At 38.0% G+C, this 57,671-nt stretch carries 51 protein-coding genes, 1 tRNA gene and 1 riboswitch (2 of these 53 only partly in view); of the genes, 27 read left to right on the forward strand and 25 right to left on the reverse strand.

Features of this window, described 5'->3' with window-relative positions; genetic code table 11:
* The 9 genes from LVD16_RS01320 to LVD16_RS01360 form a co-directional block, all read right to left on the reverse strand.
* Positions 1-19, reverse strand: the start of a protein-coding gene (locus LVD16_RS01320; protein ID WP_233771781.1) for a sodium:proton antiporter. It extends 1,502 nt beyond the left edge of the window; the window shows 19 of its 1,521 coding nt (coding positions 1-19); its start codon is at positions 17-19; its stop codon lies beyond the left edge, outside the window.
* Positions 20-169: 150 nt separating this feature from the next.
* Complete coding sequence (locus tag LVD16_RS01325; protein ID WP_233771782.1) at positions 170-1,396, reverse strand: Glu/Leu/Phe/Val dehydrogenase dimerization domain-containing protein; 1,227 nt, start codon at positions 1,394-1,396, stop codon at positions 170-172.
* 45 nt (positions 1,397-1,441) lie between these two features.
* Positions 1,442-2,512: an anhydro-N-acetylmuramic acid kinase gene (locus LVD16_RS01330; protein ID WP_233771783.1), complete on the reverse strand. Its 1,071-nt coding sequence runs from the start codon at positions 2,510-2,512 to the stop codon at positions 1,442-1,444.
* Positions 2,509-4,422 (reverse strand): lanthionine synthetase LanC family protein, encoded by a 1,914-nt coding sequence (locus LVD16_RS01335; RefSeq protein ID WP_233771784.1) that lies wholly within the window; start codon positions 4,420-4,422, stop codon positions 2,509-2,511. The genes LVD16_RS01330 and LVD16_RS01335 overlap by 4 nt, the downstream gene beginning before the upstream one ends.
* Positions 4,419-5,420, reverse strand: a complete 1,002-nt coding sequence (locus LVD16_RS01340; RefSeq protein ID WP_233771785.1) for a lantibiotic dehydratase C-terminal domain-containing protein — start codon at positions 5,418-5,420, stop codon at positions 4,419-4,421. Before LVD16_RS01340 ends, LVD16_RS01335 begins: the two co-directional genes overlap by 4 nt.
* A 1-nt stretch (position 5,421) precedes the next feature.
* Positions 5,422-8,190: a lantibiotic dehydratase gene (locus LVD16_RS01345; protein ID WP_233771786.1), complete on the reverse strand. Its 2,769-nt coding sequence runs from the start codon at positions 8,188-8,190 to the stop codon at positions 5,422-5,424.
* Positions 8,191-8,229: 39 nt separating this feature from the next.
* Positions 8,230-9,525: an HlyD family secretion protein gene (locus tag LVD16_RS01350; protein ID WP_233771787.1), complete on the reverse strand. Its 1,296-nt coding sequence runs from the start codon at positions 9,523-9,525 to the stop codon at positions 8,230-8,232.
* Positions 9,526-9,587: 62 nt separating this feature from the next.
* Positions 9,588-9,836: a pinensin family lanthipeptide gene (locus LVD16_RS01355; RefSeq protein ID WP_233771788.1), complete on the reverse strand. Its 249-nt coding sequence runs from the start codon at positions 9,834-9,836 to the stop codon at positions 9,588-9,590.
* A 105-nt stretch (positions 9,837-9,941) separates the two neighbouring features.
* Positions 9,942-12,128 carry a peptidase domain-containing ABC transporter gene (locus LVD16_RS01360; protein WP_233771789.1) on the reverse strand — a complete coding sequence of 729 codons (2,187 nt, stop codon included), beginning with the start codon at positions 12,126-12,128 and terminating at the stop codon, positions 9,942-9,944.
* 136 nt (positions 12,129-12,264) lie between these two features.
* On the opposite strand from LVD16_RS01360, the gene LVD16_RS01365 reads away from it, so the two are divergent.
* The 13 genes from LVD16_RS01365 (at position 12,265) to LVD16_RS27940 (ending at position 23,561) form a co-directional block, all read left to right on the forward strand.
* Positions 12,265-12,972, forward strand: coding sequence for a type III pantothenate kinase (locus LVD16_RS01365; protein WP_233771790.1), 708 nt, complete (start codon positions 12,265-12,267; stop codon positions 12,970-12,972).
* Positions 12,965-14,254: a BamG family beta-barrel-assembly machinery protein gene (bamG, locus tag LVD16_RS01370; protein ID WP_233771791.1), complete on the forward strand. Its 1,290-nt coding sequence runs from the start codon at positions 12,965-12,967 to the stop codon at positions 14,252-14,254. The genes LVD16_RS01365 and bamG overlap by 8 nt, the downstream gene beginning before the upstream one ends.
* 33 nt (positions 14,255-14,287) lie before the next feature.
* Positions 14,288-15,571, forward strand: coding sequence for a hypothetical protein (locus tag LVD16_RS01375; protein ID WP_233771792.1), 1,284 nt, complete (start codon positions 14,288-14,290; stop codon positions 15,569-15,571).
* Between the two features lie 68 nt (positions 15,572-15,639).
* The gene (gene lptC / locus LVD16_RS01380) at positions 15,640-16,179 is read left to right on the forward strand and encodes an LPS export ABC transporter periplasmic protein LptC (RefSeq protein WP_233771793.1); all 540 of its coding nucleotides are present in this window, start codon (positions 15,640-15,642) and stop codon (positions 16,177-16,179) included.
* A gap of 178 nt (positions 16,180-16,357) precedes the next feature.
* Positions 16,358-17,644, forward strand: a complete 1,287-nt coding sequence (locus tag LVD16_RS01385) for a hemolysin family protein (protein ID WP_233771794.1) — start codon at positions 16,358-16,360, stop codon at positions 17,642-17,644.
* 81 nt (positions 17,645-17,725) lie between these two features.
* A complete protein-coding gene (locus LVD16_RS01390) occupies positions 17,726-19,813 on the forward strand; it encodes a peptidylprolyl isomerase (RefSeq protein WP_233771795.1) in 2,088 nt (695 codons plus the stop codon).
* Between the two features lie 77 nt (positions 19,814-19,890).
* Positions 19,891-20,154, forward strand: coding sequence for a DUF493 family protein (locus LVD16_RS01395; protein ID WP_233771796.1), 264 nt, complete (start codon positions 19,891-19,893; stop codon positions 20,152-20,154).
* Positions 20,155-20,187: 33 nt separating this feature from the next.
* A complete protein-coding gene (locus LVD16_RS01400; protein WP_233771797.1) occupies positions 20,188-20,892 on the forward strand; it encodes a class I SAM-dependent methyltransferase in 705 nt (234 codons plus the stop codon).
* A 4-nt stretch (positions 20,893-20,896) separates the two neighbouring features.
* Positions 20,897-21,127, forward strand: a complete 231-nt coding sequence (locus LVD16_RS01405) for a 4a-hydroxytetrahydrobiopterin dehydratase (protein WP_233771798.1) — start codon at positions 20,897-20,899, stop codon at positions 21,125-21,127.
* Between the two features lie 6 nt (positions 21,128-21,133).
* Positions 21,134-21,817, forward strand: coding sequence for a 16S rRNA (cytidine(1402)-2'-O)-methyltransferase (gene rsmI, locus LVD16_RS01410; RefSeq protein ID WP_233771799.1), 684 nt, complete (start codon positions 21,134-21,136; stop codon positions 21,815-21,817).
* Positions 21,804-22,580 carry a hypothetical protein gene (locus tag LVD16_RS01415; RefSeq protein ID WP_233771800.1) on the forward strand — a complete coding sequence of 259 codons (777 nt, stop codon included), beginning with the start codon at positions 21,804-21,806 and terminating at the stop codon, positions 22,578-22,580. The genes rsmI and LVD16_RS01415 overlap by 14 nt, the downstream gene beginning before the upstream one ends.
* Entirely contained in the window at positions 22,573-23,373 is an 801-nt protein-coding gene (locus tag LVD16_RS01420; protein ID WP_233771801.1) for an inositol monophosphatase family protein, read from the forward strand. Before LVD16_RS01415 ends, LVD16_RS01420 begins: the two co-directional genes overlap by 8 nt.
* Positions 23,374-23,399: 26 nt before the next feature.
* Positions 23,400-23,561, forward strand: a complete 162-nt coding sequence (locus LVD16_RS27940; RefSeq protein WP_502795515.1) for a FeoB-associated Cys-rich membrane protein — start codon at positions 23,400-23,402, stop codon at positions 23,559-23,561.
* Positions 23,562-23,644: 83 nt separating this feature from the next.
* On the opposite strand, the gene LVD16_RS01425 is transcribed toward LVD16_RS27940, so the two are convergent.
* The 3 genes from LVD16_RS01425 to LVD16_RS01435 form a co-directional block, all read right to left on the reverse strand.
* Positions 23,645-24,427: a DUF4197 domain-containing protein gene (locus LVD16_RS01425; RefSeq protein WP_233771802.1), complete on the reverse strand. Its 783-nt coding sequence runs from the start codon at positions 24,425-24,427 to the stop codon at positions 23,645-23,647.
* Between the two features lie 119 nt (positions 24,428-24,546).
* The gene (locus LVD16_RS01430; RefSeq protein ID WP_233771803.1) at positions 24,547-25,569 is read right to left on the reverse strand and encodes a radical SAM/SPASM domain-containing protein; all 1,023 of its coding nucleotides are present in this window, start codon (positions 25,567-25,569) and stop codon (positions 24,547-24,549) included.
* Between the two features lie 23 nt (positions 25,570-25,592).
* The gene (locus LVD16_RS01435; RefSeq protein WP_233771804.1) at positions 25,593-28,328 is read right to left on the reverse strand and encodes a T9SS type A sorting domain-containing protein; all 2,736 of its coding nucleotides are present in this window, start codon (positions 28,326-28,328) and stop codon (positions 25,593-25,595) included.
* Between the two features lie 105 nt (positions 28,329-28,433).
* On the opposite strand from LVD16_RS01435, the gene LVD16_RS01440 reads away from it, so the two are divergent.
* Genes LVD16_RS01440 through LVD16_RS01450 form a run of 3 tightly spaced genes read left to right on the forward strand, consistent with a single transcriptional unit; the run spans position 28,434 to position 30,989 of the window.
* A complete protein-coding gene (locus LVD16_RS01440) occupies positions 28,434-29,618 on the forward strand; it encodes a lipoprotein N-acyltransferase Lnb domain-containing protein (protein ID WP_233771805.1) in 1,185 nt (394 codons plus the stop codon).
* Positions 29,599-30,030 (forward strand): SRPBCC domain-containing protein, encoded by a 432-nt coding sequence (locus tag LVD16_RS01445; RefSeq protein WP_233771806.1) that lies wholly within the window; start codon positions 29,599-29,601, stop codon positions 30,028-30,030. The genes LVD16_RS01440 and LVD16_RS01445 overlap by 20 nt, the downstream gene beginning before the upstream one ends.
* Positions 30,027-30,989, forward strand: coding sequence for a helix-turn-helix transcriptional regulator (locus LVD16_RS01450; protein ID WP_233771807.1), 963 nt, complete (start codon positions 30,027-30,029; stop codon positions 30,987-30,989). The genes LVD16_RS01445 and LVD16_RS01450 overlap by 4 nt, the downstream gene beginning before the upstream one ends.
* Before the next feature lie 10 nt (positions 30,990-30,999).
* Here LVD16_RS01450 and LVD16_RS01455 read toward each other — a convergent pair whose 3' ends face one another.
* Both LVD16_RS01455 and LVD16_RS01460 read right to left on the reverse strand, forming a co-directional pair.
* Positions 31,000-31,257 (reverse strand): Txe/YoeB family addiction module toxin, encoded by a 258-nt coding sequence (locus LVD16_RS01455; protein ID WP_233771808.1) that lies wholly within the window; start codon positions 31,255-31,257, stop codon positions 31,000-31,002.
* The gene (locus LVD16_RS01460) at positions 31,254-31,511 is read right to left on the reverse strand and encodes a type II toxin-antitoxin system Phd/YefM family antitoxin (protein ID WP_233771809.1); all 258 of its coding nucleotides are present in this window, start codon (positions 31,509-31,511) and stop codon (positions 31,254-31,256) included. Before LVD16_RS01460 ends, LVD16_RS01455 begins: the two co-directional genes overlap by 4 nt.
* 172 nt (positions 31,512-31,683) lie before the next feature.
* A riboswitch (SAM riboswitch) is annotated at positions 31,684-31,808 on the forward strand.
* Positions 31,809-32,071: 263 nt separating this feature from the next.
* Here LVD16_RS01460 and LVD16_RS01465 point away from each other — a divergent pair.
* Genes LVD16_RS01465 through LVD16_RS01475 form a run of 3 tightly spaced genes read left to right on the forward strand, consistent with a single transcriptional unit; the run spans position 32,072 to position 35,633 of the window.
* A complete protein-coding gene (locus LVD16_RS01465) occupies positions 32,072-33,382 on the forward strand; it encodes an O-acetylhomoserine aminocarboxypropyltransferase/cysteine synthase family protein (RefSeq protein ID WP_233771810.1) in 1,311 nt (436 codons plus the stop codon).
* Positions 33,360-34,412 carry a homoserine O-acetyltransferase MetX gene (gene metX, locus LVD16_RS01470; RefSeq protein ID WP_233771811.1) on the forward strand — a complete coding sequence of 351 codons (1,053 nt, stop codon included), beginning with the start codon at positions 33,360-33,362 and terminating at the stop codon, positions 34,410-34,412. The genes LVD16_RS01465 and metX overlap by 23 nt, the downstream gene beginning before the upstream one ends.
* Positions 34,413-34,418: 6 nt before the next feature.
* Positions 34,419-35,633, forward strand: a complete 1,215-nt coding sequence (locus LVD16_RS01475; RefSeq protein ID WP_233771812.1) for a homoserine dehydrogenase — start codon at positions 34,419-34,421, stop codon at positions 35,631-35,633.
* A gap of 64 nt (positions 35,634-35,697) precedes the next feature.
* On the opposite strand, the gene LVD16_RS01480 is transcribed toward LVD16_RS01475, so the two are convergent.
* A complete protein-coding gene (locus tag LVD16_RS01480; RefSeq protein WP_233771813.1) occupies positions 35,698-37,563 on the reverse strand; it encodes a choice-of-anchor I family protein in 1,866 nt (621 codons plus the stop codon).
* 251 nt (positions 37,564-37,814) lie between these two features.
* Between LVD16_RS01480 and nqrF the strand changes: the two genes are divergently transcribed.
* The 3 genes from nqrF (at position 37,815) to LVD16_RS01495 (ending at position 41,125) form a co-directional block, all read left to right on the forward strand.
* Entirely contained in the window at positions 37,815-39,119 is a 1,305-nt protein-coding gene (gene nqrF / locus LVD16_RS01485) for an NADH:ubiquinone reductase (Na(+)-transporting) subunit F (RefSeq protein WP_233771814.1), read from the forward strand.
* A 106-nt stretch (positions 39,120-39,225) separates the two neighbouring features.
* Positions 39,226-40,386, forward strand: coding sequence for a formimidoylglutamase (locus LVD16_RS01490; RefSeq protein WP_233771815.1), 1,161 nt, complete (start codon positions 39,226-39,228; stop codon positions 40,384-40,386).
* Position 40,387: 1 nt separating this feature from the next.
* Positions 40,388-41,125, forward strand: coding sequence for a DUF6503 family protein (locus LVD16_RS01495; protein ID WP_233771816.1), 738 nt, complete (start codon positions 40,388-40,390; stop codon positions 41,123-41,125).
* On the opposite strand, the gene LVD16_RS01500 is transcribed toward LVD16_RS01495, so the two are convergent.
* The 3 genes from LVD16_RS01500 to LVD16_RS01510 form a co-directional block, all read right to left on the reverse strand.
* Positions 41,115-42,365: an NRAMP family divalent metal transporter gene (locus LVD16_RS01500; protein WP_233771817.1), complete on the reverse strand. Its 1,251-nt coding sequence runs from the start codon at positions 42,363-42,365 to the stop codon at positions 41,115-41,117. The genes LVD16_RS01495 and LVD16_RS01500 overlap by 11 nt on opposite strands.
* Positions 42,366-42,837: 472 nt before the next feature.
* On the reverse strand, positions 42,838-43,800 hold the full coding sequence (locus LVD16_RS01505) for an NAD(P)H-dependent flavin oxidoreductase (protein ID WP_233771818.1): 963 nt from the start codon (positions 43,798-43,800) through the stop codon (positions 42,838-42,840).
* Positions 43,787-45,172 carry a M28 family peptidase gene (locus tag LVD16_RS01510; RefSeq protein ID WP_233771819.1) on the reverse strand — a complete coding sequence of 462 codons (1,386 nt, stop codon included), beginning with the start codon at positions 45,170-45,172 and terminating at the stop codon, positions 43,787-43,789. The genes LVD16_RS01505 and LVD16_RS01510 overlap by 14 nt, the downstream gene beginning before the upstream one ends.
* Positions 45,173-45,286: 114 nt before the next feature.
* Here LVD16_RS01510 and LVD16_RS01515 point away from each other — a divergent pair, with 114 nt between their 5' ends.
* Entirely contained in the window at positions 45,287-47,107 is a 1,821-nt protein-coding gene (locus tag LVD16_RS01515) for a sensor histidine kinase (protein WP_233771820.1), read from the forward strand.
* On the opposite strand, the gene LVD16_RS01520 is transcribed toward LVD16_RS01515, so the two are convergent.
* Complete coding sequence (locus LVD16_RS01520) at positions 47,104-48,435, reverse strand: DEAD/DEAH box helicase (protein WP_233771821.1); 1,332 nt, start codon at positions 48,433-48,435, stop codon at positions 47,104-47,106. The two genes, LVD16_RS01515 and LVD16_RS01520, sit on opposite strands and share 4 nt — an antisense overlap.
* A 51-nt stretch (positions 48,436-48,486) precedes the next feature.
* On the opposite strand from LVD16_RS01520, the gene LVD16_RS01525 reads away from it, so the two are divergent.
* The 3 genes from LVD16_RS01525 to LVD16_RS01535 all read left to right on the forward strand — a co-directional run bounded on the left by LVD16_RS01525 (position 48,487) and on the right by LVD16_RS01535 (position 50,331).
* A complete protein-coding gene (locus LVD16_RS01525) occupies positions 48,487-49,824 on the forward strand; it encodes a dihydroorotase (RefSeq protein WP_233771822.1) in 1,338 nt (445 codons plus the stop codon).
* A 70-nt stretch (positions 49,825-49,894) separates the two neighbouring features.
* Positions 49,895-49,971 (forward strand) — tRNA-His (locus LVD16_RS01530).
* A gap of 105 nt (positions 49,972-50,076) precedes the next feature.
* Complete coding sequence (locus LVD16_RS01535) at positions 50,077-50,331, forward strand: hypothetical protein (RefSeq protein WP_233771823.1); 255 nt, start codon at positions 50,077-50,079, stop codon at positions 50,329-50,331.
* A gap of 51 nt (positions 50,332-50,382) precedes the next feature.
* Here the strand turns inward: LVD16_RS01535 and LVD16_RS01540 are convergent, their stop codons facing one another.
* From LVD16_RS01540 to rimP (LVD16_RS01560), 5 genes are all read right to left on the reverse strand, one after another.
* The gene (locus LVD16_RS01540; RefSeq protein ID WP_233771824.1) at positions 50,383-51,132 is read right to left on the reverse strand and encodes a hypothetical protein; all 750 of its coding nucleotides are present in this window, start codon (positions 51,130-51,132) and stop codon (positions 50,383-50,385) included.
* A 276-nt stretch (positions 51,133-51,408) separates the two neighbouring features.
* Entirely contained in the window at positions 51,409-54,354 is a 2,946-nt protein-coding gene (gene infB / locus LVD16_RS01545) for a translation initiation factor IF-2 (protein WP_233771825.1), read from the reverse strand.
* Positions 54,355-54,394: 40 nt separating this feature from the next.
* A complete protein-coding gene (nusA, locus tag LVD16_RS01550; RefSeq protein WP_233771826.1) occupies positions 54,395-55,636 on the reverse strand; it encodes a transcription termination factor NusA in 1,242 nt (413 codons plus the stop codon).
* 8 nt (positions 55,637-55,644) lie between these two features.
* Positions 55,645-55,917 carry a ribosome maturation factor RimP gene (gene rimP / locus LVD16_RS01555; RefSeq protein WP_233771827.1) on the reverse strand — a complete coding sequence of 91 codons (273 nt, stop codon included), beginning with the start codon at positions 55,915-55,917 and terminating at the stop codon, positions 55,645-55,647.
* Positions 55,901-56,110, reverse strand: coding sequence for a ribosome maturation factor RimP (gene rimP / locus LVD16_RS01560; RefSeq protein WP_233771828.1), 210 nt, complete (start codon positions 56,108-56,110; stop codon positions 55,901-55,903). The genes rimP (LVD16_RS01555) and rimP (LVD16_RS01560) overlap by 17 nt, the downstream gene beginning before the upstream one ends.
* 181 nt (positions 56,111-56,291) lie before the next feature.
* Between rimP (LVD16_RS01560) and LVD16_RS01565 the strand changes: the two genes are divergently transcribed.
* Positions 56,292-57,299 carry a M28 family peptidase gene (locus tag LVD16_RS01565; RefSeq protein WP_233771829.1) on the forward strand — a complete coding sequence of 336 codons (1,008 nt, stop codon included), beginning with the start codon at positions 56,292-56,294 and terminating at the stop codon, positions 57,297-57,299.
* 78 nt (positions 57,300-57,377) lie between these two features.
* Here the strand turns inward: LVD16_RS01565 and LVD16_RS01570 are convergent, their stop codons facing one another.
* Positions 57,378-57,671 carry the final stretch of a M4 family metallopeptidase gene (locus LVD16_RS01570; protein ID WP_233771830.1) on the reverse strand. 2,712 nt of this gene lie beyond the right edge of the window, so the window shows 294 of its 3,006 coding nt (coding positions 2,713-3,006); its start codon lies off the right edge, out of view; it ends in the stop codon at positions 57,378-57,380.

A 57,671-nucleotide genomic window follows, 5' to 3' on the forward strand; every position in this document is an offset into this window, starting at 1 on the left:
TTAAAAGCGCTTTACTCACTAATTTGAATTTTTTCTACAATTACTTTAAATAATAGGATTTTTTCAAGTGAAATACAGTACATCCGAATATACAATTCTCAAAGGTATGTAATCTAATGAAAATCCTCTGTTCTTATAAATTAATTAGAGGTTAAAAATTTATAAGCGGTTATACCAACAGACTAAGTGCACTTTCAAACGAAGTTTTTGCTATTTCAGTCTTTTTGCTGTTTAGCTCATAAGTTTTCATAAGAGCTTTTTTTATACATTCAGAGGTATCTGAGAAAATATCTTCATCTTCCAGGCCTACTTCATTCTCCATAAGATACGCAAAAACTCTGGCCATGCCACAGTTAGCAATGAAGTCTGGTATTACCGAAAAGTTACTATCAGCATATAAGCCGGTTGGCCCAAAAAATATTTCAGGGTCGGCAAAAGGCACATTAGCGCCACATGAAAACACCTCAAGCCCGGAATTGATCATTCTCTCCACCTGATCACGAGTGATTAAACGGGAAGCTGCAGCAGGAATGAATACTTCAAACTCCAAATCCCAGATTTTCTCATTAATCTCTTCAAAAGAAATTAATTCCGGAGACACCAGCTGATTGCCTTTTCTATTTAAGAACAATTCGGTTATCTCTTCATGACTAAACCCTTCTTGGTTCATAACCCCACCATTTCTATCAATAACACCTACCACTTTTACTCCCATCTGAGATAGGTAAAACCCAGCTGCGGCACCTACATTACCCCAACCCTGGATTACAGCTCTTTTTGCAGTAACGTCACCACCCCAAATAGTGTAATAATGTTTGATAGCCTCAGACACACCATAACCCGTGATCATATCGGCCACGGTATATTTCTTCTTTATGTTTGGAGAGTAACTCTCATTTTCCAACACTTTGATCACTCCTTGTCTTAATTGACCAATCCTATTAATGATCTGAGCTTCTGTTGGCTGAAAATGTCCGTGAAATACACCTTCCTGAGGATGCCAAACACCCACATCTTCTGTGATAGGTATCACCTCGTGAATTTCATCTACATTTAAGTCTCCTCCTGTACCGTAATAATATTTTAATAGTGGTTTTACAGCGGCATACCATCTTTCTAAAACTCCTTGTTTACGGGGATCTTCAGGGTCAAAGTTAATCCCTGATTTAGCGCCCCCTATCGGCGGACCTGATACGGTAAACTTCACCTCCATGGTTTTAGCCAGTGACACTACCTCATTCTTATCCAAGCCCTTGCGCATTCTGGTTCCTCCGCCAGCTGCTCCTCCTCTCAAAGAGTTGATCACTACCCAGCCTTCGGCCTCCGTTTCACTATCGCTCCACTCAAAGACTATTTCCGGTCTCTTATTTTCAAATTTCTCTAATAATTCTTTCATAGCATCCAATTTCATGAGGCCTCAAATCTAAGGAAAAGAAAGGACTCACTTAAACCCCACACTCACACCTCCACAAGTATCCTGGCTTGCACCGGTAACGCTAGACAAACAGTTTGATTGCCCTGTCACTTTTAAAACGCCCAAAAAAGCAAAAATCAACGCCTCTTTAAAGCCAATCACTTCTTTATTGGGAATTATCACTTCGGTATTCTTGCCAGAATGAAAGTTTATTCTCTCTATTAAATAATTGTTAAATGCTCCACCACCTGTAATCAGGAGCTTAGTATTGGGCTTGGAGATTGTGCGAGCTATTTGAATGGCAAAATTCTCAACACAGGTGGCTAAGAGGTCTTCGTTAGTGTATCCCTTTTGCTCTAGCAGTGGAAAAAAGTTCTTCTCCATCCATTCGAATCCTAATGATTTAGGAGCGGACGCTGAATAAAATGGCAAATCATTCAAAACCCTCAACAACGAATCATCCACCTGTCCTGATCGAGCGAGGCTCCCCTCATGATCATATGATTTACCAAACCGGGCCGCAAGATGATTTAAAGCCATATTACAAGGTGAAATATCAAAGGCTATTCTATCTCCATCATTTTCATAAGAAATATTAGCAATGCCCCCCAAATTAAGGCAGTAATCATAATCAGCGAAAAGCAGTCTGTCCCCGATTGGCACCAATGGAGCTCCCTGTCCACCATGAGCAACATCTAATGACCTAAAATCACCAATAACCGGCAATCCTGTTTTAGCAGAGATATCATTTATATTTCCAATTTGTAAAGTAAAACCATTTTCAGGCTGATGAAATACGGTATGCCCATGAGATGATATAAAATCGACCTCTAATTCATATTTATCAACAAATTCTTGCACCGACTTACCAATATAATTACCCAAATCATGATCAAGCTGAGTGAGTTGCTGGCCTGAAAGTGTAGTGCTTTCCATCAACCTTTCAATCATCTCCTGCGGATACTCTAAGGTTTCTGCTTGAATAATTTTAAAGCTCCATTGATCATCCAACTGAAATTGGCAGTAGCAAATATCCAGACCATCAAGAGAGGTGCCGGACATTAGACCTATTACTTTAAAATGAGTTTTATTTTTCATCTTTCTACTACTAACATTCCTGATAAAAGGTATTGTTTAATTTGAGCTAATGCAGCACTTTCCACTTGCACCCTTTCATCCTCATTATTTACTTCACATAAGTTAACAACATTCTTAATTACTATTCCAATTTTAGAAGGTAGAAGAAAATTTTTTATAACTGCATGAGAGAATTCATCTAAGAAATATTCATGAACCCCCAAAGGCCCTGGCGCTAATAAGGCATATTCACCGTCCACAGATTCAGCTTCAGGGTAATCAGCAAGCTCATTATCATCTGGAATTTTCAGAACAGCACCCAGTAAATCTTTGTCACTGAGTAGTAATGATTTATTATTTTCTATCTCCACAATTGCTTTTAAATGTCTGTAAGCATCACTTCGATCTTTGCTATCCAAGCTCAATTTTAACAGGTCATAACTCCATTTGGACTTAACAGATGCATCTAAATTATCTGAAACAACCGCCAACTCATCAGTTACATACTTCAAAAAACTTATGTTGAAATTTGGCTTGACCAGCTTGATAAGAAAAGAACCTGATAACGGAAAACATCTATTAAATAATCTTTCAAACAGCTGGTCTTTAGTTAATGATAAAATACCTCCAGCATTTTCACCAAAAACCTTTGATAATTCAGGCTTTAAAATAGTAGGACTGCTTATCTTACCTTTTGACACCAATAGATAAAAATATCCAATTCCGGCATCACCCATGAACAAACTAATATCGGTTTTATCTTTGGCAAATGCATAACCAGAATTATAATAGCCATATTGGTTGTACGAATCCAAGCTCCTTTTTGCAACCTTCTCAACTAACGAATAATACTCATTTGCATTATTGAACCTATCTAACTCCATCAAAAATAAAGCATTGCCTCCACCTCCATGACACAAAACAAAGCAACCCGGCAAAGCATTAATATTTTCAAGGCTCTCCACTGTTTTAGTTGCAGCGCGATTTAGATCTCTTAAATAATCAGATTTCCCCAATACCTGAAAGGCCTTAATTCTGGAAAGTCCAACCCCCGGAGCACCATGACACCATGCGATCATATCCTTTTCCTGAAAGAAAAATCCTTTATTACCATCGAGATATTCCTTTTTTTGAATCTCAAAAGATTCGTTATCGTAAAAACCATTTCTTAAATCTGGCCAATTATTTATCTCATGCTTAAAATGACTATTTTCATAGGCAAAGGCCTGTGTTGCGATATAATAGAAGGTATCATTTTGAAAGTACTTGCCGAGCTCCAGAAAAACATAGCCTACTCCTGCTACTCCATGAGAAAAGCCACATAATCCTTTGCTGGCCTTTGCATTCCTATCCCAATAAAAACCTTCCTCATGTACATTGATTCGGTTGACCAAGTGCTGAACATAGATCTTAATTTTCTCTAAAACTAAATCATTCTTAGTTGTTGCATGAATATGCAAAAGACCTAACAATGTGCCTGAAATGCCATTGATAAGATCATCTACTATGGGCTTCTCATCTAAAAAAGTATCACAATCTTTTATTAAGCTTAACGCCTTCTGGCTATATTCCGGATTGCCCAAATATTCACCAATTTCAATCAAAGTGGAAGCCACCCCCACTCTACCCGTGTAAAATGAATAATATTTTGTTGGGTGTTTCGCACAGTAATCCAATAGCCAATCAACCCCTTTAATTACAGCTTCTTGGTATCTATTATAGTTAGTTTCTTTATACAATTCTAAAAGAAAATAGATGATACCAGAAACTCCAGAATAAAGACTTTCAGAAGCACTGTATTCCATCTCATTGTGATCTAACAGACTAAGTGTTTCCCAACTGAATCCTTTTTCAGTGATCTCAACTTCATCCAACAGCCGGTCAGCTATGGCTATAGATGCCTTTAAATATTCATTATCTCTTATTTTCATTGAATCACTTTAAAACTTTCAGACATTAGATAGGCAAGATAACCTTCATCTTGGTTTTTGATTCCAAGTCTATTATTGGTCATATGTATGAAGCTATCATATACTGACCACAGCCTTTTATTCTGTTCAGAGATTTTAAGAGTTTTATACAGTTCGAAGAGATTTGGATAAGAAAAACTCTCAGAATCTACCTCACCAATCATCTCTTTAGTAATTTGTTGATTCGAGATTACCCAATCATTCAAAAAATCTTGTTCAAAATCTTCATTCTTCTTTAAGGCGTGCCATATGGTTTCAACATATGGAATCAAAACATTCTTTTGAGCGGCTAAATTAGACTTAAAGGCGTTCAGCGTATACTCTTTGCGCTTATCTAATTCCTCTTTCGTGATATTTTTATCGTAAACATGATAGGCCCTGGGAAACCAATTTTGAAAAACCTGATTGAAAAATAACTGCGCCTCAGATTCATTCATTCCTGCCGCATAAGCAAAACTTAAATGCAACTGAATACCTGCTCCCAATATGCTTGAATAGTCCCAATCCTTGTAATTATCTCTCAGTATACCTAATACGACAGAAGATGACGCCTGAAACTGTTTCTCAGCAATAGGTAGTAGAGAGCTACCACCGTACCTTACTGTTTCTGGTTCATAAGGCAGGTATTGGATAGAATTATTATCATACCAGCCAGCCATATCATGGGCATTATAATCATTTCTGTGGGAGGGGTACTTCCTAAGATAGCTGTTAATGTGACCTGACAATAAAGGCTTTAAGAACTTACCAAAAGCATCTTTGTCCGCCTTTAGCCTTAGTCTAATATGAGGTCCTTTTTCCCAGTATCTTATAAAAAAAAACTGATCGATAGAGTTCTGAAATTCGTCACTCATTATCAGGGGCGATAAGCTTTCTGTAAGAAAATTTTCCCAAGGCTCTGAATAATAGATATGCACTGCCATCCATTCTTTTTCCACATCTGGTTTATACACCCTCATATTAATTATTAGTATACCATTGCACCACAAACTCCGTAACAAACCTTTCATTATCAATCTGAAGCATCTGATTCTTACCTGGGAGAATTTCAACAACACGAAGATTTAGCGGCACTTTTTTAAAAAGCTTTTCTAATAGGTTCACAAATAATGGATTTCTGAAATCAATATATTGAGGCTTATAATCATCCTTGGTTATTTTCTTTCTAGCCTCTTCATCAATATCCTTATTTGTGCCTAATCTATCCTGATTTACATGTATAAAAACTTCATCAGGAATTTGCTGCTCCTTTCTCCATAAATTAACTGCTCTAAAATAATCCCAGTCGGAGTCTAAAGGTTGGCGAAACGGCAGTAACTCCTTTGGAATACCCCAGGTTTTTCTTTGTAGAACTATCCGCTCTTCAAAGACAATCCTGGGATAAATCTTTATTTTATTGTCATTTTGCTCCGCTTCACTTAGCTGATTAACATAATTGTTGAGACTGTAAGGATGAGTCTGTTCGGAGGGTGTAAATTTTTCTAAGAGTTGAAATAACTGTGACCTACCGCTCTGCCCCTGAAACCCTAAATCAAAGACATACAATTTCTTATTTGTCGATTTCTGAATTAGTTCTAAAGCCTCAATCTGGTAATTGTATACAACTGCGAAATCGGTAATTGGGATCTGCATTTCTTCCACCAGTGAATTGTGACTACCAGGCATCCAGACTTCATAAGGCATTAATGGGGGATGCAAATTCGCGTTGAAATAAGAGGCATCACAGTTTTCTAACATAATTGCCTCTTCATTTTGTAATATCTGATTAAATGTCCTGAGTTCACCTGTAAGGTCTTCATCAAAGACATGGAGAAATCTGCTGTACATTTTACCATAGCCAGGAAAACTACCGTTTAACACAGCTCTTAATTGATCATTTTCATAATAAAACTGAAGAAAAGCACCGTAGGAATTAGCCTGACCTCCAGTGTCAGAAAATTTATTTAACTCATTTACTTTCCTTAAAACATCCAGACCAACATGTACTTCTTCCTTTCCTATTCGCTGCTTCTTTAATTCCTCAGTAAAGCTCCTCCTCCAATCTTCGATAAGTTGACTTCTGACCTTAATTGACGCAACTTCGGACATTTCTCCACCCTCTTTTTTCTCTTTATCAGGCCTTTTAATGTCTCTGAAATAGTCTTCATAAAAAGTTAGAACATCCACTTTCTCCTTTGCACCATACTTTTTAAGAAAGTAAGCCATCATTCTATCTTTCTCGTTTTTATATGAGTTGAACAACCTCATATGATTTAGTAACTGTTGGAAAGGTTGTATCAGCTCAGAAACCTCGCCTTGTTCAAAGGTTATTTGACTATCACGAGTTGTATCTTCATAAAAGAGCTGTTCAGGTTTAAAACTAAAAATAGTTGAAGCCCGATGCTTAAATTCGAAATCTCGCTCTGTTATAGTTGCACCTTCACTATTCTGACTTTTATCAAGAGTAGTTTCTCTCCATTTTTTTTCCAGTTCTTCTAATGGTTTTCTTTCATCTTCGGGCAATTGGGCCGCTTTATGAATTTTAAAGCAAGCTTCTCTGATTTCGTCAAACGCTTCCTGTAGTATTTCTTTCCGTTCAAATACTCCAGCCTTCTCATATTTAAGGGCCAGGCTTCGCAAAGACTTTAATGCCTCAATCAAATCTGATATAAAGGGCACTGACTCTCCCCACAACGATAGTTTTTCTACTAGCTTAACATCCCAATCTGGGTCTATGCCCGAAACCCCAATGTTATACTCCAAAAGTCCGTAATTGATAAGCTGATTAATATAGTCTTCCAATTCTTCAGGTGCTGCATCAACGTCACTTTGAAGGACGGTTATCAATGCCTCAAACTTGAATCCTTCTTCCTGGGAATCAACTGTTTCAATGATGTGGCTTACTAAAGGATTTTGTGGCATCCTTTGAAAGGATTCAACATTATTGCTATTCGTCAGGTATAAATAATGATCCTCATTGCTCTGTATTGTAGGGTTAGTTCTCAACAACAAGTTTAAATAGGCCTCCCTGTATTGTTTCAGAAGATCCGATATGTATTTAAATAGGTAGTTATTTAACCTTATATGTGATATAACCTGAGCTTCAGAAGTTACTCTTACCTTTTTATTTATTATGTCTGCATCTAAATGAACCTGAGATAGATTTGTAAATGTGCTAAATGGAGAGGTTTTAGTGTAAATCCTGGATAGATACTGAAGCAAGCTACTCTCCACCTGTAGCTCCTTTTTCCTTGTAATTTTACCCTTTTGATATGCTGAAATCCTGTCTAAGAGATTCTTGCTAGATAAGAGAAGTCCTTTTTGAAAAGTTGAAGAAGAAACCAGGCGCTTTAAGATCGATTTCGCTGCTTCATTTTCATTTTGATAGATATTTTCACCTTCCTTCTCTACTCTTTTAATATTATCTATCAGCGCGAGGTATTCTGATAATTTCCCTGCTAATACTGGTGTTAGTGCCAATAGAGCCTTATCTATTTTGCTTTTTTTTAACTTCCTGCCATTATAAATATCTCGTCTTAGATTTTGTACACTATTCTGATCTTCAGAACTTTCACTGTTACTGATGAAGGCAAAAAGATCATCACATAAGACAGACTTGGTTTCTTCCCTTTTAACCTCTAAAAGTGTTAACCGATTTATCTGCTCTGTTAAATATGGGAAATTAAATGATTCCCACTCTTTATAAGGAGCACCTCCTATTCTTAATAGTGCTCTCGGAAATAACTTCATTTGAAATGGTTAGGTGATTGGATAGTTTAGAAAAATGGATTAATCCATTCTATTTAGAATGGCCGAAAACTGGCTAAATACTCTTTCTATTAACCTCTTATCCTCCGTGATAATATCGGCTGTTCCTTGCATTTCCTGCTTAAAAGCCAGCGTCTGATTATAGTTACTGGTTAACCCATTAGGAAGACTTATTCTAATATTATAGGTATCATCTCTTGGCACTAACGCAATAGACTCTACTTTACCCACAAGCATTCCATACTCGTTTGAAGGATAGTTATCTACTTTAATATTAACACGCTGGCCAGTCTTTATTTTACCTGAACCCATTATGGGCATAGAAACATTTCCGATAACTTCTTCTGAAAGTGGAATTACTGTCATCACCTCTTCACCGGCCTGTACATACTGATTATCACTCCAAAATTTAGAGAATGAAACCTTTCCCGGCATAGGACTGATTAATAGATACTGTTGTTTCCATGCAATTAATTCACTTTCAAGGCGCTCGTAGCTAACTATAACATTGGCCTTAAACTGATCAATCTCTTGAACTTCTTTTAATTGCAATTCATCAATTTGTGAACGTAGTTCTGCTATTTGGATACTATTCTGAATAATTGACGACTGTAAATTTTCTTTATTTCTTTTACTGGCCAGATAGTTAGATTTAGACTTATTCATTTCGGGCTTAGTACCCGCACGCTGTTTATAAAGTAAAGAATCATCTTGATAGATACTTTCTGCTATTTCTATTTCATTCTCTGCTAATCCTATTTGATCATTAAGACCCGCATTGAGCTTTTCATAATATTTCATTCGCTTACTAAGCGCCGTTCTTTGATTTTCATAAAAAGAAATAGAAGTAAATCTTTTAGCATCTTCCACTGCCGAAGTGAAGGAAAAATAAATATTTTGTAAAGAGCCAACATTTAAAGATTGATCTAATTGAGCTGCTTTATCAACAAAGTTATAATTGTAGACATCACTTTTAATTTCTTTCAAATGCTGTTCAAGCGCCATTACATCAGCATATGACGCAGGATTTTCTATCACACCGAGGATCCTGTCCTCTTCTATAGTTTGTTTATCCTCGGTCAATAACCGAAGCTTACCTGCTGATCTGGATACTAAATGAACCGGGGGTGTTTCTGAGGTGAGTACTAACCTGGCACTTGCTGTATCAGGGTATTTGATAAACCAGCTAGATATGATGATTACACCCAACACAATAAAAATTACTGTAATTCCCCAACGGATTAACCAGTGAGGTATATGACTTAATATCTCCTGAACCTCTTCACTTCTTACTCTGATATTATCAGTATTAGGCATAAACGCTAGTCTTTTATTTACGCAAAAAATTAGGGCAATTAGAAATTGCCCTAATGAATATCTTAATTACATGGGCTGCAATGTACAGGTTCTCCTGTATCGCAAGGTCGATGAGTATACCAGGCATTAGGGTTACAAGAAGCGTATGTGCCGCCTCCGCCGCCTCCGCCACCTACAGGACATCCCGCCCAGCCATCAGTGCAGCCATATGTAACATAACCTCCTTTAATTGTTTCTGCCTCGTCCTTCAAGTCCTCCGTAATGAAACTTTTTACTTTTAAATTCTCAATCTTTAATTTTTTACTTTTCATGTCTATAAAATTTAATTGAATAATTATTTCATTCAATTTAACACAAAAAGGATTAATATTACAATAACATGATAATAGATTAAAATATTGTTAATCAGAAGTTTGTCATTGCCCTAGTTCTAATTGATTCTTTACTAACTCATAATATGCTCCCTTTTTATCTGCAAGCTCATTATGGGTACCGCTTTCTTCTATTCTTCCATTATTCAAAACAATTATCTGATCAGCATTTTTTACTGTGCTTAACCTATGTGCCACCACTATCACAGTTCTGCCACTGAAGAATTCGTCCAAATTCTTCATTATTATTTTTTCGTTATTGGCATCCAAAGCATTTGTGGCTTCATCAAAGAAGAGATAGCGAGGGTTTTTGTAAACGGCTCGAGCTATTAAAATTCTTTGGCGCTGTCCTTGACTTAGCCCATGACCGTCACTACCAATTTTAGTATTATACCCCAGAGGCAATACTTTTATGAAATCCTGAATATTTGCAACTCTGGTGGCATAAAGCAATTTTTCTTTGTCAATTATTTCATCATTCACTGCAATGTTTTTTGCTATTGAATCTGAAAAGATGAATCCATCTTGTAAAACAGCACCACATTCTTCTCTCCACATTCTATTACCATAATTGCTCAGATTAATATCTCCCAGTTTGATCTCTCCTTGAGTTGGCTCATAAAACTTTAAGAGGAGCTTGATCAAAGTAGTTTTTCCACTTCCACTAGCTCCTACAATGGCTGTTATCTTGCCCTCTGGTATATTAAAGCTCACATCATCTAAGACATTCTCAGAATGAGGACCTTTATACTGGAATTGAACATTTTCCAACTTCAGCGAAAGATCTTCAGGAAATATATCCACCTTTTTATCATCTTCATCTTCCTCATCTTCCTGATTATGAATTTCACCCAGCCTTTCGAGACTAATTTTGGCATCTTGAGCTGTATGTATAAAACTAACAAGCTGATTCAAGGGCGCATTTAACTGGCCTATGATATATTGTATGGCCAGCATCATACCCATTGTAATTTCACCGGTCACCACTGCCTTCGCAGCCAAAAACGTTATTAAAATATTTTTTAACTCATTAATGAAAAATGAGCCCGCCTGTTGGTATTGATTTAGTGCTAGCCCCTTTATACTCACCTTGAATAATTTTGCCTGTATCCTTTCCCACTCCCATCTCTTTTGTTTCTCGCTATTATGAAGTTTAATCTCTTGCATGCCAGTTATAAGCTGTATCAGGCTGCTTTGATTAATTGACATTTGATCAAATCTTTTATAATCAAGATTTCGTCTTTTCTTCATGAATATTAAAATCCACATAACATAAAAGCCGCTTCCAATAAGGAACACCCAGAATATCCTTAAGTCATAAATAGCTAGCACTACTCCAAAAATCAGGAGGTTAACGAATGAAAACAGAACATTTAAAGTAGTTGATGTAAGAAAAGCCTCTATTCTACTATGATCACCTATACGCTGTAAAAGATCACCGATCATTTTAGAATCAAAAAATGATAATGGCAACCTCATCAGTTTTATCAAAAAATCGGAAAGAATCGAAATATTGATTCTAGTACCCAAATGCAATAAGATCCAACCTCGTATAAACTCCACTGCTGTACGGCTAAAAAATAACATTAGCTGTGCAATTAAAATCAGAGTTACAAAATTTAAATCCTGATTGGCAATACCAACATCCACAATGGACTGTGTGAGAAATGGAAATATTAATTGAAGAATACTTCCTAATATCATCCCTAAGAATAGTTGGACGATAAATTTCTTGTATGGCCTTAAATATTTAAATAAGAATTGAAATCCCGAGCGATTTACCTTTTCTCCGTCCGCCTCATAAAAACTTGGTGAAGGCTCCAAAAAAAGCACCACACCAATTTCCGAATTCTTTTCGGAATCACTAAGCCACCCATCAAGGAATTCTTGCTTACTAAGTTTCACTAAACCATGTGCCGGATCTGAAACCAAAACCTTATTCTTTCGGAATCCATATACCACAATAAAATGCCTCTGTCTCCAATGAGCTATAAATGGAGTGGGAGCCTCTTCTTGAAGTTTATCAAATTGTATTTTAGCTGCCAGTGTACGAAACCCTATTGACTCAGCAGCATCACTTATACCAAGTAAAGAAACCCCCTCGCGCGTTAGATGGCTTTTCTCCCTTAATGACTGTAAGGAGTAATTTTTGCCATAATGCTTAGCTACAATTCTAAGGCAAGTAGGACCGCAGTCCATGGTATCTAACTGTCTGTAATTTGGAAATCGCATTGATATGATATGACCTAACGAACCCTGAACTTACAAATTACTTTCACTTTTTCTATATTTTTTTTCAATTCATTTAGTCCAGAATCTTTAACTATCTTAGCTTTAAAGTCCCGTATAAATTCAAATAAATATTCCTGTGAATCTCATAGTTGATTTTGGTAATACTTCCATTAAAGCTGCAATTTTTGATGGAAAGAATCTTGTTCGAACATATTCTGACATTTCACCTCAAAATCTCAAAATGTTAAACGATGAAAATAATCTGGAGCATGTAATAGTTAGTAGTGTCACAAAAAGTGAACAGGAAATAAAAGAAGTCTTAGAACGTGACCTAATATATCTATCAAGCTCTTTACCCCTCCCCTTTCAAATAAACTATAAAACGCCACAAACCCTGGGGTTAGACAGAATTGCCGGTGTAGCCGGTGTACAAGAGTTATTTCCTAATGAGAATGCTTTGGTTATAGACATGGGAACCTGCATAACCTATGATTTTATAGATGCTAACTCTGTATATCACGGTGGTGGTATTTCACCAGGTATGAAAATGAGATTCAAGGCCTTGCATAATTTTACAGCCAAACTACCGTTGATAGAACCTGAAGAAGACGTTGAGCTCACCGGGCAATCTACCAAAGAGTCTATTTTAAGTGGTATAATATACGGCATTTCGGCCGAAATAGACGGAATTATTCGGATGTATAGTGACAAATGTGCACATTTGCGGATTATAATTTGCGGTGGTGACGCCAAATTCTTTGAAAACAAGCTTAAAGCAGGCATATTTGCAGCCCCTGAATTAGTACTCATGGGCTTAAACAGGATATTACTTTACAATGCATAGATTAAAATCAGGAATTTTATTCACAGCTATCATCTGTGTTTTCTCATCTGTAGCGTGGGGGCAGGCATCAAAATCACCCATAACATCTAAAGGTATAGGCGATGTTTATAATATGGGACTCATTCACAATAAGGGGATGGCTGACATAGGAATTAGTAATGGTAGTTATTGGTATTTAAATAACCTTAACCCTGCCTTACTTCCGTATAACTCCCTCACTATCTTCACTGCGGGTATGGCCGGCGAACAGAGAACTGTTAGCAATGGCATTGCTTCTGAAACCAATAGCGGTGGTAATCTTGAATTTCTTGTACTTGCTCTTCCTATGAAGCCTGGTAAATGGACATCATCTATTGGCCTTATGCCTTACTCTAATGTAGACTATGAATTTAGCTACTCAGGAACTGTAGCTGGTAATGACACATTAAATGCTACTATCACTGAAAGAGGATCTGGAGGGTACAATCAGGTTTTCTTTTCTAATGGTGTGGCTATAAACAAAAGCTTTAGTGTAGGTTTAAGAGCTGCTTACATTTTTAGTAGCATCGAAAAAGAATCATTGGCCAGCATTGACAATATTGGGCCCGGAGTAAGCTTCACTCCAAACTTTCTTAATCGTGTAAGTGTTTCTGATTTCATGTTCGGAGCAGGTGTCGCTTACAGAAAAGATTCCATATTCAATAATAGAATTCGCTTGAACATAGGACTTACCTATGATTTCAAAGGAGATTTGAATGCAAAAAAATATGTAGCCAGAGAACAAACTGTAAGCGGAGTTCCTGTTACTTCAGATACGCTTGACAGCCAGAGAGGAAGTATTGTTATCCCTCATTCTTTTGGCGCTGGGATCTCATTTACAAATGGCTATAAATGGACCGTAGGTGCAGATGTAAAAATGCAGCAATGGTCTGACTATAAGAGCTTTGAAGGTGGAAACGATAATTTAGCCAATTCTTTCAAAGTAGGGTTAGGAGGAGAATATACTCCAGACTACTCATCAGTAAATAGTTACCTAAAAAGAGTGACTTACAGACTAGGTGTTAGTTATGAAGATACACCTTATGTAATTGGTCAGGATTTGACGAACGGCAAGCAACTTAAAGATTTTGGCATTAATTTTGGCTGGTCATTACCAGTGGGCCGTTTGTCTAGTTTAGATTTCGCCTTCAAGGTAGGTAAAAGAGGCAGTGTATCAGATAATAGCATTGAAGAAGATTACTACCAGGTGCATTTAGGCTTTAACTTCAATGACCAATGGTTTGTTAAAAGAAAGTATGATTAAGTAATAATTTTAAAAATGATGAAAAGTAAGATAATGAAGCGCATCTTTTTATTAGCGGCTATTTGTTTTCAAACGTATCTTGTTCAGGCGCAGTGTGAAGGCTGGAATTGGCCAGAAGATAAAGCTACGGCAGAAGAGAAAAACGTTCTTTATACAGATGCATTAAGAAATGACAATTTTAAAGGAGCTAGAAAACCACACGCATGGTTATTACAGAATGCTCCTAAATTAAATACCTCTATTTATATCAATGGAGAAAAAATATACAAAGGTTTAGTAGAAGCTACTCCTGAAGGTGATGCTCAAGATGTGTTAATCGATTCTTTAATGATCATCTATGATCTAAGAATGACTAACTGTGGTGAAGAAGCTGATGTAACTGCAAGAAAGGCTTACTCATTCTACAGATATAACATCAAGAAAAAAGATAAGCTGGAAGAAGTAATGACTCTTTTCGACAAGGCTTATGAGCTTAACGGAAACGATATTCCATATTACATGCACGTACCTTATATGAGTGCTGTTGTTTACAACAAAAAGTACTTAGATAATCTTAACGACATGCAAATCTTGGAGCGTTATGACAAAATCATGGAAGTGGTTGATTACCAAATTAGTCAAGGAGGAAAGTACAAAGACAAGCTTGAAGATTACAAAGGTAAAATCGACGGTCTTTTAGTTAGCATTATTGATGTTGATTGTGATTTCGTAAGAAAAAATCTAGCTCCTAAATTCGAGGCTAACCCAACTGACCTTAAATTAGCTAAGAAAATATTCGCTTTCATGCTTAACGGTAAGTGTACTGACGATCCTTTATGGTTACAAGCTGGTATGGTTATTCAGGAAAAAGAGCCAAACTTTGGTCTAGCTAAAAACTTAGGTATCAAGTTTAAAGATTCTGACAAAGCTAAAGCTGAGAAGTACTTCAACATGGCTTTAACTTTAACTGAAGATCCTGCTGATAAAGCTGATATGTATATCCAGTTAGGTTCAATTAAAGGTGGCGGAGCTGCTATGGAAATGTATCAAAAAGCATTATCTGTAGATCCTAATAATAAAGATGCATATAATGCCATGGGTTATGCTATCTACCAAAGCTTTAACAGCTGCAAGCAAGAGAAAGACCCTGTGGTTGATAGAGGAGTATTCTTATTAGCTTATGACTTCTTCTCTCAGGCTGGAAACTCAAAAATGATGCAGTCTACAAAAGAGCAGTTCCCATCTACTGAAGAGATCTTTACTTTCAACCACAAGAAAGGAGAGTCTTTATCTGTAGGATGTTGGGGCAGATCTACTACAATTAGAAGTAGAGACTAACATTTATAAATGACATTCATTCACAAGGCCATGAATTTCTTTTTCATGGCCTCTGTTTTTATATAGCCATGAAGATAAAACTGTACTTAGCCCTTTTACTAGCAGCAGGTTTACTTTTTGCCTGCGGTGACAGTGAAAAAAGTGCCGAACAACTGAAGCCCTACGAAGGCCCTATGCAGGAAGCTGAAGACCTGGAGCTATTTTACAGCGAATCTGCCACCTTGAAAGTAAAGCTTATCACAGATAAGCTACTTGAATACGCCAGTGGAAATCGTGAGTTTCCAGAGGGCATGTATATGGAGTTTTATGATGAAAATGGCGTGCTCACCTCCACATTCAAGGCTAACGAAGCAGTTTATTATAAAGAAGAGAATAAGTGGAGAGGCCGTGGCGATGTGCAATTAAAAAATATTGAGAACAAACAAGAGCTGGACACCGAAGAATTATTCTGGAAGCCTGATGAAGAAAAGATGTTTACTGATAAATTTGTAACTATTAAACTTCCAGACCAAACCGTGTATGGTACTGGCCTGGATGCTAAGCAAGACTTCTCAGACTATACCATATTAAAGCCTGAGGGCGTATTTTCAGTAGATAACAATGAATAAACTAGCACCTGTTTTAATTTTTTCCGCATGCGTTGCCTTATTTATTATTGGCATACATCAGGTAATGACTGTAGGATTTATGGGCGCATATTGGATTTTTATGTTATGTTTAAGTCTTTTATTTTTATATAAACTTCTAAAAGACAAGAACAGTAAAGATAAGACCTCTAAATAATCCATGGACGTTGCCATTTTTGTACCCATTGCCTTAACCCTTTTATTCTCCGCATTCTTCTCAGGAATAGAAATAGCCTTTGTTTCTGCGGATCGCCTGCACATAGAGCTGCAAGGCAAAAAAGGTTATAGAACCGGCAAGATACTTAACAAGTTTGTTAACAACTCCAGCCGTTTTATTGGCACCACACTTATCGGAAATACCATAGCTCTGGTAATCTACGGTATTTTCATGGCCAAACTTTTAGATCCGATCATACTTAATTTGCTTTCTGGCTACTTCTTTTATAATGAAATAACAGCATTGGTTTTACAGACCATTGCTTCTACGCTTATTGTGTTGCTCACAGCAGAGTTCCTGCCCAAGAGTATATTCATGATTAACCCCAACTGGCTATTATCTATTTTTGCCTTCCCCATGTATGCCATTTATTGGGTTATGGGGCCAATTGTTTGGGCTATTGTATCCTTATCAAAATTTATTTTCACGGGAATACTCGGTCTTGAATACTCGGAAGACCGCCCTACCTTCAGACTTACAGACCTCGATAATTATATTAAAAACACCATTCTTTCTGATGAAGAAACGAATGTAGAGGTAGACACCAAGATATTTAATAACGCCCTGGAGTTTAAAACTATCAGGGTGCGTGAATGTATGATCCCACGTACAGAGATCATAGCCATAGACATTGAAGATGAGATTGAAGACTTAAAATCTGCCTTCATAGAAAGTGGCCATTCAAAAATTCTGGTTTATGAAGATTCTATTGATAATGTAATTGGTTCATGCCATTCATTAGAATTATTTAAAAAACCTAAAAACATTAGAGATATCCTTACACCAATTCTCATTGTACCTGAAACCATGCTGGCTAATGAATTAATGATTCAGTTTATTAGTGAAAGAAAGAGCCTGGCCCTTGTGGTAGACGAATTTGGAGGTACCTCAGGCATAGTGAGTATAGAGGATATTATAGAAGAAATATTTGGGGAAATACAGGACGAACATGATGACGAAGACTGGGTAGAACAGATGCTAGATGAGCATAACTACCTTTTAAGCGCCAGACATGAGATTGATTACCTCAACGATAAATATAACTGGAATCTACCAACAGGTGACTATGAAACAGTGGGAGGACTGATATTATCTATAACAGAAGATCTCCCTCAGCCTGGTGATAGTGTATCCGTACCACCATTCAACTTTTCCATACAATCTACCAATGACATACGAATTGAGATCGTAAAACTTACATTGGATATTAAACATACTGAAAATAAATAATATGGGGCGAAAAACGTAGTTTGATTTTAGTTGGATACTATGTAAATTTGCGCCTCTTTAAAATGAACGTATTATACAGAAATGGCATTAATCAACACGCTGAGAAACAAAATGGGCAAAGTTGTAGTAGGGTTCATCGCTCTAGCTATACTTGCATTTATCCTTGCTGATGTTTTTAGCAAAAACTCACGATTCTTTGGAAATAGCTCTCAAATAGGTGAAATAGCCGGTGAGAACATTGACCTTAAAGAATTTCAGAACCTCGTTCAACAACGTGAAGCTGAATACAGCATCCAGTATAACAGACAGCCTACTGAAAGAGACAGACCTCTTTTAAGAAACCAGGCTTGGCAGCTTCTTATCAACAAGTATGCTTTCAACAAGCAATACGATGAAGTTGGCTCTGAGGTTACTAGTGATGAGATCTGGGATATGATCCAAGGTGAGAATCAAGACGCTCAGGTTAAAAACTTCTTCACTAACCCACAAACAGGTGAGTTTGATAGACAATTGTTCTTAAACTTCTATCAAAACTTAGATCAGCAGCCGCCGATGTACCAAAACTACTGGGCCATCATTAAAAAGAACCTAAGACCGGGTAGAGAAAGAGTAAAATACGAAAACCTTATCATTAAGGCTGACTATATTACTGACGCCGAGGCTGAAATGGAATACCATGCTCAGAACGATGTGGCTGAAGTAAAATATTTATATGTTCCTTTTTATGCCGTAAGTGATTCTTCAGTTTCTGTTTCTGACAGCGATCTTAAAGACTATTACAATAAAAACAAAGAGAAATATAAGTCAGAGCACACCAAGAGCTTAAAGTATGTAGCTTTCCCTATTGTGCCATCTGCAGAAGATACTGCTTTTGTTAAAGATGAGTTAATGACTCTTAAATCTGAATTCAAAGCAAGTAAGAATGACTCTATCTTCGCTGGAACTACCACTGACGGACAGACTTTCTTTGGATCTTACCACTCTGGTATACTGCCTAAAGAACTTCAGGCTAACGAAGGAAACTTAACAGAAGGCGATGTAAGAGGTCCATATATCACTCCAAACGGATATGTACTTTACAAAGTATCTTCTATCTATGATGACACCGTATCTTACGCTAAGGCTAGCCACATCTTAATTAAAGGAGATGATGATGAAGCTAAGCAAAAAGCTCAGAACTTATTAAACGAACTTAAGGGTGGAGCTAATTTCGCTCAGCTAGCTAGAGAAAATAGTGAAGATGGTAGCGCAAGCAGAGGTGGAGACCTTGGCTGGTTCCAAACTGGTAAAATGGTTCCTGAATTCGAAGATGCAGTTTTCTCTGCTACTGAACCAGGCTTAGTAAACCGTCTTATCAAAACTACTTACGGATACCACATTATTGATGTAACTGAAGCTAAGACTAACAAAGCATATAAAATAGCAAGAATTGACAGAAGCGTACTTGCTAGTGATGACACTAGAAATGTGGCCTTCAGTAAAGCGGATATTTTCGCTACTAACGTAGATGACCTTGACTCATTCGAATCTACAGCTAAAAATGATTCTTTAGCGGTTATGCCTGCTAATCAATTAGCCCCGAATGACAGCCGTATCGGTGCGTTAGGTGATGCAAGAGAAATAGTGCAGTGGTTATTCAGAGATGCTTCTACAGGAACAGTTTCTCAAGTATTTGAGCTTGAAGATGACTACGTAGTAGCTGTAATGACTGGCGAAGTAGAAGAAGGATATAAAGATGTTTCTGATATCAAAACTGAGCTTACTGCAGCCGTTAAAAAAGAGAAAAAAGGAGAGCAAATCATTAGCAAGCTTAAAGGCTTAAGCGGTAGCCTTGACGAAATGGCTTCTGCTTATGGTGCTGATGCTAACGTTTACACTTCAAGCGATCTTAAACTAAATGTTAACTCTTTACCTAACGTTGGTTTTGATCCTGTAGCTGTAGGTAAAGCGTTCTCTTTAGAAAATGGCGAAACTACTGCTCCATTTGCTTCTGAGAATGGTGTTTTAGTAATCAAAATGGAAAGCAAGACAGTGGCTCCAGAAATTGCTGATTACTCGTCTTACAAAAACCAATTGCAACAAAGCACTCAAAACAGAACTGCTTTCAACATTGGTGAAGCCATTAAAGATGATGCTGACATAGAAGACAATAGATATAAATTCTATTAATCGTTCATAATATTAAAGAATTGAAAGCGGGGACATTATCCCCGCTTTTCTTATTTTAGAGCTAAGGTAATTTCACCATGAAAGATGATTCAATACAATCGTTCAAAGAAAAATTAGACAAGGAGTACGAGTGGCCTGCCATATACATGTTTAAGTTTATAGCTCCAAAGGCCAAGATAGATGAGTTGAGAGCCCTGTTTGCTCATCACGACCTTAAAGAAAAAGAATCCAGCAATGGAAACTACATCAGCATCACCGCTGAGCTTATGATGCCCTCTAGTGACAGTATTATTGATTACTACATAAAGGCAAATAAAATAGAAGGGATAATTGCCCTTTAAACATACCTTATCATTACCTGTTATTTTTAAGTATTGAAGCACAGAATATTTCTCATAGGTATAATAGTAATCGCTGCCTGCCAAAGTAAGGAGACCAAGAAAACTGAAACGGTAGTTGTTACTCAAGATTCAGTTAAAAATGAGCAGCAAGGCTCTGACTTTAACATGGAGTCTTTTCAAAATATGGTGAACTCCTATGAGTCACCGGATAGAGGCGAATGGCAAAACCCACAGTTGGTTTTAGATAAATTTGGTAATCTATCAGGTAAGACAGTAGCAGATATTGGAGCGGGAACTGGCTATTTTTCTTTTAAAATGGCCGAGCTCAATGCTTCTGTAATTGCCATAGATATTGATGACCGATTTCTGAACTATATCGATGATAGAAAATCTGAATTAGATAATAGCTTGGGTGAACGAATTCAAACCAGACTTTCGAAAGAAGAGGATCCGCTATTAAAAAAGGGGGAAGTAAATGGCGCACTTATGGTGAACACCTATTATTTCATTAGTAACAGAGTGAGTTATTTGAAGAAAATCCTTGAAGGCTTAAAACCTCAGGGTGCCCTGGTTCTAGTGGATTATAAAAAAGGTGAAATGCCGGTGGGGCCGCAAGAGACCAACAAGATTGATGAAAACACTGCTATTGATGAATTGAAAGAAGCTGGGTTTGATCCAATTGAATTAGATGAGAGTAGCCTTCAATACCAGTATATTATTACAGCAACCAAACCATAATATTATGTGGAAAGAAGAAGATAACAAGCTAAAGAAAACCTTTGAGTTTGAGGATTTTGTGACAGCTTTTGGATTCATGTCAAAAGTGGCCATAGTGGCAGAGAAAATGAATCACCACCCAAACTGGTCTAATGTGTATAATACTGTTAGCTTTGAGCTAAATACGCATGACGCCGGAGATAAAGTGACTGAAAAAGATCATAAACTGGCCAGCGAAATAGATAAACTAGCATAAAAAATAGTGGAGGAAAGTAGCACTCAACTTTATTTAGTACCTACACCTATCGGTAATCTTGATGATTTTACATTTAGGGCAGTTAAAATTTTAAATGCTGTAGATGTAATACTGGCTGAAGACACCCGAACTAGTGGTAAGCTTTTAAAGCATTATGATATATCAAAGCCGCTACAGAGCTACCATATATTTAATGAACATAAAACTGTAGACAAACTGGTAGAGCGTCTGGAAAATGGAGAAACCATGGCGCTGGTTACAGATGCTGGCACACCTAGCATATCTGATCCGGGCTTTCTTCTAGTGAGAGAGTGCTTAAAGGCCGGCATCAAACTAGAATGTTTACCTGGTGCTACGGCATTTGTGCCCGCCCTGGTAAAATCTGGCCTTCCTTCAGATAAGTTTGTATTTGAAGGATTCTTACCTCACAAAAAAGGAAGAAAAACCAGGCTGGAATTTCTAGCTACGGAAGACAGGACCATTATTTTATATGAGTCTCCACACCGATTACTCAAAACCATAGACCAACTAACCGAACATCTAGGGGCAGACCGCCAGGCATCAGTATCCAGAGAGCTCACCAAGCTCCACGAAGAAACCGTGAATGGAAGCCTCGAAGAAATTAAAGTTCATTTTTCACAAAAGCCTGTTAAAGGTGAAATTGTAATTATAGTCGATGGAAAATCCTAAGGTTAGAATCTGGATATTAGCCCCTCTTTCTTTATCTCTGCTGATCATCAGCCAACTTGCGAATAACTTAGCATTTTTATCTCTGCTAAGCATTGCTCCACTTTTCGCCATTTTCAGTGAATTTAAAGAGAGCAATAATGCCCCATGGGGAAGCTACCTGACGATAATCTTAATATTGATTATAGGCTTCGGCTGCTGGGCATTCTCATTTGCCAAAGCGGATATTGTTACTTTTGCGTATGGAGCCGGTTATGGCGCTGTAGCCTCATTAGCCTTTTTAATTTTTATTTTCACGAATAAATACGCCAAGAATAGGCTGGGTCTTTTTACCGTCATTATTTATTGGCTGGCTCTGGAATACCTTCTGTTACAGATTAATCCGCAGTTTTCTCAGTTTTTCTTAGGCTCTATTTTCAAACACGATACTTACCTCATTTCATGGGACTTATATACTGGTCTTCAGGGAGTTACTGTTTGGATATTATTAGTAAACCTCCTCTTCTACTTTGCCTTATTTAAAGGTTTGGCCATATTTAATGTACAAATTCGTTGGCTTAGCATTATCTATACATTGATAATCATAGTGATTCCCTTTTCATTAAATATATCATCAGAAGCCATAGTTCCAGAAGATCTTATTAGCGGCACGGCACAAGCTAAGCAACTAGCAGGCAATGGAGAATATTTAGGGAAGACCGCAGCATGGGTAAGTGTATTAATGATTTTATACAGCTTCGTAAAAAGAAAAACCAAAGATGACTGATTTAAGCACACTTTTAGAGCCTACCAAAACTTTAGTAAAGCAAGTAGGTGCGTTCATAAGAAAAGAAAGTGAAGACTTCAAACTAGCTGATATTGAGCACAAAGGCTTTAATGATCTGGTGTCTTATGTGGATAAGGAGGCTGAGAAAAAATTGGTTGCTGGCTGTAAGGAAATTCTTCCAAGTGCAGGTTTTATTACTGAAGAAGGCACCGAAACTGAAAGACAAGATGAATTTAACTGGATTATAGATCCGCTTGACGGCACCACCAACTTCACCCACGGCCTGCCAATTTATGCGATTAGCTTAGCGCTCATGCGGCACGACAAAATTGTTATGGGCATCGTTTATGAGATTAATAAAGACGAGTGTTTCTATTCGGTAAAAGGAGAAAAGGCCTTTTGTAATGAAAAGGAGATAAACGTATCCCCCATAAATCACCTAAACGACAGCCTTCTGGCCACCGGCTTCCCCTATTATGACTTTGACTATATGAATAAATATCTCAAAATATTAAATGAGCTCATGCAAACTACTCATGGCTTAAGAAGAATGGGCAGTGCAGCGGTAGACTTAGCTTATGTAGCCTGTGGCAGATTCGAAGGTTTCTTTGAATATAATCTCAATGCATGGGATGTAGCCGCCGGAGCATTTTTGGTGCAGCAAGCAGGAGGAAAAGTAAGTGATTTTAAAGGAGATGATGATTACATTTTTGGCAGAGAAATCTGTGCAGGGGGAACCACTCACGAATCTTTGTTAAAAGTAATTCGTAAACATTGGGAGGCGAAGAACTAATATTTTATTAAGACAGTTTTACTCACATGGTGCAACAAATTATCATAGGTCTATTATTCTTAGGCGCTCTTATTTACCTGGGAAACTTGTTATATAAACATTTCAAAGGAGACGCCGGATGTTCTAAAGGTTGCGGTTGTGATTCTCCAGTGCATCAAATGCAAAAATCCAGAGGGAATTCTAATTAAACGAACTAGTATTTAGCTATTGTTAAAACAAAAAGCCGCTCTAAATCTAATTAGAACGGCTTTAAGATATACTAAACTAAAAGTTAATCCTGGCTACCAAACACCTTCTGCAGAATAGCCGTAACTCTTGCGATAGGATCTTCGCGTATCGCTTTTTCCTCTTCAGAAACCTTTAAGAACAAGCCATCTAATGCCTTACTGGTAGCATGCTCTGCCAAGCTGTTAGATGTAATTTTATCCATATGTTTATTGGGGTTGAGAATATTGATAGTATTATAAACTGTAACCCCATCATTATAAGTGTTGATCAATTTTGTATATAATTCTTCGGTAGAAAGATTCACACCATTGATTAAATCTTTTTCCAATACCGGGCTGATGATACCACTAAAATTAGTGAGCAAGCGGCTATAGGTTTTACCTTTCAAATAGACCGTAGCAGCAGAATCACTACCTGTAAGAATGGTGAACCCATCAGTAATGGTCATGGTGGTGATGGCATCTTTGAAAATAGTTTTGGTAGAGTCTAAAGCTGCAGACTCTTCAGCAGCACGGTTAATACTTTCAATAGTTTGATCTATAAATGGTTGTATCACACTTGTTATGCCTAACTCATCCATATTATCTAGAATAGGCTGAGCCTCTTCAGGCAATAAAATTTTTACAGCCTCATCCTTTAAATATCCATTAGTAGCACCTAAAATAGAAGTTGAGGTGTCAGTGCCTACTACAAGGGCTTCCTTTAGGCCTTCTACAATTTCCGCTTCGGTTAAATTGGTGTTTAGGGCATCCTCCAATTCTTCACAAGAAGACATATAGAACATCAAACCAATAGACAAACTCAAAAAAGTTAATTTCTTTATCATATTAAAAAATTTAAAAAGTCTGATAGGCGGAAAACAAATACCGTACCTACCATTAAAATACTAGTTTCAAGAGGTGGGTAACCTACTATAAGAGAATTGAATTTCTGATATTGGGATTACTAAGCCCAAACCTTAGATCCTTCAGTGCAATTTCTGCACATTTCGATCTTGCTGCGAGATTGGATCAGATTTTTACGGAATGTATCATAGGGCCTACTAAACCATACATCTTGGAAAGATGCTTTGCCCAAACTTCCCATCTGGTGGTCAGCATCTTTATCGAAGCAGCAAGGCACCACTTTACCGTCCCAGGTAATGACCGCGCTATGCCACATCTTCCAGCAGTGATCTAAAAACTTATTTTTAATGGAGAAAGTGCCATCACCATTTTTTCTATATCTGGAATATTTATCGATCGTGGGAATTAGATCTGAGCCATTTTCATAGTCATAAATCTGAGCTGTTTTAAAACCCACTTCATCCACACCAAGATCAGTGGCCATTTGTTTTACTTCCTCAATTTGGTGCTCATTAGGCTTTACAACCAAAAATTGAAAAATAACATGAGGGGTCCTAGACTTCAACTCCTTCTTCCAACGGATTATATTCTTTGTTCCTTCAATCACTTTATCCAACCTACCTCCTACTCTATACGATTCATAAGTCTCTTGGGTAGTGCCATCAATTGAAATAATGAGACGATCCAGACCTGACTCCACGGTTTTTCTGGCCACCTCGTCCGTAAGGTAATGTGCGTTAGTAGATGTAGCTGTATAAATTTTCCTATCCGAAGCATATTTCACCAGGTCAAGAAAACCCTTATGCAAAAAAGGCTCACCCTGAAAGTAGAACAACAGATACATCAAGGTTCCGCTAAGCTCATCTATCACATTTGTGAAAAGCTCATTTTGGAGCATTCCTGTGGGTCTGGTAAATGATCGTAAACCACTCGGGCATTCGGGGCATCTTAGGTTACAAGAGGTGGTGGGTTCTATAGATATGCTAATAGGTAAGCCCCTCATTTTTGTTCTCCCAAACCACCTTGATGAAATATAACTGCCAACTATACGGCTAGCATTCCAAGCTCGCTTGAGTGTGAGCTTGGAAATGAAGTTAAGGCCGTCTGTAAGGTTTGAGTTCACCCCCTAAAGGTAAACACACAATCTTACTTTTTAATAAACCGCTGTTTTTTATCACCAGTGTCTACCAGATAAAGTCCACTAGGCAATTCAGTTACATCTAGAACTAACTGCGATCCTTGCAAATTATAGTTTACATGCATATCCTGACCAGTAAGATTATATACTTTAGCCGATGATGCTCTTGGCACGTATAATTTTGACTCTGTCGGATTGGGGTATAATGAATTTATCATCAGGTTATTGCTTATCGACGTAACTACCGTGGTACTGGCAACAACACTAGCATAATTTGTAGAGTAATTAATAATTGAATTCTGAGGTGCATTTAGATTATACTCAACAGCATACACATAATATTCCGTTTCTGGCATTAAATCCTCCACTTGTACCTCAGACTCATTACCTGCGTTAATCACAAAGGCATGATCTGCTAGCTCCGATCCTTCTCCGAAGGCACTGGCCCCATCATAAAACTGAGAATCAGTCAATGCTAAATCAGTTAACTCTTCCCCTTCACTGACAATCAAAACTCTACCAGCATAATCCACCTCATTCATAGTTACTTTAAAGGAGTATGGCGTAATGTCACTAACTTCCAATGTAGTCTGTAGACTTGAAGGTTCTATCACTGAGTTATTGAGTTGGTAGTATAAGCTGCCTCCTGAACTACATGTAACTAAATCAGTTTTCCCATCCTCATTAATATCTATAAAAGACATACCTGCTTCAGAGTTCAATGATAGAACTGATCCAGGTAATAACTCATATTGATCATTACTTAACTTAGAATAAATAAGATAGTTATATTCATAATTTCTTAAAATCACCTCCTCCTCTCCATCCATATCCAAGTCTAGATATTCGATATTCAAATTATTATTAGTGGCTTGAAAATCAATCATATAATCTACTTCCAATAAAGACTCCGTTGAACCAGTATTTTTCATGAACACTAGCTTAGCATCTGGATAATTTAAGGGATCAATTGCCGCTATAATTAAATCACTCTTATCATCTTTGTTATAATCAGCTCCTTTAATTTTTACAATTTCTAAACCTTCAAGCTCCATTTGGAAAATGTCACTATCATCATCGCCAAACCAAACACTAAAAGTACCCGATGTAAATCGGTAGGTTATTATATCTTGTTTATCATCAGAATCTAAATCAGAAACAATCAAATTGGCCAATCCCCCAGACAGCAACTCAGAATTTGGTTCATTAAAAAATTCATTTACATCCTCATTCAAAGGGTCTATCCAGAATAGTTTATTTCCACCTTTTTTTACGAAAGCAAGATATTCACGCCCCTCTTGGATGATAACTTTGGGCTCAGAGGCCGATCTCACCACATTTTTAAATAGCTTGGGCTCACTAAAGTCTCCGTTTTCAAGCAATGTCACATACCATATCTCCTGTAAATCACTACGTTCCAACTGATAGAAAATATCCATGTTGCCATCACTATTTAAGTCATATAAAAAGCCTTGAGTTACACCAAATTGGATCTCAACAAATGACGTACTATCAATCTCAAAATAATCACTAGCCCAGTCAACTCTTATCTGGCCATTTCTGGTAATATCAATATAATCAACTCCACCATTGTTATCTAAATCAATAGTTTTAAAAACCATCGGAATTGGCAAAAACACATGAGTTTTAGAATTCAGAACCTCAAAATCGTTGTCCAAATAATAAAAATTCGCCTCTGTAATTCCATTAGCAATAAGATCAAGATGAGAGTCATTATTAATGTCTATCACATCAATAGGATAAAAAGAAACCAGTTGTTTCTCCTCTACCAGCCATTCTTGTAACTGAAATGAACCATCACCATTTCCTTGAAAATAAACAATTTGGTTTAGGCTGTAAGCTAAAACATCAAGGTTTCCATCTCCATTCAAATCTGTGCATGAAGCATCTGTTAACTGTGATAAGTAGGATGGCACCAACGGTGCTTCATGAAATATGTCTTCTGTTTCGTCATAATACATAGCATTAATACCACTGGCAAAGTAGCTATAAAATATGATCTCTTTGAGTCCATCATTATTAACATCGCCCACATTAATTCTAGCCGTAGCTATTGGCACATTCCCCAATCTTCTGAAGGAACCATCTAAATTTTGTAAATCAGTTATTAACTTTCCATTATCCAGTGCTACCAAATCTAAGAGACCATCATCATTTATATCAGAAATCAAAAAATCCATTATACCAGGTAGCTCATAATCCATTACTACTACCGAATCCTCAACGCTGGCATTACTATAATCTGAGATCAACTTAATCTTGCCCTCTTCCTCAAAGATCAAGTCAATAGCCTCATCATTATTGAAATCCAACAGCTGCACATTGAATTTATACATCGAACTTCTGAAGAAAGATTCTTTCAGGTTATATGTATTTTCATTTCGATAATATGTATGAAGAGAATCACTCGTAACTAGAACTAAATCCTCAATGCCATCATCATTAAAATCTACCAATTCTGGAATATCAATTACATTAGAAGTGGTGGAAAGAATTTGCTCTCCTTCTTTAAAATTGATTCCATCAATATTCTCCTTCAAGTATAACCTTTCATCTATGGTATATAGAATGTCTAGATAATTATCATCGTTAAAATCTACATAAACGTACGTGTTGACTCTTCCTAAATAACTAAGGGTATCACTGCTGTCAAAGCTAACTTGCGCACTTATATTAAATGACGCAATAAATAAAATAATAAAAGATAGTATTAGTTTTTTCATATTAAAAAATTTCAGATTGCAATATAATGCTTAACAATTAAGTGCCATATATATTTATATAAATCCTTAATTAATTTTTGGGCTTGATATGCCTATCTTAAAGGCATGAAAAAATTATTGCTGCTATTTCTTCTACTTCCTTTTATTAGCTACTCTCAGCAAATGACCTTATCTCCTACCGCGGAGATTAGAATCCTCACTTGTGGTCCTTTTCAGGGTGAATTGTATTCTGCGTTTGGTCACAGTGCCATAAGAGTTACGGATCCCATGCGAGGATATGATGTAGTTTATAACTATGGCATTTTTGATTTTAACCAGCCCAACTTCTACCTCAACTTTGCCAGAGGATATTTAAATTATAAGCTGGCGGCACAGTCTTACCGTGATTTCAAATATGGTTATGTTTATTATAACCGATACATCCACGAGCAGATACTTAATCTGACTCAGGCTCAAAAGCAGCAGCTATTTGATTTCCTACAATGGAATATGCAGCCTGAAAATCAGTATTACTACTATGATTATTTCTATAACAACTGCGCTACAAAAATAAGAGATGCGCTAAAAACGACCTTTAAAGAGGACCTTCAGTTCGATGGTTCATATATTGAGACGGATTACACCATAAGAGATCTTACACACATTTATTTGGAACAACAGCCGTGGGGCGAGCTTGGAATTGATATAGGCCTAGGCTTGCCTATGGACGTGAAAGCCACGCCGGAAATGTATATGTTTCTGCCTGATTATATAGAATCTGGGTTTAACCACGCCACCATTCTGCATAATGGACATCCGGAACCATTGGTGAAAAATACGGAAGTCACTTATGAGTCTCAACCAGAAGAGGACCAAAGCAGCTCCATTACCCCATTAATAACATTCAGCTTATTATTGGTCATTGGTATTATTATTTCATTCATGGGGTATAGAAAGGATAAAGGTTACTTCGGATTTGACGTTGTCTTATTTTCAATCCTCGGCCTGGTAGGCTGGGTTCTTTTTTTACTTTGGGTAGCTACTGACCATCATGCAGCGGCGAAGAATTTCAACCTTCTTTGGGCTATCCCGCTACATTTTCCTGTGGTTTTCTTTTTATTGAAAAAACATATTCCTGACTGGATCAGAATTTACTTTCAGGCCACATGTCTCATTAGCTTAATTTTAATAGTGATGTGGGCATTTTTACCGCAGGATATTCACTATTCCTTAGTTCCTTTGGCTATATTAATTCTGGTAAGGTCATATTATATTCAAAGGTACTTGTCTTATGAAAGAGATCCGGACTGAAATAAACATTAAAGCATCCGCTGAAAAAATCTGGTCTATTTTAATGGACTTTGATCAGTATCCTGAATGGAATCCATTCATTCTCAGCATTATTGGAAAACCAAAAGTGAGAGAAAGGCTAAAAGTCACAGTTCAAGCAGCTGGTTCAAAGCCAATGGTTTTTAAACCTCAGGTTACTTTATTTCATAGATATGTGCAGTTTGGCTGGTTGGGCAGCCTGTTTATAAGAGGCATTTTTGATGGGCATCATATTTTTGAATTGAAGAAAATTTCAGAGAATGAAACACTCTTTATTCATAGGGAAGAGTTCAGTGGAATTCTAGTCCCATTTTTAAAAAAGCAATTGGATAACGATACCAGAGCAGGATTTGTAGCTATGAACGAGAAACTAAAAACACTGGCAGAAAAATGAACCGGATAGACCGTTTGGCGGCCATCTTAATACAGCTACAAAGTAAGAAAGTAGTAAAAGCTCAAATGATTGCAGACCGCTTCGAAATTAGTCTGCGAACAGTGTATAGAGACATAAGAGCACTGGAAGAAGCGGGTGTACCCATTGGCGCGGAAGCCGGCGTGGGCTACTTTCTTATGGAAGGCTATAACCTGCCTCCCGTATCCTTTACCAAGGAAGAAGCTGGTGCTATATTAATAGCCTCCAAACTGGCCGAAAGACATGCCGACAGTTCTATTCAGGAGCACTTTGAAAATGCTCTTTTTAAAATAAAAGCTGTATTAAAAGTGCAGGAGAAAGAGTATTTAGATAGTTTGGAGAAAAACATTCAGGTACTCACCCCTCCCAATGCCCCCGCCAAGAGCAACATGTTCCCTGATCATTTCCTTTCTGATATTCAGATGGCCCTCGCTCAGAATAAAATTATCAGTTTTGAATATTTCTCTACCTATAGCCAGGATTATACCCGCAGAGATGTAGAGCCTGTAAATCTATGCTTCTACAGTAACCACTGGCATCTGATAGGCTACTGCCGAATGCGTAATGATATGCGGGATTTTCGAACTGACAGAATTACCAAATTACAGGTAAAAGAAGAGGAGTATTTACCCAGGGAGAGCTCTAGCTATCAGGACTATGTTAACAGCCTAATTCTGGGTTCTGATCTAAAAAAAGTAATAGTAAGAACAAGCAAAAGAACTGCAGCCCTCCTCGGCGAACAAAAATATTTCTTAGGCTACATAGAAGAAAATGAATGTGATAATGGAGAAACAGAAATCACATTTATGACTTCCCACCTGGATTACTTTTGTAGATGGCTATTGTCATTTGGCACCATGGTGCTGGACATTAAACCACAAGAGGTAAAAGACCATTTAGGCAAAATAGCTAGAGAGGTTTTTGAGCATTACAACTCCTAGCTATATGCTTTTAATCATAATGATACCTACAAGCATAAATTAGCAATTCACCATCATTAACCTGATATACCAATCTATGCTCCTGATCTATTCTTCTGGACCAGAAACCAGCAAGATCATATTTTAAAGGTTCAGGCTTACCAATTCCCTCAAAGGGCTCTCTCTGTATACCTTTAATCAACGCATTGATCTTTTTGATCATCTTTTTATCTACCTGCTGCCAATAGAGATAGTCCTCCCAGGCATTTTCCGTAAAGGTAATTATCATCCTAACTCATCCAACTTGGGGCTAACAGTTTTACCCGACTTCATTTGTTGAATGGATTCATAAAGTCTATCCGAGTTTTTCCTGGAACTTAACAGATGCAGGGTTTCCATGATAGAATTGTATTCATCCAAAGAGATTACCACACTTCCTTTCCCACTTTTCCTTTTAATAATTAAAGTCTGATTATCGTCTTCTACCTGATCTAAAAACTTTTTTAGGCCAGTTCTAAATTCTGAAAAATTTGCAGCTATCATAATTTAATTAACATTATTATGTACTAATATACGTACTTAATTAGGAATAAGTTCTCAAATGATTTACTTGTCAATCCTATACATATAAAATTTTTCCGATCCTTTATTTGGAAACATTGTAAACGCTACTTACGTTTGTAGCATCAATTCGATGAACTCATCTGAGAGAATCGATTTATAAAGAAGCGTGGAGAGACAGGCTCGTCGAAGCGCTAGCAACCTGGTCACCAATCCAAGGTGCTACTTCCTGATCCCAAGAATGTTCGTCAAGTGTACGGATACGGGAGAATATAAATTGATGCAATGAAAAGATCAATCCAACATCAAACAGGGCTGTTAGCCACTTTCCAGCGATCAATACAGGCGCTAACCTCAACTATTTTATCTGATTTTCACGCCAACGGCATGTGCTGTTGTTGCTGTTGCTAGTACTTTTCCCATAAAGTACTCAACACAGATTAGCTGATCTTTCAGCCAAGAAAGCTTACGTCCAAAATTAAAATGACCATAGCTATCAAAATCAGATAAAATAAATCCAATAAACAAAAATACTACTCAAAATGTCTCAAGAACTGAATTTCGAAACCCTACAGCTACACGCTGGCTATGAAGATGTTGAAGCATCAACCAGATCAAGAGCTGTGCCTCTTTACCAAACTACTTCTTATACTTTCAAGGATTCTGAGCATGGCGCTAATCTTTTCGCACTAAAAGAATTTGGCAACATCTATACACGTATAATGAACCCTACCACCGATGTGTTTGAAAAACGCATCGCGGCATTGGAAGGTGGAGTAGCCGCATTAGGCGTAGGTAGTGGACAAGCAGCCCAATTCATAGCCCTGAATAACTTCCTACAGGCCGGCGACAGCTTTGTAGCATCTCCTTTCTTGTATGGAGGAACTTACAATCAATTTAAAGTAGCTTTCAAAAGAATCGGCATCAATGTAAAGTTTGCCAAAAGCGATAAAGCTGAAGATTTTGAAGCATTAATAGATGAAAATACTAAAGCCATATATCTGGAAACTATCGGAAACCCTGGTTTCAATATTCCAGATTTAGATGCTATCGCAGCAGTGGCCAAAAAGCATGACATTCCTTTAGTAGTTGATAATACTTTTGGAGCTGGCGGATATTTATTCAGACCTATCGAACACGGTGCTGCCGTAGTCGTGGCCTCAGCCACCAAATGGATCGGCGGACATGGAACCTCTATCGGTGGAGTAATTATTGACAGTGGAAATTACAACTGGGGCAATGGCAAATTTCCTCAGTTTACTGAGCCTTCAGAAGGATATCACGGACTGAATTTCTGGGATACTTTTGGAGAAAACAACCCGTTAGGCCTGCCAAATATTGCTTTTGCAATCAGAGCAAGAGTGGAAGGTTTAAGAGACTTCGGTCCTGCATTGAGCCCATTCAATTCTTTCCAACTGATTCAGGGAATAGAAACTCTTTCTTTGAGAGTACAAAGAACAGTGGAAAATGCATTAGAACTGGCCAAATGGCTGGAGCAGCATGAAAATGTAGCTAAAGTAAATTACCCAGGGCTGGAAAGCAGCAAGTATCATGACCTGGCTAAAAAATATTTAAAAAGAGGTTTTGGAGGTGTACTTTCTTTTGAGCTGAAAGGAGGTAAAGAGCAAGCCACCAAATTTGTAGATAGCCTAAAGCTGATCAGTCATTTGGCCAACGTAGGAGACGCCAAAACATTGATCATTCAGCCGTCAGCTACTACCCACCAGCAGCTTAGTGATGAGGAACAGCTGGCTTCAGGAGTATTACCAAATCTTTTGAGGCTATCAGCAGGGATAGAACATATTGAAGATTTAAAAGCAGATTTAGACAATGCCTTCAACGCAGTTTATTGACGAACAAGACATAAAGACGCCAAATTTGAATACCTATACGTATGATCAAGAGTTCAGCCTGGAGTGTGGAGAAACACTCCCTGGGCTTGAGATCAGTTACACTACTTACGGAAAGCTTTCTCCTGCAAAGGATAACGTGATTTGGATATTTCACGCACTCACTGCCAATGCTGACCCCATGGAATGGTGGCCTGGCCTGGTGGGTAAAGGTGATTTTATTGATCCGGATAAATATTTCATTGTATGTGCTAACATTCTTGGCTCATGCTATGGCACTTCCGGTCCGGCAAGTATTGATCCTGCTACGGGTAAAATATATGGCTTCGACTTTCCACTGGTTACAGTGAAAGATATGGTTGAGAGTCATAAACTGCTAAAAACGCATCTAGGCATAGAGAAAATATATTTTGGAATAGGTGGATCCATGGGCGGACAGCAGCTTTTAGAGTGGTCTTGCTCAGAGCCGGATTTATTTGAGAACATCTGCGTTATCGCTACTAATGCCAGGCACTCGGCTTGGGGCATTGGCTTTAACACAGCTCAAAGAATGGCGATCGAAGCCGATCCTACTTACAAAGACAAAACTCCTGATGCTGGCAAAAAAGGACTACAGGCCGCACGTGCAGTAGCCATGTTATCCTACAGAAATCAAACTACCTACAGAAAAACACAGACTGATTTTGATGATCGGGTAGATGATTTTAAAGCAGCCAGCTATCAGTACTACCAGGGACAGAAGTTAAGTGACAGATTTTCAACGGCTTCCTACTGGTATTTAAGTAAAGCTATGGACAGCCATAATATTGGAAGAGGAAAAAAATCAGTACCGCATGCCCTAAAAGCTATCACAGCCAGAACACTAGTGGTAGGCATTCAATCTGACCTTCTTTTTCCGGCGGCAGAGCAAAAGTTTATAGCCAAAAACATTAAAGATGCTCAGTTTATAATCATTGATTCATTTTATGGCCACGATGGCTTTCTCATTGAAACTGAGGCATTAACAAAAGAGATTAAGAATTTTTTGAAATAAATACGCATGAGCAAATATAAGATCGGACTTTTTGGATTTGGATGTGTAGGGAAAGGACTTTACGAGACACTTACTACCAATAATGATCTGGATGCAGAGATCGTGAAGATCTGCGTGAAAAACAGAGATAAAGACAGGTCTCCTATTTCTAAAGATAAATTCATTTATGATCCTGAAGAGATTTTAAATGATGAAAATATCAATATTGTGGTGGAGCTAATCGATGATGCCAAAGCTGCTTTTGATATTGTGAAAAAATCATTAGAAAAGGGGAAAGCTGTGGTATCTGCCAATAAAAAGATGGTGGCCGAAAACCTGCCTGAATTGATAGAGCTACAGCAAAAATACAATACTCCGCTTCTTTATGAAGGAGCAGTATGTGGTAGTATTCCTGTAATCAGAAACCTAAATGATTACTACGCTTCAGAGCAAATTACTGAGGTGAAAGGCATTTTCAATGGCTCTTCTAATTATATCTTAACCAAGTTATTTCAAGAGGGGCAGTCATATGCAGAGGCACTGAAAGAAGCTCAGGACAATGGCTTTGCCGAAACAGACCCAACGCTAGATGTCGGCGGTTTTGACCCTAAGTTTAAGCTTAGCATAGTTATTCAGCATGCTTTCGGTATTGCGGTGCATCCGGAAAACATCTTTAACTGGGGTATCCAGAATATTTCTGATCAAGACATTGAATTTGCTAAAGAGCGTGATTTAAAAATCAAACTTGTAGCCAAAGCCAGTACTATTGATGATCAAATTTCATTGCTTGTTGCACCTCATTATATAGACTCTGATAATCCTCTTTACCATGTAGAGAATGAGTTTAACTGTGTGCTCATCAATGGTAAATATGCCAGTGAGCAAACATTAATAGGTAAAGGTGCAGGAAGTTTGCCTACAGGCCTGGCAGTACTGGCCGATGTAGCCTCACTTACAAAAGACTACTCTTATAATTATAATGAAAGCAGGCCACTTACCATCACAGAAGGTGCCTCTGAAGTGTACCTAAGATTTGACGATGTTAATGACATAGACCTTTCTCTTTTTGAATCTATTTCAGAGAAGTTTATCGGTCAGAAACACGGTTATTTAATCGGTAAAATTGAATTATCTGATCTGAAGAATATTTTGAAAGAAGCAGATCATAAAGTGAATGTAGTATTCACATCTGGCAAAGACGCCGAAATAGAAGTATCTAAGCTAACCTACTCATACGCTTAAAGTAGGAAGCCTCCTTTCTGACTTGCAGATAAGGAGGCTTCTTTATTTTTGGGATATTTTTTATTTACAAAGCACTAGCTTCGAAAACCATTACCTGACCATCATCCTCAGAACTTACAACTAGTAAACTAGCGCCGGTTGGGCTCTGGCTAGCCGGGATAAATATTAGACCTTCAGGAGCATCTCCCGTCTCTAATATTTGTAAGAAAGTAGGCTGCTCAGGATTAGTAACATCATAAACCACCACGGCATCCACTCTTTCTAAACCTATGAAAGCGATTACTTTATCGCCCATTTTACCTATAGTTACACCTTCTGGCTCCACGCCTTTGTTATCGCTTCTGCTATCATCATATATGCCATAATCATTAATAGCTTTTTCCATGGCGCTACCGCAATCATATTTTAGATCTCCATTGCTGGCATCCCAAATACTGAAAGAGCGAGCTCCAGGAACATAAAGTTCTTCGAAAATCCCATCAGTATCAGTGTCTCCAAGTGTAGTAGTAATAGTAAGCCTTCCTAGCTTATCATCATCTTGAATGTTTGGATCTTCAAATTCCATTTGATCAATATATATACTCTTGGCTCTTTCTTCTTCGCTGTAGCCATCATAATCTCTGGTATCGCCTTCATTGGCAGTAATAATATACTCAGTTTCTCCAACGCTGAAATAAGCTAATGCATCCGGCATATAGATCCCCTTTACAGGGTACAGACCAAAGCTCACCTCATCATCTTTATCGCTAGGGTCAATTTCATTACCCTCAGCACTAAAATCTTTAAACCCTAATGGAAAAATCTTAGTGATAGCACCAGCATCAATATCAACTTTAGCAATTCCATTATTTTCCTGTAAACTTACCCAGGCATACTTCGAATCATCAGATATAGTAATGTATTCAGGCTCAACATCTTGCGCGAAGGAAGCACCCGGTCCGAATATTCTAAATCCTTCAGCTTCCAGAGTAGCTTGGTCTGCTGCAAAACCATCAAAAGAAAGTGTAGTTACAGCATAATCAGAAGCAACATTTATAATTGAAATAGATCCATTAGGGTCTACTTCATAATCATCATCAGGCTCACCTTCATTAGCAGATAAAATATACTTTGCATCCGGAGAAAATGTCACCATATCAGGCAACGCACCAACAGTCACAACTTTTACCTCGGTATGATCTGAGGTTTTGAACACAACTACTTTTCCATTTTCTTGCTTGTTATCAGCTTCTACTGCTGCTGCCAAAAGACCATTCTTTACGGCTACACTATTTACACCACCACCATAAGGCGTGATATCTATACTACCTATAGCAGATAAGTTAGAAGGATCAGAAAAATCGAGAATGTCAATTTTTGAATCGTTCTCATTATTAACTACAAATAACTTCTTAGTAGATGGATCATAGGCGGAAATTTCGGCGGCTCCGCCATCAGTGCCGGTAGCCAGGTTTATGGACCCAATTTTCTCGAAAGATGAGGGATCTTCTACTACGGCGGCTTCGTCATCCTTAATAGTCAAAGTAAATGTCTTTTGGGATCCTAATTCAAATCCACTACCAAAACCAAATTTTATGGTTTTATCCTCTTCATCAACATTATTATCAATGGCATTAACTAAAAAACCACTGTATGTTTCCCCTGCAGGTACGGTAACAGCTATTTTACCCGATGCACCATTAGGTGTAGTAGTAAAGTCTTCTCCGTAAACTTCAGTATTAGGGATAGTTACTTCCACCGTTCTATCTTCATTAGAAATGGTGGAGAATCTTATGTATACAGGGTGTCCGATAGAATCTTCAGGTATGCTTCCTGTAGTTTCAACAAACTCCAGCACGTTAGGCACATCACAGCAATCTTCATCATCCGAACAGCTAAACTGTAGGGTTATCATAGCCAAAAGAGCTAATGATATAATAATTTTTTTCATGGTATTGGTTTAATTAATTAAGCTCACGAAACTAAGCGCATATAGCCCATAATGTGATTAAGAAATAATTATGATACTATTAATTTGAAGCCTCAAATAAAAACACAATGTTAACAACGAAAAAACCTTTCATTATTTATCTCAAGTTTCAAATTTTAAGGTTTCAAGTTATAGTTTTCGACAATTCCTAAATATATTTGTAGACCCTTGTGTAGGGGGCAATTTTTTATTGAATAAATCATTCAAATTCAATGAGTACAATTATTTTAACATCCATCATAGCATTTACGATTATCATAATGCTATTGGTGTTTATTCTTCTTTTCGCTCAGTCGAAGCTTGTTCAGTCGGGGCCGGTAAACATCGTTATTAATGGGGAGTCTGACAAACCACTTGTAACTTCTGCAGGTTCTACCTTACTTTCTACCTTATCAGCGCAGAAAATTTTCTTACCTTCTGCCTGCGGTGGTGGTGGTACTTGTGCCATGTGTAAGTGTATAGTTGAGGAAGGTGGCGGAGACGTATTGCCTACTGAAGTTGGACACCTGAGTCGTACAGAACAAAAAGAAAATGTTCGTCTTTCTTGCCAGGTAAAGGTAAAGCAAGACATGAAAATAAAAATACCTGAAGAAATCTTCGGTATTAAGAAGTGGGAATGCGAAGTGGTATCTAACTACAACGTGTCTACTTTCATTAAAGAGTTTGTAGTGAAGCTTCCTGAAGGAGAGACTCTTGACTTCGAAGCTGGTGGTTATGTACAGATAGATGTACCTGCTATTACTGTAAACTTCTCTGAAATGGACATCATGCCTAAGCCTGAGCTTGGTCACCCAGATGACGTATTCCAGTCTGACTGGGATAAATTCGGTCTTTGGAGCTTAGTGATGAAAAATGACGAGCCTATCTACAGAGCATATTCTATGGCTAACCACCCTGCGGAAGGTAACATAGTAATGCTTAACATCAGGATTGCTACTCCACCATGGGATAGAGATGCTGGTAAGTGGATGGAAGTTAACCCAGGTATTTGCTCTTCTTATGTATTCTCAAGAAAACCAGGTGATAAAGTTACAGTTTCTGGTCCTTACGGAGAGTTTGCTATTAACTACACTGACCGTGAAATGATCTACATTGGTGGTGGTGCTGGTATGGCTCCATTAAGAGCACAGATCTTCCACTTATTCCATACTTTAAAAACAGATAGAAAAGTATCTTACTGGTATGGTGGTCGTTCTAAGAAAGAATTATTCTATGTGAATCACTTCAGAAAAATTGAAGATGAGTTCCCTAACTTTCAATTTAACATTGCTCTTTCTGAGCCTTTACCTGAAGATAACTGGAAATTAAAGAAAAGTTTAGATGATCGTGATGCTGATGGATACACCGGTTTCATTCACCAATCACTTTTCGATAATTACCTAAAAGATCATCCGGAGCCAGAAGAAGTAGAATTCTACTTATGTGGACCTCCTTTGATGAATGCAGCGGTACTTAAAATGCTCGACGAAATGGGTATTCCGCCAGAAAACATCAGATTTGATGACTTCGGAGGTTAATCCAAGAAATATATAAACAGAAAACCCTAAAGTTCCGGCTTTAGGGTTTTTTGTTTTTAATTAGTGATCAAAAGTCTAAATTTAGATTTCAAAGCAACTGTAACACATGGATTTAAAAATCTTCTTTTCTCCTATTGAGGAAGAGCATTTCGCTCACATAAGACAAGCCAACAGCTTCTATAAAAACATAAAAGTTTATACTGATAAGATGCCAGACTACAGAAACGCTGACATCGCCATCATAGGTGTAAACGAAGAGGCAGGAACAGAGCTAAATAAGGGAACAGCCAAAGGAAGTATTCAAATCCGCAAAAAATTATTTAACCTAAAAAAGGGCCATGGAGCTTACAAAATTGTAGATATGGGCACCTTAAGAAATGGTGTAGACAGGAGCGAAACGTTGGGTAGAATAAAAGAAGTTTGCCAAAATCTAATCGAAAATAATGTGTTGCCCTTGCTTATTGGTGGCTCACATGATTTAGATTACGGCCAATATATGGCATATGAAGATCTGGATAAACTTATCAGCTTGTTAAATGTAGATGCTTTTCTTGATATGGAAGATGGCGCTACGGTAAGTGCCAACGAGCAACATATCCATAAAATCCTGCTGCACGAACCAAATTACCTTTTCAACTATAGCCACCTGGGCTATCAAAGCTATTTGATTGATCCTAACGCTATAGCCATTTTAGAGAAGCTATACTTTGAAGCATACCGAATAGGGCATTTGAGGTCTAATATCAAAGAAATGGAGCCTATCATTAGAAATGCTGACATGCTTTCTTTTGATGTTACAGCCATAAAAAGTAGCGACGCGCCTGGAAATGCCAGTGCTCAACCTTTTGGACTAACTGGCGAAGAAGCTTGTCAAATATGCTGGTATGCAGGAATAAATGAAAAATTAAGCTCGGCAGGCTTTTATGAATATAACCCTGAGTTAGACGACCCTACTTACAAAACTGCAGCGGTAGTGGCCACCATGATCTGGTATTTTATCGAAGGTTTTTATAATCGTAAAAATGAAAATAACTTCAAGAATAATGACTATCTCAGATTTGTAGTATCCATGCCTTCTGAACCTGAAGTACTACACTTCTACAAAAGTAAAATCAGTGAAAAATGGTGGATGGAGGTACCTTACCCGCAAGGAAAGGAAAAATATTCCAGAAACTGCATCATACCTTGCTCCTACACTGACTATCAAATAGCCACCAAAGGCGAGCTGCCAGAAAGATACATCACCACCCACGCCAAACTAATCTAACATGAAAAATCTATCCCTATTCATACTGATTGCCTTAGGGTTTCTTATGTTAAATTGTAGCTCTCCTTCAGCTGAAAACATCATGAATGAGGCCATAGTACAAGCCGGATCAGAAAATCTGAATGGTAAAGAGGTAGAATTTAAATTTAGAGATAAGGAATATGGCGCAAAGTTTAGCAATGGCAAATTCGAATATGTGCGACTATTCCAAGATACTGCGGGGCTGGTTAGAGATGTACTTACTAACGACGGATTTAAAAGAGAAATAAACGGAAAAACAGTAAACCTGCCAGACACAATGAGTCACAAGTACAGCAATTCTGTAAACTCTGTGATTTACTTTGCCTTACTTCCCTACAGCTTAAATGATGCTGCGGTTAACAACAACTATCTAGGAGAAGTGACCATTAAAGATGAACAATACCACAAAATAAAAGTGACGTTCGATCAAGCTGGTGGTGGCGAAGATTTTGAAGATGTATTTATCTATTGGATCAACAAAGACACCAAAAACATCGATTATCTGGCATATGAATATAATACGAATGGCGGTGGTATGAGATTCAGAGAAGCTTATAATGAAAGAACCATATCAGATATCCGGTTTGTAGATTATAATAATTTACAACCTACCGAAGAGGTGGAGCTAGAAAAAATTGATGAGGTATATTCCAATGGAAAGTTAGAAAAGCTATCAGAGATTAATTTAGAGTCTATTACAGTCAACTCTATCGAATAGTTCTGACTTTATTCACTTTGAATATAGTATAAACTAAAACCGGCAATGATAAAAGCTGAAGTATCAACAGCTTGTTAAGATTATTCTCAAGTGTGAAGTCAGATATTTTACCCAATGCTCCCAAAATATTGCTGAGGCCAATAATCATTACAAGGTCTATTATAATGAAGGCCATTACATTCAGCCACCATGGGTTAACTTGTCCTTTTAACAAGGTAGCATTGTTGGCCTGAATAACCAGAAAGACCGCCACTAAGGGCAAAACAGTGCCATTTAGGCCTTGAGCCAGAATAATGATTGGAATAGGTTTAATATTTAACACACCAAATATGAGCCCTACTGCCAGCACTGATAACCAGCCATAACTATAGGCCTTTTGATGCTTAAAAATATCTTTAGCTATTAATCCGGCAGCCAGTGGTGCCGTTACTGAAGAGGTAAAACCTGCCACCAATAAACCTATAGCCATAGCCGCTCCAGCCCAGGCTCCCAGGTGATTTCCTACCACCTCGGTGAGCTTAACAAAAGATACCGTCCCTGACATTTCTGTTCCCACCAAGAGGATAGCTATAGAAATAATTCCTCCGAAAAGCACAGAGATTACTAACCCAAACCTCATCCCTTTCAAATCATGGCCGTTACTGATCCCAGAACCAAGAAATAAATTGTAGGGAACAATGGTGGTTCCTATAAGCCCTATCACTATCCACTCACTATCTGACGGGATTGAAGGCATTATTTCTTGAATTTCCCAATGACTAAAATCAAGCTGCAAAGCCACCAAACATACGAGAACGCCCATGACGGCCACCATAGTGCCTAATGACTTAGTGACTTGCTGAACATTTCCAAGCGCTAAAATCAATAAGCAAAGTATACCAAGTATAATTACGCCTAATAAATCAGCCATTGGAATCAATTGTTTCAGACCTGATAAAGCTCCAAGTATATTGCCAGCCTCATAAGCCGCACAACCTATAATCACAGAGACGCCGATTACAGCCATGATTTTTCTTCCGGCAAGTATTTGGGTAATATGCTTACCGCTGACAATGGTAATTCGAGCGGCCATTTCTTGTAGAACAATACATGCCAATGTTGAAAAAATCAGAGCCCAAACTAATTGCACTCCATAAGAAGCTCCGGCTGCGGAAGCTGTGGCTAAAGTGCCAGGCCCAATGAATGCAGCCGAAATAACTGACCAGAAAAGAATTTGTATAAGTCGGGCTTTATATTTCAAGGCAATTTGCTAATTATCTATAAAACAAAGAGTTAAAGTTTACTGACTTTGAACCTGAAAAATCGAGCGGGCTGAGTTCAAAAATTATTTATTAAAATGAAATAAGTGTTCAATGTAACATTTATTTCATTTTGATGAAGTCTTTTTTAAACAAAATCGACAACTCACTACTCAACACTGGTTTGAAAGCTAATAATAAAACTATTTTAATATTGAATAAAAATTATCAGCAATACTGTTCAGGTTCAGCAAGATGTAAGAAATCTCTACACTTACAGGCAAGCTTGGTCAAACGTAAGTTTAGAGCAATAATTACCTTTATAAATCACACAAGATTTGGCATATTGCGTCTCAACCTAATTCAACCAGAAATTAAGATTTTTAATTTCAACCTAAACCCGGGGATTTTTTGGTCGAAGATCATAAAATACCTGTAAACCAGAAAAGGGAGCCAAATGGCTCCCTTTTTCTTTTATGAGTAATACTCTTTTATCAAATCTTCTACTATCTTTTTCACAGGCCGCACCTCCTTGACATACTCTATTGAGGGGCCTGCACACCAGACCGTTTTATAAGTAGCTCCAAAGGCTGCATTTTGAAGACTTTTCATCCCTTTATAAAAGGTGAGCATCTTCACATACTTCTTCAAGGTTCTGTTTTTATTGAGCAACCTCTCTAGCCAATTCTGGCTAGTCCCAATCTTCTGCACATATGGCGTGTTTATAACTGTGCAAGGCGTACCTGACAGCTTATCTGTCATTACTATATCCTTGCCTCCATATTGCACGATGGCCTTTTTATAGTCATCAGAAACTCCTGCCTCGTCAGATGCTATAAACGGGCTACCCATAGAAATACCACAGGATCCTGCTTCCAGTTTTTCTTTAAACTGGGTGCCAGTAGCCACACCTCCGGCAGAAATAACAGGGATATTGCAGGCCTCTTTTAACATTGGGATCAACTCCGCAGCAGGAATGTTACCTGCATGGCCACCCGCTTCAGAATTTACCGCAATAACAGCATCAGCACCCAGCGCCTCTACTTTTTTAGCATAGGAAGCCTCTGTGACATCACAAAAAACTTTTATACCATTCTTCTTACAGGCTGCTATCACTTCCTTTGGACTTCCAAGGGAAGTGATAATGAAATCTACTTTATGCTCCACGCAGGTATCTAGTTGTTGTTTTAATTTATAGTTTGATTTATTAACTATTAAATTAATTCCAATCGGCCCTGACACCTGGCTACGTATTTCTTTTAGTGCTGCACTAAACTCCTCGTTGGTTCTATAGTTGAGTGCGGGAATTGCACCAGTTATACCAGCTTTTACCGCCTCAATAACCATAGTGGTGTTAGACACCAGAAACATTGGAGCTATTATTATCGGGTACTTAATACCCAACATTTCTGTGAGCTCTGTTTTAATGGGCTCCATCAATCCCGTGTTGATCAATCAGATAAACTAAAGCGGCCATACTTGCTGCACCCATCTCCAGTTCACGCTTATCAATTTTGTCAAATGTATCAGCATCTGTGTGATGGTAGTTGAAATAGCGCTGAGAATCTGGCAAGAATCCAATCAAAGCAGTCCCCTGATCCTCTAAAGGACCTATATCTGCTCCTGAGCCAGGCTTACCAAAATCATAAATGCCATATGGCTCAAATAGTTCTTTCCATGATTCCAGAGTGCTTACAGCTTTTTTAGTTCCTGATATGGTAAATCCTTTAGGAGTAAAACCACCTCTGTCTGATTCGATAGCAGCCAAATGCTTCTCTTTATTTTTCTTAGCCAATTCTGCATACTTTAATCCACCACGTAAACCATTCTCTTCATTCATATACATTACTGCTCTGATGCTATGCTTAGGCTTATAGTTCAGTGCTTTTAAAGTTCTAAGTACTTCAATAGACTGTACGCAACCTGCACCGTCATCATGAGCACCATCACCAAGATCCCATGAATCTAAATGACCACCCACTACAATATATTCGTTAGGCTTTGAAGTTCCTGTCATCTCCCCTATCACATTATAAGAAAGTACTTCTGGCAGCATTTCACAATGTGTTTCGATATAAAGCTTAGTATTAGCATCACCCTTTAACGCTCTGCTTAAGTAATTTGCAGAGTTGGTGCTTATTGCCACACCAGGAATTTGCTTCACACCTTTTTCATAAACCAGGCCACCGGTATGAGGAATATCGTCATCATTAGAAGCCATGGACCTAACAACCACAGCTAGGGCTCCTAATTTTGCTGCTTCAGAAGCTCCCTTTGCTCTTTGGTCCACAGCACCACCGTAGGCCGCAAACGTACTGATCAAAGTAGGATCCATAGGGCGGCTAAAGAAAACTATCTTACCAGCCACACCTGACTTACCCAGCTTTTTTAATTCATCAAAATCTTTCACCTCTACCACTGAAGCTAAAACTCCTTGATCTCCAGTGCCTACAGAATTACCTAAAGCACAAGTTTTCAGCTCCATCGGACCAAAAATATCAGATCCTGTAACCTTTACTATTTCTTTTTTACCACGCACCCAGTGAGGCACCATTACTTCTTGCAAGAAAACAGTATCGAATCCGTAAGCCTTCATGGTTTGCTTACTCCACTCCACAGCCGCAGCTGCTTCAGGTGAGCCACTAAGCCTACCGCCTATTTCATTACTTAAATAATCAAGCTTCTGATACGCCTCTCCGTGCTGAAGAGTCTCATCAAAGATGCTTTTTAGCATTTCTTTATCATCCTGAGCATTAGCTGATCCTATTCCCAATAATGCGAGGATCAATACAAAATTTACAATTCTCATTTAACTAATATTTAATTAATATTCTCATAACCTACTTCACTGCGCCGATGGTTATATTTATGCCTCTTTTTGTCAAAGGTTAACTATTTTATGACATGCACAGCGTTTTAGGGAATGAAAATTAGAATTAATTCCATTAAAAACAGAATTCTCACTGGCTTTTTGTGCATCACTTTTATTTCTGCACTTCTTTCAGTTTTTAGTTTCTATTATATTGATAAAATAGACAATATTAGATCCTTTGATAAGCGCATTTCTAAAATTGAGGTACTTACACTTAACCTGATCAAGGAAGATAATGACTTCTATGATCTGGAGACTATCAATGAGCAATACTTCAAGACTAAAAAGAGTAAAATTTTAGATCGAAGAAATGCGCTGAAGACAGACATCAGCAGAGAACTTAATGACATAAGGCAAGAAGATAAGATCATCAACATTGATGTATATCTTACTAACATTTCCCAATCATTAGACGAATACAATCACACCTTTGATAAACTTGCCACCATGGTGTATCAGCGTGGGTTTAGAGACTACGGCGTTGAGGGAGAAATGAGAAGATATGCCCATGCGCTAGAAGAGCACACTGATGCCATCAGCCTATCTAACGTTCTTTCATTAAGGCGCCATGAAAAGGATTTCTTACTAAGGAATGATCCTGAGTATATCGAAAAGCATCAAATCCTCTCCAGCTCAATACTAAATAATCTAAGACAAAAACGATCAGGAGACACCGTTATTCACATTGTGGAACAATATGCTGACAACTTCAGAAAGCTTGTTAAGTATCAGGATAGCATTGGTGTAAATAGTAACGAAGGCCTAAGACATGCGCTAAACGAGATGACAGCCGACATTAGTAGTCAGTTCGAAACTCTTACCAGCGTTACGGATAGCCAGGTTGAAAAAATCACTGAAAAGGTAATTTTCATCTTTGTTTCGATAGTACTCACATCCATTTTACTTTCACTTATTCTAAGTTATCTCATAGCCAACCGGCTGAGCAGGCCCATCAAGAAGTTATCTCTACTCATGAAAAGAGTGATGGAAAATGAATACTCAGGAAACAATAGATTGAAATTTAAAAACCCCACCAGTGAAATAGATAACCTATCAAAATCCTTTTTCACGTTAATGCGTCAAACACAGGCACAGATGCAGGAAATCGGGGATAAGACAAGTCAGCTAAAGTATCAAAACACTGAGCTAACAAAACTAAATATGGAGCTAGACAGCTTTATTTATAGCACTGCTCATGACTTAAGGGCTCCCTTATCCTCAATTTTAGGGCTGATTAATCTCGCGAAGACGGATGATCCGGCTCGAACGCAAGAGTACTTGAGCTATATGGAAACCAGTGTTACTAAAATGGAAAAATTCATCACAGATGTAGTGGCCTATTCAAAAAATAAAAAATTAGAACTAATCGTAGAGCCCATTCAGGTAGAAGAATTCATCAATAACATCTTTGAAAACAGCCAGTTTATCCCGGAATACAAGCACATCACCAGAAACATATCAATCACCGGCCAAGAGACATTGTATAGCGACTCTAACAGGCTATATATAATTTTAAATAACCTTATTTCAAATGCCATTAGATATTCTGATCTGGATAAAGAACAGCCTTTTATTTCTATTGAGGTGAATATTACTGATAGAAGAATGCTCCTTGTTTTTTCAGACAATGGTCAGGGCATAAGCCAAAACCACCTGAATAAAATTTTCAATATGTTCTATCGGGCTTCTGAACAATCCAATGGATCGGGACTAGGACTATTTATCCTAAGAGAATCGATCATCAAGCTCAAAGGCAAAGTAGAAGTGACTTCAGAACTAAATGAAGGCACTACATTTACCATTACGCTGCCTAACAAAAAGAATAAGTTTAAGAAAGCCCAGCAGCTGGAAGAAACTCTATTTGCACCTTAACGACGGCGTTTTCCCCCACCCTTTTTCTTAAAGTTACCAGAAGGCTTCTTCTTGAACTTGTCATTTTTCTTATCGTAGACGTTTTTCTTTTCGTGAAACGCCCCCTTAAAATCAGGATTTTCGCGTCTTTTGAAAGTGTCAATCTCCCGCTCTATATCCTGCCTCTCCATCTTCGGTGTTTCAGTTATCTCTACTCCATCCGGAATAGGTTTTACCTGAATTTTTTCATTGATCAGTTTTTCAATTTTACCGATATGTAAAAGTTCGGCCTTATTGGCAAAAGTAATAGCCATACCTTCCTTTGTAGCCCGACCTGTTCTACCAATTCTGTGCACGTAATCTTCATAGATAATAGGCACATCAAAATTAATTACGTGAGACACTTCTGTTACATCGATCCCCCGCGCAGACACATCGGTTGACACCAATACCCTTAGATCCCCAGATTTAAACTCGTTGATGGCATTGATTCGACTATTTTGACCTTTATTAGAATGTATAACACGGATAGTACCATAGTCCTTTCTATCTAAATACTTATATACATTATCGGCTGTAGTCTTTGTTCTGGTAAAGATCAATACTCTTTTAAATTCTTCCTTCTTCAGAAAATACTCTAGCAAATTGATTTTACTTTTCAGGTTAGGAACTTCATACAGTTCCTGCTCTACGGTTTCTGCTACAGTAGATTGAGGAGCTACTTCTACCACCTCAGGAAACTCTAAAAATTCCTGAGAAAGCTGGACTACTTTTTCAGGCATGGTAGCTGAGAAGAGGAGATTCTGACGCTTTACCGGAATAATTTCTAATATCTTTCGGATCTGCGGCATGAAACCCATATCCATCATTTTATCAGCCTCATCCAGCACTAGAGTTTTTATCTGCTTGGTATTAAGCTCACCCTTCAAATAAATGTCCATAAACCTACCAGGAGTAGCAATAATTATGTCTACACCCTTTTGTACCATCTCTATCTGGGTTTTAGGTCCCACACCACCGTAAAGGGCAGCATATCTAATGTCAGTGTAAGCCGAAAGTTCCTTTACAGATTCTTCTATCTGGAGTGCCAGCTCACGAGTAGGTGCAAGTATGAGTGCTCGCGGATCCATACCCTGGGCATACTTCACCTTAAATAAAATAGGTAGTACAAAGGCCGCCGTTTTTCCCGTACCGGTCTGAGCTATGCCCATAAGATCATGCCCATTCAAAATTAAGGGTATAGCTTTCTGCTGAATGGGAGTTGGCAGCGTATAACCCTGCTCTTCCACAGCATTTAGCAGTTGCTTATTTAATTTAAAATCCTGAAAGCTCGCCTCTTCGGTACTCATAAATAGTAAAGTTTATTTGATGTTGCAGCTAAAAACAAGAAATTTGCCTCTATGCAAACCACACTTATAACCAATGCCCAGGTTGTTAATGAAGGTAAGATCTTTCCTTCAGACATCCTGATAAAGGGCGAAATTATCGAAAAAATAGATGATAACATCTCTTCTGAGCATGTGAATGAAGTAATAGATGCTAAAGGTAGCTTTGTAATACCAGGAATTATTGATGATCAGGTTCATTTTAGAGAGCCGGGCCTTACTCATAAAGCTAATATTTACACTGAAGCCAGAGCGGCGGTAGCAGGTGGTGTTACTTCTTTTATGGAAATGCCTAACACTGTTCCCAACGCACTTACGCAAGAGCTACTGGAAGATAAATATGCCATAGCAGCACAGAGTTCTCTGGCTAATTATTCTTTCTTCATGGGAGCTAGTAACGATAATATTGAAGAGGTTTTAAAAACACCTTCAGATAAGGTTTGCGGTGTGAAGGTGTTTATGGGTTCTTCTACTGGAAATATGCTGGTGGATAATGAAGAAACATTGAGCAATATTTTTTCCAAAGTGCCTATGCTCATAGCCACTCATTGTGAAGATGAGGCCACTATTAGAAGGAATACAGCTATTTTCAAAGAGAAATATGGCGAAGATGTGCCTGTTAAATACCATCCTGAAATTAGAAGTGAAGAGGCTTGCTATTTATCATCTTCTCAGGCTGTGGCCTTAGCAAAAAAGCATGGAGCCAGACTTCATATTTTACATATAAGCACTGAAAAGGAATTAAGCCTGTTCGACAATTCCATTCCACTTAAAGACAAGAAGATTACGGCTGAAGCCTGTATCCACCACCTGTGGTTTAATGATAGCGATTATGAGCAAAAAGGAACATTTATCAAATGGAATCCTGCTGTAAAAAAAGCATCTGATCAGGCCGCCATCTTCCAAGCTATTTTAGATGACAAAATTGATGTAATAGCCACAGATCACGCTCCTCACACTCTTGAAGAGAAAAAGAATACTTACTTTAAAGCACCTTCAGGTGGCCCTTTAATTCAGCATAGCCTTGTGGCCATGATGGATTTCTATCATCAAGAGAAAATAAGCATGGAAAAGATAGTGGAGAAAATGTGTCATAATCCTGCTATCATGTTTGACATTGACCGTAGAGGTTTTATAAAAGAAGGAAATTTTGCTGATATCACGATAGTGAATCCTAACAGCAAGTGGGAAGTAGAAAGAGATAATATATTGGCTAAATGTGGCTGGTCTCCTTTCGAAGGCCATATATTTTCATCTAAAGTGGAGCACACTATTGTTTCCGGGCATCATGTATATAACAATGGCAGTTTTAACGAAACCCAGAAAGGGCAACGTTTAAGATTCATTAGATAAAATATTTCGGCAATAGTATTTGTAAATTAAAAACTACTCTCTAAATTTGCAGTCCCTTTTGGGGAAAATGGTGGTTGTAGTTCAGTTGGTTAGAACGCCTGATTGTGGTTCAGGAGGTCGTCGGTTCGAGCCCGATCTTCCACCCCAAAGCCTTCTTAGAAATAAGAAGGCTTTTTTTATGCCCTTACCTTTTTACTTTTAGCCGTATTACTATTAACTTTTACTCCTGATTTAAAGTTAATTGTAGCATCTATGACTAAAAGCGATGTCTTCTTCAATGAACTCCCATTTAAAGAAAAGCTGAGAACGCTATTTCTTGAAGGCGACTTCATCGTTTCGATAAGATATTATGGATATAAAGTAAACCTCTATTTACTCAATAATTTCTATGTAGAAGTATTCTACAATCATAAGCATGATTTCATTGAGAAGGTATTACCGCTAGATAAGAATCATAGTAGAATGAAGTTTTATTCTGACCAGATCAAGCTTCCTGTAGATATATAAAAAAAGCCGCTATTAAGCGGCTTTTTTTTATGGTTGTAACGTGTTTTGTAATTATGCTGTAGCAGTAGACTCAGTCTTCTGAGACTCAAGCATAGCAATCTTAAATGTTTTCTTGGCTTTATAACCACAGTAACCACACTCATAGTGCTTCATAAGCTCACCTTCAGCTTCCACTGATGGAGCCTGAAGAATCTCTTCTCTTGAAACTCTAAATGTTTGGTAGTTACACTCAGGGCACTGCAATGCGTGCAAGTGACCAGCATATTTTTCTATTTTAGTATAGCCTGTTTCTTCGTCTACCCATACGTCATAGTCTATAGAGAAAATATTTTCCTCAGCCTGCATACCTTCATCCAGATAAACATCTTCTTCCTCTTCACTTAAAAGCTTCATTGGCTTGCCAGTTTTAGGAGAAACTCTTGGCTTATAACGTAATCTCTTTAATCTTTTCTCGATGTAGAAAGGGTAGTAAAACTTCAATAAGTTTTGAATGATAACACCGAAAATTAAACCCATGGAAACCGTAACGAATACTCGCACGAATAACCACATAATATTAATCTCAGTAATAGTGCTATTCGCAAAGAATCCTCCAGCAAGAATGAGGAGAACACTGCAAGTCATTAAAATATTAATCTCACTTCTATTAATATAATCGTACTTAGTCTTTGAGTCACTGGTGGCAGCCAACTTAATGATATGCCCTAACAAAATCAATAAGGAAACGCCCGCTAAACCAAACGCTAAATATAGCGTCCACGTGTTCCAGGTCTCAAAAGATTGCATCGAAGTTTCTTCCATGGCCTCTAACTTTTAATGTCTTTTCGTAAGGTTTGTTTAAAAAATATAATTAACGCACAATTTATAAATAACTCTCCAATTTTAATATTCTTAATGAAAAAAAAGAGAGAAAATTTCGAACTCTTGTGAACAGTCACAAATCTAAAAAATAAGCACTTCGCCTTTGAGGACTCATATTAACATTTTTTAAATTGATTGTCTAATAAATCCGCAAATTATTTCAAAATAAAAAAGAGCCCGCCCGGGCTCTTTACTATTTCATATAGTGAAATGAGATTATAGGGTACGTTTCGTTTCTCTTTCTTCGTAACTCTCTACAACGTCACCTACCTTGATGTCATTAAAGTTTTTAATGCTCATACCGCACTCGTATCCGTTCTTCACTTCAGTTACATCGTCTTTAAACCTCTTCAACTGACCCATTTCTCCAGAATAAACTACAATTCCGTCTCTAATAAGTCTGATAGGGTTATTACGCTTGATGTATCCATCTGTAACCATACAACCTGCTACGGTACCAACTTTCGAGATCTTAAATACATCTCTTACTTCTACGTTACCTACAATTACCTCTTCAACTTCAGGATCTAGCATACCTTCCATGGCATCTTTCACATCGTTGATAGCATCGTAGATGATAGAGTAAAGTCTGATTTCAATCTCTTCATTTTCAGCAAGTCTCTTAGCAGATCCTGAAGGTCTCACCTGGAAACCAACGATTACCGCATCAGATGCTGAAGCCAGAAGCACATCAGATTCAGAGATCTGACCTACACCTTTGTGAATAATATTTACCTGAATTTCTTCAGTACTTAATTTCAATAATGAATCAGAAAGTGCTTCCACAGAACCATCCACGTCACCTTTTACGATAACGTTAAGCTCTTTAAATGATCCGATAGCCAAACGTCTACCAATTTCATCAAGAGTAATATGTTTCTTAGTTCTGATATTTTGCTCTCTCTGGATCTGCTCCCTCTTGTTAGCAATCTCTCTTGCTTCACGGTCGCTATCCATTACGTTAAATTTATCACCAGCCTGTGGAGCGCCATCTAAACCTAACATTAATATAGGTGTAGATGGACCAGCTTTTTCCATTCGGGTTCCCGTATGATCAAACATGGCCTTCACCCTACCATAGTAAGCTCCGGCAAGTAGCACGTCTCCTACAGTAAGCGTTCCATTTTGAACAAGCATGGTAGCTACGTAACCTCTACCTTTATCTAGAGAGGCTTCTATTACAGTACCTACTGCTTTTCTTTCAGGGTTAGCTTTCAACTCTAACAACTCAGCTTCAAGTAATACTTTCTCAAGTAACTCCTCTACACCTTGTCCTGTTTTAGCAGAAATTTCCTGACTTTGGTATTTACCACCCCAATCCTCTGTTAAGATATTAATCTGAGATAATGACTCTCTAACTTTATCTGGATTAGCGTTTGGTTTATCTATTTTGTTAATAGCAATTACGATTGGCACACCTGCAACCTGCGCGTGATTGATCGCCTCTTTTGTTTGAGGCATCACGTCATCATCAGCCGCTACCACAATGATTACAATATCTGTAACCTGAGCACCACGAGCACGCATAGCGGTAAAGGCTTCGTGACCTGGTGTATCTAAGAATGCTATTTTATGTCCACTTTCTGTTAACACATCATAAGCACCGATGTGCTGGGTAATACCACCAGCCTCACCTGCCGTTACCTTAGAACTTCTAATGTAATCCAGCAATGATGTTTTACCGTGGTCAACGTGACCCATGATAGTAACAATTGGAGCTCTATCTCTTAAATCCTCTTCTGCATCTTCCTCTACCTCAACTTCTAAATCTTCGTCGGCATTGGTAAACTCTACGTTATAGCCAAATTCATCAGCGATTACCGTAATCGATTCTGCGTCTAGTCTTTGGTTAATAGAAACGAACATTCCTAAGCCCATGCAGGCAGAAATAACATCATTCACAGAAACATCCATCAAAGAGGCCAAGTCGTTAGCTGAGATAAACTCAGTAACTCTTAAGATTTTTGATTCCTGCTCTTCCTGAAGCATTTGCTCCTCTTTGGCTTCAGCCATAGCGGACCTTTTCTCTCTTCGGTACTTAGAACCTGAACTCTTTTTCTTGTTACCACTAAGCTTAGCTAGTGTAGCCTTGATTTTGTCTTGGATTTCCTTATCTGAAGGTTCCTCCTTCTCGACTCTGGCTCCTCCTCGTTTATTATTATGTCTGTTTCCTCCTCTATTGTTATTATTGGAGTTGTTGTTATTATTGTTATTGTTGTTGTTTCCTCCACCCTGATTATTATTGTTATCACGGGGAATTCTCTTTCTAGGCCTTTTCTTTTTCTTCTGCTCTTTTCTATCATCAGAAGAAGCCACAGGCTTATCTCTTTTTCTTTCTACTGGTAGTTCTATTTTTCCTACCACTTTTAGCCCTTTAAGTTTATCAGCCTTAGCCTCAATAACTTCTTGCTTAGGTGGGGCCTTTTCTTCTTTAGGCTCCTCTTTCTTAGGCTCAGGCTGTTGCTCTTTTGGCTTTTCTTGAGCTTCCACTTTATTTTCTTGCTTTGCTTCCGGCTTTTTCTCCACCTTAGGCTCTTCTTTCTTCACCTCTTCCTGCTTCATCTCCGCCTTGGGTTCTTCTTTTTTAGGCTGCTCTTTCTTTTCTTCAACCTTAGCCTCAGGAGCGGCTTCTTGCTTCGGAGCTTCAGCTTTCGGTTCCTCTTTCTTAGGTTCTTCCGCCTTTGGTTCCTCTTTAGGAGCTTCCTGTTTTTTCTCTTTTTTATCGAGATCTATTTTTCCAACTACATTTAAGCCTTTTAAACGTGGCTTATCCTCCTCTACCTTTTCAGGCTTACTTTCTTTTTCGGGCTTGGCAGTTTCTTTCGCTGGAGTGCTGGCGGCCTCCTCAGTCTTGCCTGTAGAATGGTTTTTTATAAGAACACTTTCCTCATCATCCGACTTCTTTGGTGCATCATTATCGGAATCTATCACAACGTGCTCATTGTGCTTAGTACCGATAGTAAGACCAGAAGCCTCCTCTTTTTCAGAAGCAGATGCAGCAAATTCTTTAGATAGCATCGCAAACTGCTCGCCAGTAACTTTTGAGTTTGGACTACTATCTACATCAAAGCCTTTATTAGCAAGAAAATCAACGATGGTGGTTCTACCAACATTTAGTTTTCTCGCTACCTGACTTAGCCGCATGGTTTTTTCTTCTGACATACTCAAATATCCCTTTTTTTTGTGATTATTAAAAATTTGCTTACTCGAACTCCTGCTTAAGAACCGCCATCACATTGTTTATAGTTTCTTCTTCTAAATCGGTTCTTCTTTCGAGTTCTTCTTTGGATAGTGCCAATACGCTCTTTGCAGTATCAAGACCCACACGCTTTAATTCATCAAGCACCCAGTCTTCAATTTCGTCAACGAATTCATCGATATCAACATCCTCCTCTTCAAATTCTCCTAATTCTCTGAATACATCAATCTCTAAACCTACCAGCTTACTAGCCAACTTAATATTTTGACCACCTTTACCAATGGCCAAAGACACCTGGTCTGGCTTCAGATATACTGAAACTCTACCATCCTCTTCACTAATTTTTATACTTGAAATTTTAGCAGGGCTTAACGCTCTGGCGATGTACAAGTCCATGTTATCCGTGAAGTTGATAACATCAATATTTTCATTTTGTAATTCTCTTACAATACTGTGAATACGAGAACCTTTCATTCCCACACAAGCACCTACCGGATCTATTCTATCATCATAAGATTCCACAGCTACTTTTGCTCTCTCTCCTGGCTCACGAACTACACGTTTTATAGTGATAAGGCCATCATAAACCTCTGGCACTTCACTTTCGAATAATCTTTCTAAGAATACCGGGCTGGTTCTTGATAAGATAATCTTAGGATTACCATTAATCATTTCCACACGGTCTACAATAGCTCTAACAGGATCTCCTTTACGGAATCTGTCTTTTGGTATTTGCTCATTCTTAGGGATAGAGATTTCGTTTCCTTCTCCATCTGTAAGTAGTACTTCTCTACTTAATATTTGATAAACCTCTCCAGAGATAATCTCTCCTACCAGGTCTTTATATTTTTGGAATAAAATATCCTTCTCAAGATCTTTTACTTTCTGAATAAGTGTCTGACGGGCAGTCATTACCGCTCTTCTTCCGAAATCCTCAAGTGTGATTTCTTCTGCCACTTCTTCTCCTATTTCAAAATCAGGCTCTATTTTACGTGCCTTGCTTAAACTAATCTTGTCATGATCCCAAATATCTTCACTGTTGTCATCAACAATTTCACGGAATCTCCAGATTTCTAAATCTCCTTTATCGGCATTGATAATGATGTCAAAATTCTCATCGGTCTCAAATCTCTTACGGATCATAGTCCTGAATACGTCTTCAAGAATACGAATCATCGTAGGCCTATCTATATTTTTTTGTTTTGCAAAATCTGCAAATGACTCGATTAATATACCGGTATCCATTTTTCTATTTATTTAAATGAAATCTGAACTATTGTTTTTTTAATATCTCCAAAGGGTATCTCTACCTCTTTATACTCTTTCTTTTTACCCTTTTTTACTTCTTCGTCTAGAAGTATTTTTTCTTCATCTGCAGCTTTAAGTACGCCTACTACGTCCTTATCCTGCAGCGTGATTTTTACAGATCTCCCTATGTTATTTTTATATTGTCTTAAAGAATTCAAAGGATGATCCACTCCGGGTGAAGAAACTTCTAATCGATAAGGGTCAGAAAAAAACCTCATCCTCTTCCAGTTCAGCTCCTACCTTGCGGCTAACATCAGCACATACGTCTATGTTAACTCCCTGATCACAATCAATCAACACAAGCACCTTCTTCGGTCCTTTTGTGGCCTTAATAATAACATCTACCATGAAATAAGTTTCATCTGGTAGATATTTTTCAGCTATCTCGTATACACGTTTCTCCAATTCCATATAGAAAAAAGAATATAAAAAGAGGGGACTAATGTCCCCTCAGAACTAAATTTCTATTTTTCATCCGCAAATTTAAGGCAATTTTGTTTGCTTTACAAACATTCTAATCAACAAACTATCCATAATAGTTTTTCGTTGACTATCAATTATAATTGTACCTGACCAAAAATTAAACAAACTCATGTTAAGGTTTAGTAACAATTCTGTTAAGACCATTCTATTTGCTCTGGCAGTAACCATACTTTTATCCTCTTGCGGTGGCGACTCTAAAAAGGGCACTGAAAAGGCTGTTGAAACCAAAAAGGTCGTTAATGTTCCAAATTTCAACCCTGATTCAGCATTTGCCTATATCCAAAAGCAGGTAGAGTTTGGACCTCGAGTACCTGGCAGTGAGCCACATACGAATACTAAGGAATATTTGATTAATAAACTAAAATCATTTGGAGCCACAGTGAAGCCACAGGAGTTCGAAGCTACAACTTTTGATGGACAGACATTGTCACTCACGAACATTATGGCTTCTTTTTCTCCCGAGAAAACAACAAGAATACTCCTGGCCGCCCACTGGGACGCCCGCCCATTCGCCGATAAGGATAGCGAAAGGAAGAATGAGCCAATCGATGCCGCCAATGATGGCGCTAGCGGAGTAGGTGTGCTGCTGGAAATAGCCAGAGTAATAAATGAAAACCCAACTCCTGAAGTAGGTATAGACGTTCTCCTTTTTGACGGTGAAGACTGGGGAGAAACTGAAGATGCTGATGTGCCAACTCCTGCGGGACTTGATTCCTGGTGGTGCCTTGGCTCACAATATTGGGTAAAGAACAAAGGTAATTATTCGGCTTACTATGGCATACTATTAGATATGGTAGGTGGAAAGAATGCAAAATTCTACATAGAAGGCATGTCCAAATATTATGCAGCTTCAATTGTAAATAAAGTATGGGACCAGGGTATTGAATTAGGCTACTCCAACTACTTCGTAAAACAGCCTGGAGGGCAAACTACAGATGACCATGTTTTTGTGAATGAGTATGCAAAGATACCCATGGTAGACATTATCTCATTTGACCCTAAAGATGGGGGTTTTGGAGGTTTTCATCACACCCACAAAGACAATATGGAGATCATAAGTAAAGAAACACTTGAAGCAGTGGGAGAAACTGTACTTCATGTGGTTTATTATGAGTAGACAACATTAAAAAGATATAAAATAAGAAAGCCAGCTCTCAGAGCTGGCTTTCTTATTTTATAATCTTAATATCTATAATTACTCCTTCACAATCTTAGCATTCACCGTTTCTCTCTCTGTTTTCATAGAAAGAATGTAAATACCTTGTGGTAATTGTGACATGTCAATTGACATTACTTTATCAGTCATTTGAACGTTAGTCATGATTACTTTTCCACTTAAAGAAGTAAGTCTCACATCATAAACTGATCTTTCGTCAGCTACCACAACCTGAGCAAAATCTTTCACTGGGTTAGGAGAAACTGTCAAGTACTTAACAGCTGCTTCGTCACCAAGGATTTCTGCGTTAAGATCAGAAGCTGTAGTGGCTAT

The organism is Fulvivirga ligni (assembly GCF_021389935.1).
Taxonomy (GTDB): Bacteria; Bacteroidota; Bacteroidia; order Cytophagales; family Cyclobacteriaceae; genus Fulvivirga; species Fulvivirga ligni.

Coding starts and splice junctions, on each gene's coding strand:
- LVD16_RS01405 (WP_233771798.1), top strand. CDS start 20,897: ATGTGGAAAGAAGAAGATAACAAGCTAAAGAAAACCTTTGAGTTTGAG.
- LVD16_RS01540 (WP_233771824.1), bottom strand. CDS start 51,132: ATGGAAGAAACTTCGATGCAATCTTTTGAGACCTGGAACACGTGGACG.
- LVD16_RS01360 (WP_233771789.1), bottom strand. CDS start 12,128: ATGCGATTTCCAAATTACAGACAGTTAGATACCATGGACTGCGGTCCT.
- LVD16_RS01525 (WP_233771822.1), top strand. CDS start 48,487: ATGCAAACCACACTTATAACCAATGCCCAGGTTGTTAATGAAGGTAAG.
- LVD16_RS01435 (WP_233771804.1), bottom strand. CDS start 28,328: ATGAAAAAACTAATACTATCTTTTATTATTTTATTTATTGCGTCATTT.
- LVD16_RS01520 (WP_233771821.1), bottom strand. CDS start 48,435: ATGAGTACCGAAGAGGCGAGCTTTCAGGATTTTAAATTAAATAAGCAA.
- LVD16_RS01420 (WP_233771801.1), top strand. CDS start 22,573: ATGACTGATTTAAGCACACTTTTAGAGCCTACCAAAACTTTAGTAAAG.
- bamG (WP_233771791.1), top strand. CDS start 12,965: ATGCATAGATTAAAATCAGGAATTTTATTCACAGCTATCATCTGTGTT.
- nusA (WP_233771826.1), bottom strand. CDS start 55,636: ATGGATACCGGTATATTAATCGAGTCATTTGCAGATTTTGCAAAACAA.
- LVD16_RS01415 (WP_233771800.1), top strand. CDS start 21,804: ATGGAAAATCCTAAGGTTAGAATCTGGATATTAGCCCCTCTTTCTTTA.
- LVD16_RS01510 (WP_233771819.1), bottom strand. CDS start 45,172: ATGAGAATTGTAAATTTTGTATTGATCCTCGCATTATTGGGAATAGGA.
- LVD16_RS01355 (WP_233771788.1), bottom strand. CDS start 9,836: ATGAAAAGTAAAAAATTAAAGATTGAGAATTTAAAAGTAAAAAGTTTC.
- LVD16_RS01535 (WP_233771823.1), top strand. CDS start 50,077: ATGACTAAAAGCGATGTCTTCTTCAATGAACTCCCATTTAAAGAAAAG.
- LVD16_RS01465 (WP_233771810.1), top strand. CDS start 32,072: ATGTCTCAAGAACTGAATTTCGAAACCCTACAGCTACACGCTGGCTAT.
- LVD16_RS01475 (WP_233771812.1), top strand. CDS start 34,419: ATGAGCAAATATAAGATCGGACTTTTTGGATTTGGATGTGTAGGGAAA.
- LVD16_RS01445 (WP_233771806.1), top strand. CDS start 29,599: ATGAAAGAGATCCGGACTGAAATAAACATTAAAGCATCCGCTGAAAAA.
- LVD16_RS01440 (WP_233771805.1), top strand. CDS start 28,434: ATGAAAAAATTATTGCTGCTATTTCTTCTACTTCCTTTTATTAGCTAC.
- LVD16_RS01505 (WP_233771818.1), bottom strand. CDS start 43,800: ATGGAGCCCATTAAAACAGAGCTCACAGAAATGTTGGGTATTAAGTAC.
- rimP (WP_233771828.1), bottom strand. CDS start 56,110: ATGGAATTGGAGAAACGTGTATACGAGATAGCTGAAAAATATCTACCA.
- LVD16_RS01455 (WP_233771808.1), bottom strand. CDS start 31,257: ATGATAATTACCTTTACGGAAAATGCCTGGGAGGACTATCTCTATTGG.
- rimP (WP_233771827.1), bottom strand. CDS start 55,917: ATGAGGTTTTTTTCTGACCCTTATCGATTAGAAGTTTCTTCACCCGGA.
- LVD16_RS01565 (WP_233771829.1), top strand. CDS start 56,292: ATGTTAAGGTTTAGTAACAATTCTGTTAAGACCATTCTATTTGCTCTG.
- LVD16_RS01350 (WP_233771787.1), bottom strand. CDS start 9,525: ATGCCTAATACTGATAATATCAGAGTAAGAAGTGAAGAGGTTCAGGAG.
- LVD16_RS01340 (WP_233771785.1), bottom strand. CDS start 5,420: ATGAGGGTGTATAAACCAGATGTGGAAAAAGAATGGATGGCAGTGCAT.
- LVD16_RS01375 (WP_233771792.1), top strand. CDS start 14,288: ATGAAGCGCATCTTTTTATTAGCGGCTATTTGTTTTCAAACGTATCTT.
- LVD16_RS01345 (WP_233771786.1), bottom strand. CDS start 8,190: ATGAAGTTATTTCCGAGAGCACTATTAAGAATAGGAGGTGCTCCTTAT.
- LVD16_RS01385 (WP_233771794.1), top strand. CDS start 16,358: ATGGACGTTGCCATTTTTGTACCCATTGCCTTAACCCTTTTATTCTCC.
- LVD16_RS01330 (WP_233771783.1), bottom strand. CDS start 2,512: ATGAAAAATAAAACTCATTTTAAAGTAATAGGTCTAATGTCCGGCACC.
- LVD16_RS01325 (WP_233771782.1), bottom strand. CDS start 1,396: ATGAAAGAATTATTAGAGAAATTTGAAAATAAGAGACCGGAAATAGTC.
- LVD16_RS27940 (WP_502795515.1), top strand. CDS start 23,400: ATGGTGCAACAAATTATCATAGGTCTATTATTCTTAGGCGCTCTTATT.
- LVD16_RS01395 (WP_233771796.1), top strand. CDS start 19,891: ATGAAAGATGATTCAATACAATCGTTCAAAGAAAAATTAGACAAGGAG.
- LVD16_RS01490 (WP_233771815.1), top strand. CDS start 39,226: ATGGATTTAAAAATCTTCTTTTCTCCTATTGAGGAAGAGCATTTCGCT.
- LVD16_RS01390 (WP_233771795.1), top strand. CDS start 17,726: ATGGCATTAATCAACACGCTGAGAAACAAAATGGGCAAAGTTGTAGTA.
- metX (WP_233771811.1), top strand. CDS start 33,360: ATGCCTTCAACGCAGTTTATTGACGAACAAGACATAAAGACGCCAAAT.
- LVD16_RS01495 (WP_233771816.1), top strand. CDS start 40,388: ATGAAAAATCTATCCCTATTCATACTGATTGCCTTAGGGTTTCTTATG.
- LVD16_RS01335 (WP_233771784.1), bottom strand. CDS start 4,422: ATGAAAATAAGAGATAATGAATATTTAAAGGCATCTATAGCCATAGCT.
- infB (WP_233771825.1), bottom strand. CDS start 54,354: ATGTCAGAAGAAAAAACCATGCGGCTAAGTCAGGTAGCGAGAAAACTA.
- LVD16_RS01425 (WP_233771802.1), bottom strand. CDS start 24,427: ATGATAAAGAAATTAACTTTTTTGAGTTTGTCTATTGGTTTGATGTTC.
- LVD16_RS01450 (WP_233771807.1), top strand. CDS start 30,027: ATGAACCGGATAGACCGTTTGGCGGCCATCTTAATACAGCTACAAAGT.
- LVD16_RS01460 (WP_233771809.1), bottom strand. CDS start 31,511: ATGATAGCTGCAAATTTTTCAGAATTTAGAACTGGCCTAAAAAAGTTT.
- LVD16_RS01515 (WP_233771820.1), top strand. CDS start 45,287: ATGAAAATTAGAATTAATTCCATTAAAAACAGAATTCTCACTGGCTTT.
- lptC (WP_233771793.1), top strand. CDS start 15,640: ATGAAGATAAAACTGTACTTAGCCCTTTTACTAGCAGCAGGTTTACTT.
- LVD16_RS01480 (WP_233771813.1), bottom strand. CDS start 37,563: ATGAAAAAAATTATTATATCATTAGCTCTTTTGGCTATGATAACCCTA.
- nqrF (WP_233771814.1), top strand. CDS start 37,815: ATGAGTACAATTATTTTAACATCCATCATAGCATTTACGATTATCATA.